Raw genomic sequence first — 54,494 nt, forward strand, 5'->3', positions numbered from 1 at the left:
CGGTCTCGTCGGCGTCCTCTTCGTTGACCGGGGTCAGCTGCGACTCGGGTCGCCAGCCGTACTCGGTGAGCACGAAGCCGCCCGCGCGCACCGGCTCGTTGGAGCCGGCCACGGTCGTCACCTGGACGGGCTCGGTGCCGCCCATGCGGTAGGCGTTGGTGACGGCAGGCAGTGGGCTTCGCTCGTCGACGTCCACCGCCTGGCCGTCGTCGGCCACCTCGGGCGCTGGCTCCGCGTCGGGCGCGAAGTCGTCGCCGTGCCCGGTGGTCGAGCCGCTGGCCGTCGGCGCGGCCTGCCGGGCCGGGTCCTCGAGCTGCTCGTTGGCCTCCGGCTGCGCGTCGGCGGCCTTGGGCTTCTGCTGTGCCGGCCGACGCCGGGTTCCGCGGGTGGCCATCAGGCACCCACCGTGTGACGGATCGCGGTGATGCCGACGGGACGCAGCACCTCGGTCGCGAAGTAGCCGAAGAGCGCGAGGTCAATCAAGGCCGGACCATTGCGCTCTTCGAACCGGAAGGTGAGCAGCCCGCTCTCCCAGGCCCAGACGTCCTGGTCGTTGAACGCCAACAGATCGGCGTCGCCGGCGGCGTTGCCGGTCATCGACCAGGTGGGCTGCAGCGGCAGGCCGTCGAGGTTGTAGCTGTTGGTCACGACGTTGGCCGAACCGTAGGCGTTGACGCCTGTGCCCGCGGGGAGCAGCGGCCGCCCGTCGGCGTCCACCGCGGTGGCGACCGCGCTGGTGCCTTCCTGCGAGAGGTGCGCGCGGTTGAGCGGCGCGAAGCGGCGGAACGGGTACAGCGCCAGTTGGGCGCGGGCGGCACCGAGGAACTCCTTGCCGCCGAAGGTGCCGGCGGCCGCCGACCCACCGGTGCTGGTGGTGACCTGCGCGCCGGACGGGACGAAACCCGCGGTGATGGTGCCGCCCTGGCCGTTGGCGCCGTCCAGCTTGGCGTAGACCTTCTGCTCGGTCTGCTGCGAGTAGGACTCCTGCATGGCGTTCATCGCGATGGCGTCGATGGCCGGGTTCGAGCTGTCGACGATCTCGCGGGTGAGCTGGAACAGGCCGCTGATGCCGCCCGGGGTGACCGTGACGGTGCCGACCGAGATGGTGCCCGCGGTGGGGTTGGTGCCCTCGACGTGGTCGGCGGACAAGCCGGACGAGCTCACGAACTTCGGCACCGTGAACGGCGTGGCGTCGTTGATGGTGCCCCGGCTGACCGAGTTGACCAGCGGCCGGTTCTTCATCAGCTGCGTGACGTAGAGGTCCGGCCGGTAGCCGGGCGGGACGACCGCGGCCGCGTTCGAGGTGTTGGCCGCGAACATCGCCATGGCAGCCTGCTCGGCGGCGTCCTTGGTCTGTGCGGCGAACTTGTTGAGGCGGTCGCGGGCGTCGGGGTCGCCCTCGGTGCGCGCCTTCCAGGCGTCGCGGACCATGGAGAAGCCCTGCCCGTTCATGCTGTAGACAGGCGCCTCACGCGTCACGACGGCGCGGCCGGCGGGCACGACCTCGCGCTCACTGAACTGCGGGAACGGAAGCGCCTCGATCGCTGCCTTAACGCCCGCGGTCACCGCGTCGGTGAGCCCGGCGGTAAACGCAGCCGTGTCGAAGGGCAGCGCGGTGGCCTGCACGGTGGGCGGGGCCGTGGTGGTGGTTGCCGCGCCGGCGTCGGCAGCCGGGGCAGCGGGGGCAGCGGGCTGCTGCTCGGTGACCGGTGCGGTCATCTCGGTTTCCTTCCCTGGGGTTTCCGGCGCTGTCGCGGCCGGAGATGCAGTGGCACTGGCCACCACGCTGGTGAGCCGCGCGTTGTCGTACGCGGGCGTTGCGGTGATCGCGACCTTGCGCAAGGTGGCGGAGTGGACGAGGCAGACCGTGTCGTCGGTGGGGTCCGTGGTCCAACCGTCGCCCTCGCCCGAAAAGTCGACGTACACGCTGAAGCCGTCGCGAACGCCGTCCTCGGCGAGCTGCAGAATGCGGTCGCCGTCCGCGCCACGGGCGACGCGAAACGTGCCGTCGAGCCCCGTGCGGTTGGACTGCAACCGAACGGCCACGCCCATTTCGGTGCCGTCGATGTGGTTGTCGTCGAGCTTGACGCGGTTCTCGGCACCCCAGTGCAGCGAGCCCTCAGCGAACTTCCACCGGCGTCCGTTCGAGTACGCAACCTGGTTCCACGGCACGGTGAGACCTGAGACGGTGCGCTTCTCCGGGTTGACGCGGAACTCGGCGTCCACATCGGACAGCGCGAAACCTACCGTCACGCTCTCGGCGGTCGCGGATGGTGCTGTGAACGCCAGCGCGGGTTCGCGGCGGGTGTTCTGCACGGCGTCGCCCTCCGGGTTGTCCTCTGTGGTCGGATTCGCGGCCGCGCCGGGCTCGGCAGCCGGCTCGGCGGCGGCGGTTGGGTCCAGGAACGGGTCGACGTCGGCGCCGAGGCGGTTGAGGATCACGCGGGCTTCCTGGACGGTCAGGACAGGGCCGACGCCGAGGTAGATCTTTTGTACGGCCTCGACGAGCGCACGCGTGTCAGCCGCGGTGGTGTCCTCGGGAGGTGCGGCGGCTGCGGCCGCATCGGCTGCGGCCTGGATGCGCTTGGCCTCGGGTATGGCGCTGGGGATGTCCTCGAGCTCGGCGATGCGCTCGTCGTCGTAGACGCCGACCTCGCGGCCGATCTTGTAGGTCTCCATGCGGGATTGGGTGTCGCTCCGCAGGAATCCGGCGTACTGGACCCGCGCGTAGTAACCGCGCGGCAGCACGTCGTTCATGCTCAGCCGGCCCTCGATGGCGGCGACGTAGGCGGCCAGCGTGAAGTCGATGAGGTCGAGGCGTCGCTGCTCGGCGTTCGCGTAGGTGCGCGAGGTGGTGCTGACGCCGAGCTCTTCGGGGTCGATACCCGCGTGCCGGCTGATCTCGAGCACGGCGTAGTCGCGCATCGAGGCGAGCTGCAACTGCTCGGGGTTCCACTGCAGGGTCTTGGCTTCGAGCGCGGCTCCGACGTAGCCCCACGCCCGCGTGCGGCGCGCGGCTTCCCAGTTGTCGAGCACCGTCTGCACGTCGCCCTCGTCCTGCTCTTCCTGACCTTCGGCGGGACGGAAGTAGCCGAGCGGGAAAGGGCTGTCCGCGTTCGTGGCGGCGGTGCGGTCGAGCAGCATGGCGATGCGGATGGCGCGCGCCGCGGCGACCAGCAGCGGGTCGTTGGGCGAGTCGATGCGGATCAACTCGCGGTCGGGCACGTGCTCCCAGGCCATGCCCTGCGGCGCCCCGGTGTCGCTGGACACGTAAACCCGCGCGTCCTGCCGCACGTTGACCGAGCGCGGTTCGAGTCGCCGGACTTTGGTGGGGAAGCCGTGCCAGCCGAACTCGGTGATGCGCAGCCAGCTGACGCCCTCGAACAGCATGTCCTCGACGATGCGGGTCATGGTCACCGACCGGGCGACGTCGACCTCGGGCTGCTCGACGAGCGGGTTCGGGACGCGGTTGCGCTTGGCGTCGTGCACGTAGACCGGCAGCACGCCAAGGGTTCCGGCGATCAGGTCGCGGGAGCGCTTGACGGCAGCAACGGTCATGGCCTCACGGCGGCTGACGCGCTGGTCGAGGGAGGTTGACGCACCGTTTGCAGCGAGCCATTCCGGGGTGGCGTCGAGCGCGAAGCTCAGCGGGGCAGCCTCAGTTCCGGGGTTGGCGAACGCGCCGGTGTCCTCTCCCGACACCGGCGCGCCCCGCCAAGAGCCCAGCACCCTCAGCCAATCCCACACAAGCCCAGTGTCGGGAGGGGTATTGACAATTCGGCCGCGCGCGACACGCCGTGATCAGGCGGCCGGCCGTCCATGAACGACGATCGGCTTGCGCGGCGGCGGCGGCAGCGTGCGGGCGAGGTGCACCGCGCCGCTGGCCCCGTACACAGCGTCGACGTGGCCGGCGCCCTTGCGGATGAAGCGCCAGGTGTCGCCCGCCCAAAGCTTCTCCGCGCCCTCCACCTGGTCGTCGAGCAGCGGATCGTGGCTATGCGCGATGCCGCCGCCGTCGACCGCGACGGCGAAGCCCATGCATACGGCAGGGACGTCCCGCCGGATCTCCTCGAACTTGACGCCCTTGGGCGGCCAGCCTTCGCGGCGTTGCTCGGTCATCTCGGTCGCGAGCCCGGCGGCCGGGCCGCCCGGGAACCAACCCACCTTGCGCGGGCGGATATCGCCGACCTTCTCGCGGAACTCCTTGCGGAACCTGGTTGTCCATTGCGGACCGTCCCATGCGGCCACGACCTCGACTCGCACGCGGCCGTCGGCGAGTACGGCCGCGGCGACAAGCGTGGCGTGCGCGTTGTCCATCGACACGTCGAGGCACAGCACGACGCGCCTACGCACGCTGAGGAGGTCACCCGGGTCAGCGCCGTTCTCCCATCCGACCGGGCTGATGGCGGGGTCCATGCGGGGCACGCGGATGCACATGTTCTCGGTCTTGAAGCCGGCGAGCTTCTTGCCACCCTTGGCGACCGCGGTGGCGGCGTCGCCGAGCAGCGCGTCCTGATCGTTGCGCCGGTTGAGGTTCGGGTTGGCCTGCGCGAGCGCGCGCACGTCCAGGGGATCGGCACCAGGCAAGCAACTCCACTCGAACAGCCCCAGGCGGCTGTCGCCCTTCCCGGTCCGGATGTAGGTCAGGGCATCGTCGCGCATGTCGTTCAGCACGATGCTGTTGTCGTTGCCGGCGTTGCTCATGGCCCAGATCTGCGCGTCGGGCACAGCGTTGGTGGCGGGCACGCTGGCGTCGTGGGCGCTGTAGTCATGGTGCTGGCGGAGCTCGTCGAGCACCAGGCGGTCGATGGTAAGCGAGCGGCCGCCCTCCTCGTTGCTGGCGGCGATCTTGTACCGGCTGCCCTCGTCCAGCTCGCGCTCGTCGGCGTCTGATCGCCAGAACACCTGCTCACCGTTGGCCTTACGGATCGCATCCCGGTGGGTGATCTCCGGCCGGAACTCGCGGACCCGCTTGGCGAGCTTGATGGCTTTGCGCCACGACTCGGCCGCGTAGTCCAGCTTGGTGCTGGTGCCGAGCACCATCTCGACGCGGTCGATGAACAGCCAGAACAGCGACAGCACAACCACGACGTGCGTCTTGCCGTTCTGCCGGGCGACCAGCACGAGCACCTTGCGGAACCTCGGCCTGCCGTCGGGCAGCAGCTCGCCGGCGTGGATCACGAGCCACTGCTGCCATGGGTCGAGCGGCGCCTTGAGCGTCTCGTCGGCGAACTCGATCACGTCGAACCCGTAGGAGGTGTCCGGGTTGAGCTCGCGCAGCGGCGGCGTCCAGAGCCGCGGTTCAGTGCTCCCCAGCACCCGCCCGTTGGGCCCGAGTAGCCCGACGTCCCTTGAGCTCGTCGTACTTGCCAGGTCCACCACTGTCACCTGCACCACCTCCCCCACGGCCGGCGGCCGCGCGCACTCGCGGCGTCAACCCCAACTCGACCAGCGCAGCCAGCAGCTTGGGTCCGAGGTCGGCGAGCACGGTCACGGCGTCGACGCGCTTGCGCAGGCGCTCGATGCGCTGCCACTGGTCGTCGTCTTCGGGCTCGATCAGCGCGGCCTCGTCCGCCCACACCTGCGCCTCTTCGATCACCGCGGCGTAGCGCTTGGCCAGTGCGACGAGCCCGGCATCCGTTGGCGCCGACTGGCTGATCTTGGCGGCGGTCAGTCCCTTTTGGACAGCGTTGGCCACGCTTGGTGACAACCGGTCGGTCATGGCGAAATCCGGCGGTGGTGCGTGGGGAGAGAGAGCGGACACGGACGCGGGTGTCCGACCCACCCCCCACCCGGGAAAAACCGCAGGTCAGAGCGTTGAGCCCTGTTTCCGCAGGTCAGAGGCTTGTAAGGCACTGTGTGTCACCACCTTGTTCGTGGTTGCGGCGCCGGGTCGGGCGCCTTGGTTGGGTCACCGATGGCGTTGTTGCACGAGGGGCAGGCCGCCACCATGTACGCAGGGTCATCACCTGATGCCTTGCCCTGCGTGTGGTGCGCCTGGGTGGCTGTGCCCTCGCATTGGTGAGGGCGTGCGCCTTGTCGTGCGCACCAGCCATCGGCGTGCGCACGGCAGCGGTGGCCGTCGCGGTCGAGCACCAGCTGGCGCGCCTTGCGGTACGCCCGGGTGCTGCCCTTGTCCCACGCCTTGCTCATGCCGAGTCCTGCCAGGCGAAGGCCGGCGCGCTCGGCTCGGCCACGATCCGCACGCCGAATAGCTCGGTCTCCATGCACCGCACCAGCTCGGCCAGCGCCGCGTCGGCCTCGGCCTCGGGTACCTGCACGTCCACCTCGTCGTGCACAGGCCAGAGCGTGCAGGTGCCCCAACGTGTGTCCTGCCAGCGGATCAGGGCGTCGATCAACAATTCCCTGGCTGTGCCCTGGATCAGGTAGTTGGGCGCCTTGTGCGGCCAACGCTTGTCGAGGTGGATCACGCGGCCGCTGTAGGTCGGGTACTGCGTGCCGCCCTGCTTCACCGCTTGCCGCACCTGCGCGGACCACGTGGCCACGCCAGGGCAGATCGCGTCGAGCGTGGCGGCAACAGCGGCCGCCTCCGACTCCGGGATGCCGAGGGTGCGCGCGATGCCCGGGATGCCGGAGCCGTAGAGCCTGCCGAACACCGCGCGCTTGACGTGGTAGCGGTTGCCCTTGGTGGCATTCGGCCCGTAGACCTGGCGGGCGATCAACCAGTGCAGGCCGTCGCCCTCGCCTCGGTCTTCAGCGGCGATCAGCTGCGCGAGCGCCATGTCACCGGACAGCGCGGCCGCCACGCGCAGCTCAACGCCGGAGAAGTCCGCGCTGATCAACAGGTGCCCAGGGTCCGCGGTGATGCACGCGCGCACGCCGCCCTCCCGGGGCAGCTGCTGGAAGTTCGGCCGCACGCAGGACATCCGACCGGTGTCGGCGCCGAGGGTGTAGATCGTGGGTCGGGCACGGCCGTCCCCGTGGCGCACGAGGTGGTGGTACGGCTTGAGGAACGTCCCGATCACCGTGTCGTGGTGCCGGAACGCGAGCACCTCGCGCGCCAGCTCGCCCACGGGGTTGTCCTGCTTGGACAGTGGGGTCAGCACGGCCTCGGCCACGCTCGGCCGCCCGCTCTTGCCCGCAGGCTGCAGGGGCGCGCCGAGCGCGAGCAGAGCATTGCCCACCTGGACGTCGCTGCCAGGGTTGTCGAGCTGACCCAGTTGGCGCACGCGTTCGCCGTGGTGCGCCCGCAGCGGCTCGTGCTCGGTCATGAGCCGTTCCACGTGCTCGCCGTCGATCCGCACACCCCGGTAAGCCACGCGGGCGGTCATGCGCTGCGCGATCCGCTCGCGTTCGTGCACGGCCGGGTCGGGCTTGGGCAGGTCCTGGTCGAGCGCGCCGGTGTCGAGCACGTCGCTGGCGGCGTAGATGGCCATGGTGCGGCAGCCGAAGTCCACCTGCGCCCATCCGGAGCGCTCAATGGGCGTGTCAACCTTGGTCTCGGTCAGCCACTTGCCCGCGGCGAAGAGGGCCTTGCGTGCCTCGTCGGCGGCCGGCGCGGTCGCATCCGGGCCGAGCACCGCGGCCGAGATCAGTTTGAGCCCCGGGTCCGAACCGGTCTGCCGGGGGTCGGCGAGCTTGGCCGGGATCACGGTGTCGTCCATCCGCAGCCACGCCTCGTCGTAGTCGATCAGCTCGGCGTCGGCGAGGGGCACGAGATCGGCCGTCGCCGAGTGCGCACGCAGCCGGGGCGCTGTGGCGATGCGGGTGCCGATCAGCTCGGCGTGCTCGGCCGGATCGAGCACCACAGCGGCATGCCGGTCGCCGAGCTGCACGGTGCGCAGCGCGTACAGCTCGTGGCCCACCGGGTAGCCCGAGGTCTCCACGTCCACGGTGAGCCCGCCGGAACGGCTGGACGCTGCGTCGATGACCGCGGCCGCCTGCCCGAGGTCGAGGGGCAGCACGTTGCCCGCACGGTCCACCGCGAGCGGCAACGGCAACACCTCGCCGGCGGCTGCGGCGATGGCCGCTGCACGCTCGGCTGCCTTGGCCGCGCGCTTCTCGGCCGCCTTCTGCTCGCGGATCGCCGCGCGGCTCGGCTTGACCCCGGCGTCGACGAGCTCGCGGGCACGGTCGCGCACCGGCTCGCCAGCCGCCTGGCGCTGAGCGCGGATGATCTCGGCCTGAACTGGGCCGTCCGCGAGCAGTTTCGCGGTGATCTTGGCCGACTCGGCAAGGCGTGACCAGTTGGCCGAACCCGGAACACGCTGATCAGCAGCCGGATTGACCAACTCGTGTGACCGGTTGTAGGTCTCCGCCGGTTTCGCCTCGGGTGCGCGCGTACGCGCGTCATGCGCGCGCGCATGTGCGATAGGGGTGGGTGAACTGGTCACACTGGTCACCGAAGTTCCGAAAACCGGGGTGTGAGCTGCGGTTTCCGTGGTGTGACCGGTTGCCGTTGAACTGGTCACCAACTGGTCACCAGCGAGCGAACTGGTCACAGTTGGCCGGCCCAACCCAGGTCCCGCCGGACTCGTCGCCGTCGTCGTCGTCGTCGGAACGGGCAGCAGCGGAGCCCATCCGCCGGGTCGGCGCAGCCGCAGCGGGCGGAACTTGCCGTCTCGGCGAGGCTCGGCCGGGTGGCCGAGGCCGGTCAGCTCACGGCCCCAGCGGGTCGCTGAGGGCACCGACTTGAGTCCCATGTCCCGGCACCACGTCACGAACGCGCGGTACAGCTCGCCGGCCTTGGTGCCGGTCGCGTCCGGCTCGGTCTCCTCCTCCACCCAGTTGGTGATCGGGTCCTGCTCGGCCGCGATCTCCTCGGCGCGCAGCCGGATCGAATCGGGTGCGGCCGCGGTGAGCGCGCTGGACCGGTCGGCCAGCCACCGGCCGGCTTCGTGGATCAGTTGTGCGAGCACGCCGGGCGCCTCGGCGCGCCACGCCGCCCCGTGGGTCTGACCGATCGCCGCCCGGGCAGCGCGCACGGTCTCCTCGTCGCCTTCGCACGGGATCAGGCGCACGCGGGCCCGGATGGCGGGGTCGGTGAGCACGGGCTCGTCGTTGGCGGTCAGCACGAGCGTGTGCGTGGGCCGGAAGCTGATCGGGTTGCGGTGCATTTGGTTGGCGGTGAGCATGGCGCCGCCGGTGATCTGCTTGAGTCGTTCCTGGGCCCATCGGCCTTCGCGCGGGCCTTCGTCCACAAACGACAGCCGCCTGCCGCGCAGGGCGTAGACGATGGACGCGTGCGCGGTGTCGGCTGCGCCGAGCAGCCTGGGATCTGCGGCGTGCGCGTAGCTGCCGAGCACGGACATGACCAGCTCGACGGTCTGCGACTTCCCGCGCCGGGTCTTGCCCAGCATGATCGGCATCGCCGCGTCCGGGTAGCCGGTGAGCGTGATGGCCAGCACGCGCAGCGCCCACGCACGCACCTCGGGGTCGGGCATGACGGCCGCCAGGAACGCGTCCCAGCGCGGCGTCGGCAGCCCGTCGACGGGCAGCACGGCGGCCGAGTGCAGGTGCGGCGTGCCCGGGTCGAGGTGCGCGGGCGTGAGCACGTCGGCGCTTGCGCGCAGGTCCCACGGCACTCCCCCGGCCCAGAGCACTTCGGGCTCACGGTCGAGGTCGCCGAGCTCGACCGCGGACGGATGCGTGCCGGCGGCAACGAGCGCGGCCATCTTCCCGGCCACCTTGCGCGCACCGCCGTTGTCGAGGAACCGCTGGCGCTTCTTCGCGCGGTCGAACTCGTCGGAGCCCTTCTCGGCGTCCGGGTTGCCGCGCGGCATCAGGCCGGCCAGCTCGGCGACCGCCCACTGCGTGAGGTCCCCGCGGGTGTCCCAGCGCACCGGGCCGCGCAGCAGCCACGTGCCCGCGTCGGCGGCGTAGCGCAGCGCCGGGCCCATCCGGTCGAGCGCGGCCGCGGCCAGGGTCTGGTCCGAGCTGCCGCGCGGGTCGAACGGGTGCACGCCGATCACCTCGCGCACCGACCACACCCGCGCGGGCGCGATCGGTTGCGGGTCGGTGCCGTCCGGGGTGTCGTTGGCCGGCGCCGGGGCGGCTACCTCGAGCCTGCCGACGAGCAGGCAGGGGTCGCGGTCGACCTGGCGGCCGCCGTACTGGGTGACGGCCTTGCGGGCGGCGGTGAGCAGGATCCGCTCCCACTCGTCGCCGCGGTCCTCGCCCGCGGTCACCTCGAACCAGAGCACGCCCAGGTCGTGCAGCGCCGCGCCGACGCCGGCGTGGCCTGCGGCGGCCAGCTGGACGAGTTGGTAGACGCGCTCGGTCGCGGTGTCGTGGCGGCCGCCCTCGTCGGCCTGGCCGAGCTCGGCGAGCGCGCGCTGCGCCGCCGAGTAGATCTCGGCGCACGCCGGGCGGCTGTCGTCCTCGAGCTGCGCGAGCAGCACTTGCCCGGCGTCCCGGCTCGCCGCGGCCGGCCCGGCCTCGGTGGCGCCTTCGCGCAGGCCTTCAATCCAGCGCGCGGGCAGCTCGGGTAGCTCGATCGGCTTGGGCACCTCGCCGTCGGGCAGCGGCCGCCCGTCCGGGCCGTACCAGCGGTACCGTGCGCCCTCGCCCGCGGCCGGGTTGTCCGAGGGCGCCACCACGGCGTAGCGGTGGTGGCGCTGAATCACCTCGATGTCCGGACCGAGCTTCGTGCGGTACCGGCCGCTGGGCACCCGGAAGAACAGGATCCGGCTCGGCCCGGCCGCGGTGTCGGTGCCGCGCGCCGTCGAGCACCAGGTGTCCGGCAGTGACCCCCACTCGGCTTCCCGCGCTGCGAGCGTCTCGGCGCCGCGCTTGGCGACCTTGCCCTTGTCGTAGTGGTCTACATCGACCCCGATCACGGCCCACTCGCCGTTGTCCGGCAAGCGAAGCGCGATCGAGTGCGCCCCGTGGCTGCCTACCCACTGCACCAGCTGCAGCGGCTCGGTGTCGCGCCCGTCCGCGCCCGTGAACCCGACCGGCGGCGGGTGCTTGGTGTGCGCGGGCACCGGCAGGATGCACGGCCACCCAGCTTGCTGGTAGCCGAGCACCCCGGCGGCGAACGCCCCGGCTGGTGGACCTGGTGGCGCGTCGTCGATCACGTGTCACCCCCGCGCAGCTGCCGCAGGTTGGTCTGCTGGACAGCCGGGTCAGCCTGGACGCCCGTGGCGTAGCGGGCACGCGCCGCGGCGAGCTCGGCCTGATGGGCAGCCTCGACGAGCATCCCGTACACGACTTCGTAAATCGTGTCCGGCGTCAACGCCGGCGGGTTGTTGCGGCGCAATACGTTCAGAATGCCGATGGCGAACTGTTCGGCGCTCACGTCCACCAGGAACGCGGTCGGTGTGCCCAGCTCGACCGGGTAGGTGTGCGCACCCAACCCGGATGGATCGCGCGGTTGCGTGTGCTTCGCGTGGATGACTACGTGCGTCGGCGTCCGGTCAATCATGACTTCGAGCCGGTGCCGCTCGATCACGACCCCGGCGATACCGGGAACGATCAGCGGCGGTGTGTCCCCGGTGACTTGCGCCCATTCGATCTCGTGCCGATCACGGTTCGGCCCACGGACGTTGACCGGCAGGTTGATCAGCTCAGGCCCGTGCTCGCCGACCACCGCAATGGGGGCGCGCGTGTCCGGCGGTCGGCGAGCCCCAGGACCGCGCGACAATCCGGGGAAGTCATCGTCCGGCAGCGGGTTCGAGCGGTGGGCGGCCCAACGGCTCTGGCACGTTTCGCTGCAGTAGTACGGGCTCGGGCCGTTCTCCTTGAGCGGCCGGCCGCACCCGCCGCACTCCTGCACGGCCACGGCGTCGATCGCGGCCAGGGTGGTGTCGAGGTCAGCCACGACGACCCGCCTCGATGTCGTCCGCCTGCTCGCGCGCCATCGTCGAGAAGATCGATGGACGCAAGGGGATCATGGGGCCGCGGTCGATCAACTCGGCGAATTCGCGCAACGTGGCAGCAGCCGCGACGCGCACCATGGCGGCGTAGTCGGGTTCGGTGGCGGCATTGCTGACGTGCCAGATGATCTCGGTCCGGCCGTCGTGCCCGTGGATCTGCTCCACCGCCTCGATGCCGTCCGGCCAGTAGACGTCCGAGGCGTATGTGCCTCGCCAGTGGACGGTAACGGTCTCGTCGGGCCATAGCACGCCGTCGGCGACGATGCCCGTGCCGGACACACCGGTGAGGTCTTCGTTGCGCTGTAGGTAGAACGTGCGCGCGCGCTCAGCCACGGGGCACCCCCGGGCCCTCGAATACGTGCAGCACGACCTCGTCGCCCGCGCTGTTACGGATCTGCGTCGTGCCGAGGTGAGTGAGCGCGTCGAGGTTGTAGGTGTGGCCGGTGCCGATCACGTGGAACAGCCGCGGTTCCACGCGCTTCTCGTTCGGGTCGACGGAAGCCCAGAGCATCGGCCGCATGTCCTGCTCGCCTATGTGCACCACCTTGGCGCCCACGGGCAGCACGAGTTGCTGGGGGCCGCCCTCAAGCCTGTACTTCCAGATCGTTGTGTTCGGCATCAGTCGTTCTCCTTACGGCTCAAGGGGTCGCGCGCGCCGGTGCCATGGACGGCGGCGTAGAGGGCGTGGCGGCAGGCATCGCGGGCGTGGCGCATGCCGGTGGTTAGCTCGGCGAGCCCGGCCACCTCGATGCGCTTGTCGGTGGCCCAGGGTTTGACCGCGCCCGCGGGGTGCTGGACGAAGCGGACGCCCTGCAGCTCGGCCAGCGCGCCGAGGATCATGCGCGCGGTCTCGCCCGCCTGCGCGGTGCGAGACCGGCTCGCACGACGACCGACCACAAAGGACTCGGCGGCGACGACGGGCACGGTCCGGATGCCTCGCCAACCTCGTGGGGTCGCGGTCAGCCCGTAGACGGCTGGGAGCACGCCGAGCGGGCTGGTCTGCAGCACGGCGCACAAGTCGGGGTCGAGCACGCCGTCGATGAAGTGCAGCGCCGCGATGCCTGTGGTCTGGCCCGGGTCCACGCCGACGACCAGCAGCGCGCTCACTGGAGGTCGTCCCGCGTGAACGGCTGCAGCCCGTCGGCGCGCCAGGTGGTCAGCGCGTCGGGCAGGAACACTATGATGAAGACCAGCAGCATGATCATGCGATCACGCCCGTGTCGCGCAGCAGGGTGTCGGCTTCCTGGCCGTCGCACAGGCCGGTGTGTTGGTCGCAACATTCGAGAGCGCGGTGTACGGCCGCCTCGGCCTTGCGGCGCAGCTCTGCCGGGTCCGGGTTCGGGTCACGCTTGTACGTGACGACGTGGCCCTTGGAAAGCGCGTGCAGGGCCTCACCACGGGCTCGCTGCAGGTCGGACAGCTCAACGCTGACCCGGTGGTTCGCCTGGCGCAGTTCGGCCTCGACCCCGGTCAGCCTGGCCACCTCGGCGCGCAGCGTGTCCAGCTCGCCTTGGCGGCCGTCCAAGTCCGGATCAACGGAATCAGGCACCACCACCACCACCACGCCGCCACCGCTCTGCTCAAGTACGGTCGTCCAGCTCACGTACCTGCTCGTGACAGGGTTGCACTTGACCCACGTCCCGCGCTGGGCCTCGAAGTCGATCCGGCGCCACCGCGTCATGTCGCCGGTTTCGGCGTAGTTGGCGGGCGCCACCACGGTCCCGCCCGGGGGCTCGTCCGGCAGCGTGATCAGCTCGCTCGGTTCGCTGAGCATGGCCGAAGGTGGCTCGCCCGGGAGCCGAGGCGGCTTCGGGTAGTCATCGCAGGCGTTGACGGCGTCCATCAGGCGGCTTCTTTCTGCTTGCGCGGCAATGGCTTGGGGTCTTCTCCGCCGAGCAGCTCGGCGACGATGCGGGGGTCTTGGACGAGGTCGGAGAGCTGCTGCGCCTTGTCGCGCAAGGCGTCGCGCACGCGGGCGTCGACAGTGTCGGCGGCCACGATGTCGATGACCTCGATGGACTCGTGGATCTCGCTGCCGATGCGGTGGGCGCGGTCCTCGGCCTGCAGGGCGTCGACGATCGACCAGGGGCGCTGCAGGAACACGACGGTGCGCGCCGCGGTCAGGGTGATGCCGACGCCGCCGGCCGAGGTGGTGACGCAGATTAGGTCCAGGTGGCCGGCCTGGAACGCCTCGACAGTCGCGGTGCGGTCCTTGGCGTTCTGCCCGCCGACGACGTACCCGACGCGATACCCGGCCTTCGTCGCGGCCGCGCCGGCGAGCTCGACGAGCTGCTTGCTCGGCGCGAACGCGATCACCGGGGCGGCGAGCTCGCGCGGACCTCCGCGCTCCTCGAGCACGGCCAGCAGCTCGTCGACCTTCCAGCTCGGGGCCTTGAGCTTCACGTGGTAGTGCGGGCGCTCCTGGCCTTCCCACGGGCCGCGCTCGGCTACACGCCACTCGACCTCGACGTCCGCGGCCGCCGCGGCGAGCATGTTCAGGCACGTGAGCTGCATCAGCACGCCCTGCGCGGGCAGCTCGTCACCGTCGGGCAGCTGCGCGAGCATGTCGCACTCCATCTGGTCGTACGCCTTGCGGTACGCGGCGGGCAGCTCGACCGTGCGCACCGAGTAGACCTTGGGCGGCAACTGGTCGAGCACGTCGGCCTTGGCCACGCGGCGGTGCTGGCCGAGGATGGCCAGCCGGAACTCGGCTTCGCGCTCCGGCAGCAGCCCCAGCACGTCCTCGTCGTAGTCGCCGGCCACCGTCAGGCAGTAGCGGCCCACCCACCGCTCGCGGGACGGCCACGCCGCATCGTCGAGCGCGTTCAGAGTCGGCCACAGGTCACTCGGGTTGTGCGTGATCGGCGTGCCGCTCAACGCCACGATCGGGCCGTTCACCTTGTGCACCGCGCGGGCGAGCCGCTGCACCGCCAGCGTGCGCTTCGCCGTCGGGCTCTTGATCATGTGGCACTCGTCGATCACGAGCGCCACGGGGCGCAGCTCGAGCAACGGCCGGTGCCCGGTGCTGCCCACCGGCGCGTCCCGCCGAGCCGTGTCGTAGCTCACCACGTAGACGTCCGCTGTGCCGATGAGGCGCCGCCGCTCGCCCTGGGTGCCGCGCCACGCCACCGTGCGCACCGTGGGTGCCCACGTCCGCCAGGCGCTCACCCACGAGTCCACGACGGACGCCGGGCACACCACCAACACCGGCACAACGGACCGTTCGCCATGCTGCGCGCCGTGCTCGGCGAGACCGAGGATCGTGGTGATCGTCTTCCCGGTGCCCGGCTCGTCCGTGATCAGCGCCGCGCCGGTCGCCGCGATCAGCCGCGCACCGTCCACCTGGTACGGCCGGGGCGTGAGCCCGTCGGGCGCGCGGTACGCCAGCGGCGTCTGCTCGCCGAGCTGGTGCTCGACAGCGGTCCGCCGCCCGGCCTCGGCAGTGATCCACTGCGCCAGCCGAGGTTGCGGCCGCCACGCCGAACCGAACGTGGCGGCCAGCTGCACCACGGCCGGCCAGGACACCGGCACCGTCATCCCGCCGGCAGGCAGGCCGATCTCGCCCGTCGGCTTGCACAGCGGGGTGACGGTGCCGAGCAGCCGGGCCGCGTATGCGACCGCGGCCGGCGCCCCGACGCCGAGCAGCACCACGCGGGTGCCGTCGGCGGTCAGGTCGGCGTACACCGCGTACGGCGGCACGGCGACCTGGGACACGGACAGGGCGGTGGTCATGCGGCTTGTCCGCCTGGCAGTTCGGTGTCGAAGCTCGCGGGCAGCCAGTCCAGTTCAAGCGCGCTGTCGACCGCGGCCGCGCGCACCGGCATCACCCATGCTCGGTAGTTGTCGCCGATGCGGACGTGGGTCGGCCTGTTCTGGGTTTCGCCGGGTACGAGGGTCACGTACTCGGTCGCGCCCCGCCGCTTCGCGATGCTCGCGAACAGCGCGAGGCACTTCGGCTGGTACAGGTGCGCACCACTGGTCTTCGGCAGCTCGTCGGTGAACACGCTCTGGTAGCTGCGGGTGCCCGACGTGTCGACGTTGACCTCGCAGTGCAGGGAGGTGCCGTCGACATCGATGTGCACGCACCGGCCGCCCCACTGCGACTTCGCGCAGCCCGTCACGGTGGTCAGCTGGACCTTGCGAGCTTTGCGGCCGATCTTCACGAGCTGGTCGAGCGCCTCGCGGAACAACCACACTGGTTCGGGCAGGGCACCGCGCACCTCAACGCGGGCGTGCGCGCCGATGTAGCGGTCGGTGGTCCAGCCGTGCAGCCACCCGTCGGTGGTGTGCAGCCGGACGCAGGTGAGGATCGGCAGTACAGGGTCGGTGCCGGCCGACTTGAGCAGGTCGGCGAGCATGCCGACGAAGTCGCCGGCCGCGATCGGCTCGACGGTGCCGAGTGGCGCGTCGTTGACGGTCTCGGGCTTGGTTTCGGTGGTGGTCATGTGGTGCGTGCTCCCATGTGGACAGTTGGTGTGGGCGTGGTGGGTGACCGGGGCCGTGCTCGCGAACCGCTTCTGCGTGGAGCACGGCCCCGGTCGGGTTCAGGCCGCGGGCGGGGCGGCCTGGCCGGTCATCTGCGCGAGCAGCGCGGCTTGTGCCGGGTCCAGCCCGGGCGGGGCCGGGAGTGGCTGTGCGGCCACCGGTGCGGCCACCGGTGCGGCCGGCGTGACCGGCGGTGCGGGCGGCGTGACCGGCGGTGCGGGCGGCGTGACCGGCTGCGGGGTCTGCTGCTGCTCGGCAACCGGGGCCGGAACGGCTGTCGCGCCCTGGGGGCGCTGGTACCGGACCTGCTTGACCTTGCTGGGGTTCATCCCGGGTCCGTTGGCCTTGTCCGACACGTAGGTGATCTGGATGACGGCGCCGGCCTCGGGCGGGCCCGCCGGTGCGCCGGCCTCGGCCATGGCCCGGTTCAGTTCGTCGCGGTCGGCGCCCTTCACGTACCAGGTGCCGAGGCCATCGGGCCGGTCCTGAGTCGGCTGCATCTGCAGTGGCACCTTCATGACGAACTTCGGCGAGCCGTCGCGGAACACCAGCGGTCGGTTGTTGGTGTCGGTCTGCTGCGCCACGTCCGCCGCGGTGAGCGGGCGCGTCACGATGCCCACGTACGACCGGCCGATCACGTCGAAGGCCAGCGACTTGCCGCCGCCCGTCGATGGCTGGTTGTAGAACGCGTCCAAGCTGCCCTGCGCGAGCGGCTGCTGCACCGGCGGCGCCGGGTACGGCTGCCCGTAGCCCTGCGGTGGGTACGACATCGGCTGCTGCGGGTACGGGGCTGGCGCCGGGGGCTGCGGCATCTGCGGGGCCATCGGCATACCCACCATGGGCTGACCGGTGGCCGGGTCGATCATCGGGTACGTCACTTGTGACTCTCCTATGTAGACAGTGCTGTGAGCTACTGCGGATTTACTGATCCCGGGCAGCCGGTCACGCTGGACTCCCGGGACGATTCGGGTCGGTAGAACGGGCAGAAGAAGCACTCATCCGACGTGGGGGTGGCGGGGATGTCCCGCAGCTGGATGTGCCCGGCGTGCAACGCCTTCGCTTGCTCCTGTCGCCGGGCGGTGTCGGTCCAGACCTCGGCGAGCAGCTCGACCAGCTCACCGTCGAACAGGCGCTCCCAGACGTAGAGCTGGTCGAGCGACGACTTGGTGCGCGGCCACGCGATCAGCACGATCCGCTTGACCGGCAGGCCGAGGCGCAAGTAGCCGAGCCCGTACAGGCCGAGCTGCGCGACGTACTTGCGCGGCGGTCCCTCAGCGCTGCGGACCTTCTGCATCGACGTCTCGCCGAGCACCTTGTGGTCGTCGACGGACTGCTCGACCGCGTCGTACAGGTCAGCCGTGCCCGGGTGGTTCGGGTGCGGCGTGACGCGCACCTCGGCGAGCCACCGCGCCATGCCCTTGCGCACGTTGTCCGCGGTGAACGCCTCGGCCAGCCAGGCGTGCACCGCAGTGCCCACGATGGACGGCCACGGGTCGCTCACGTGGTTGGTCACCGGCAGGCCGGCCATCTTCCCGGCCACCTGCCGGTCGCACGGGCTGCCCAGCTCGGACGGGCCGAGGTGCAGCTGCAGCGACCGGGGCGCGCGGGCCGCGTGCTCGGTGGCGACCCGGCGCAGCTCGGCCGCGTACCGCGCCGCCCACGGTGTGTTGCCGCCGAGCGGCGCGGGCGCGGCGGCCATGAAGTCGGCTGGGCTGATGGTGGTCATGCCGCACGCCCCCCGGCGGAACTGGCCAGCTCGATGATCTGGGCCATCGAGAGGTCCACGCGAAAGCGGTGCCCGATCTCGGACTCCAGCGCCGCGTACTCAGCGGCCAGCTCTGGGCGCAGCTGCGCACCGCGCACCACGTCCGCGCGAGACGCCAACACACACAGGGAACACGAGAGCCGCGTCATGCCCTGGTCGTAAGCCGGGTGGTACCGCACACCAGACGCCTTGATCCGCGCCCAGACCTGTGCTTCGGTCCACGCGTGAATCGGCAGCCAGGTGGTGACCTCGCGGCGGCCGCTGCTTGCGGCGTCATCGCGCTGCAGCTCTGCCCTGTGCAGCCGGGCCGTCGACTCTTCCGCGCGCAGGCCCATGCAGTTGAGCACCTTGGCCTGGCGGCTCAGCGCTAGCTCGCCGACCAGCTGAGTGATCAGCTTTCGCGCGGGCGCCCGCTTTTGATCACTGGTGCAGTAGCGCGCCGCAGCGCTCGGCCACTTGCCACGATGCCTCACCTGGTCGAGCAAGTCGCCTTGTTCGCGGCGGCGGACCTCAAACCGAATGCCGTAGTGATCGGCCTGCTCACGCGCCAGCTCAGCGGTGCCCGGCCATTCCACCCGGCCGAGGTCGCAATGCAGCACGGTCACGTGATCGAGCACGTCCTGCTCGCGCGCAAGCTGGGCTACCAGATCGAGCATGGCCTGGCTGTCCTTGCCCGCCGAGCTATTGACCAGGATCACGTCGTACTCGGTGAGGTCCAACGCGGCTCGCAACCGCGCATCGGCCGTCCCTCGCGGTGCGCTCATACCGCCACCGACATCCCGGCGAGGGGCACCTTGCTGCTGGCCATCGAGTAGTGCAGGCGCACCTCGACGGTCGTGAAACCCTTGCGCCGCATGTCGTGCGCGACCTGGTGCGCGGTCTCGACCCCCGCCGGGCCGACCACCACGGCGGTGCCGTCCGGGTCGGTGCCGGCCACGGAGAAGCGCGCCGTGTGGCCGAGTGCGCTGTCGCCGAGTCCCTTGCGCTCAGGCATCGGGGCTCACCGCCTCGACCTCGACCGGCGCCTGCTCGGTCAGCTCGGCCGGCACGGTGACGATCGCCTCGGGCTCGAACGGCTTCCAAGCGGCTCGCGGGATGCTCAGCTTGATCTTGACGAGGATGCAGCCCGGTTCCAGCACGGCCGGGCGCTTCTGCGTGCTCCGGACCACCTTGAGCTCGCCGCCGTACATGTGGTGTTCGGCCACCTGCAGGTAGACCTCACCGACGCGGTCGCTCATCGCTGCACCGCCTTGACGGTCCAGCTCGGCGTCTCTTCCTGGTAGGCCTGGTAGACCGCGAATACGTCCGGGCGCTCGGCAGCCATCTTCTTGGTGTTGCAGCGCTTGCGGGGGCTGTAGAAGACGCGCAGCGGCTCGGCGAGATCCGGACTGTCGACCACAACCGCGCGGGCGCCGGGTGCCGCCGCGGTGGCTTCGGCCTTGATCGCCGCCTTGCAGGCCTCGAACATGTTCTCGGCGTGCTTGGCGGCGGCCTTGAGCTGGTCGTGCAGCGCGAGCAGCTGGCCCAGCTTGGTGTTCGGTTCCGGCCTGACGGTCGGCTCTGGCGGGGTTGCGTTGTCCGGCAGCACGGTCACGCTGCACGCTCCTTTGTGGACTGTTCTTGCTGGGTTTCACGTCGACGCCGGTCCCGCACGACGACCTGCACGAGGGCGTCGCGGGTCATGCCGAGTTGCTCGGCGGCTTGGCGGTAGGTGATGCCGGGGGTGCGGATGCGCAGCACGGCGAGGTCGTCGAGCACTTCGTCGGCCGGCCGGTAAGTGCGCTCGTAGTCGAGCAACGTCCCGGCGCGCCGGGCGGCGCTGTAGCACGGGCCGCACAGACCACGTCCCTTGTGGCGCTCACCTGCCCGCGCCGACAGGTCGTTGGTCGCGGCCATCGCCTTCGCGCACCTGAGGCACACCCCCGGCGTCATCAGTGCCACCACCAGGGCCACGGCTCCTCGCTGCTGGGCTCGACGCGCGCGGTCTCCTCGTGCTGCCGCTCTTCCCGCGTCTCGGCCAGCAGCTCGTCAAGAGCGCCGTCGTCGTCCCAGCCGGGCCGATCAGTCAACGGGTCGGTCATGTGCGCCTCCCCCGCGGCCGGCGGTTGCGAACAAGCAGCGGGTGGCGATTGGCGATCGCGCGGCAGATGCGGATGTCACCGATGTGGTCGGACTCGCCGAGCCGTCCCTGGCGAGCGAGACCGTTCTGCATCTCGCGCAGTACGTCGTCCATCTCGGCCTCGGCCTTGCGGGCTGCGCGACGCTGCACCGCGGGCGCGACCACCCATGCGACGAAGCAGAGCACGATGCCCGCGATGCCGACGCCCGCGGCGATCACGAAGAGCTTGAGCAACAAGGGAATCGTCATCGTGTGATCACCTGCACGAAAGCAATGACCACCACGACAACGGCACCCACCGACAGGGTGATGATCTCGACGCGCGGCATCAGCTCGGAGAGCGTGTGCCGAGGTTCCCTGCGGCGCGCCATCACGGCCGCCTCTCGGCGTGCTCGGCCCAGCGTGCGGCCTGACCGTCCCAACGCGCCCACGCAGCCGTGCACATGCGGCGCAGGACGGGCGTACCGCCGAGGACGCCGCCCATCAGGTCGGCGACAATGGCCAACTCGCGGAAGACCTCAGCTCGTGCCCACCGCGCGCCGTCCTGATCGAGCTTCGGCAGCTCGTCGTAGGCCTTCTGCGCTGCCTCGAATCGTGCGACCAGCTCGTCCGGGATTTCGACGGTGATCTTGGCCATCACGCACCGCCTTCGGTGCAGGGCCGCAGCTTGTCGGCGCGCTTGGATACCTCGGGACCGAACGGCTTTCCGCCGCGCAGCGCGCGGGTGTAGATCAGATCGAAGTCGCGGGGCTTGATGCCGCGACCAGCCTCGAATCGAGCCATCGCCGTGTCGAACTGCCCAGGCGGGGTGGCCGGGCTGATGCCGGTGACGACACGGGCGGCACTTCCCTTGAGGGTGCGGACGACGTCGCCGATCTTGAACGTGGCCATCAGTAGGTCACCACCGTTGTGGTGGTCTGCTCGACCCGCGGCACGGCGGTGAGGCAGTGCTGGAACGCAGCGCGCACCTGCGGGTGCTCGGCGTAGAACCGGGTCACGTCGGCCTCGGTGCGCGAGCTGGACAGCTCGTCCCATTGCGCGTCGGTGATGCCGGCGTTGTCGCCCCAGCACTTCGAGAACGCGGCCTGGTTGGCCGGCGTGCGCTCGTGGGTGATGACCGTGTAGTGGCCGTGCGGCTGCTCGGCGGCCGAACTGGTTGCGGTGGCGGCGATGCCGCCGAACATGAGGGCGGTGACGACGATGACGACCCAGCGGGCGGGCTGGCCGATCGGCTTGCGGCTGGTGCGGTGTCTGGCAGTACTCTGGTTTCGCATCGGAGGCTTCCTCTCCGGTCGACGCGGGGCTGACGGTGTGGGCCGTTGGCCCCGCACTTGTTTTGTGGGACTGGGTTTTCAAGCCGCGCGACCGCGGCGGCGGGGACGGGTCGAGGTGGGCGCGCCGTTGGCCACCCAGGCATCGACGTCGGTGCGCAGCGCCCGCCAGGTGCAACCGACGTAGTTCTGCGCGGCCGGCAAGGCACCGGTGCGCATCGCTTCGCGGATGTGGTTGCGGCCCCGGCTGGCGTGCTGCCGGATCTGCGAGACGGTCATCCAGTAGTCGGCCTGCTCGGCGGTCTGCGTGGCGTGCTGGGACATGCCGCGCCCCCTCTCGGTTGTCTTATTGAGGAACGAGATTTGTCTTCGAGTCCACGAAAAGGTCGCCCTTGGGCACCTGCAGGAACACCTCGATGCGTGCGGCGACGTGCGGCGTGCACGTGGTCTTGGTGCCAGCGCAGAGCTGCTGGACGAACTGGCGGCTCACCTCGGCGGCCCGGGCCACCTGAGCCTGCGAGCGGTCCGCTGCCCTGATCGCGTCCCTGAACTCGTTGCTGTTCTTGAGCTTCATCCATCGGCCTTTCGCTGAGCGCCTGCGCCGGTGATGAGCGGCGCACGACTTGTCGCGGGTCATCGTGCTCCCCCTTCGGTTTAGTTGTCAACTCTCGTTCCGCTCAATAGTGAATCTCGGTTGTCACACTGACAAGCGCCCGGACGGGTGAACTCGAACAGATCACCAGGTAGAACACCAAAAGTGGACAATTTCCGGACACCGCTAGGTTGTCACCAGGGCACGCGTCCACGGCGTGTCGCGCGCTTGACAGGGTGTCCACCTCCGACCCTGGACAAGTGCCGGAAGGGCAACGGAAGGTAGCGCTGTGCACGCACTCGGACGATGGATCCAGCAGCAGCTCGATGCTCGTGGCTGGAACCGTGCAGACCTAGCGCGTCGGCACGCCGACCTGTCCCCCAGCTTGCTCGGCAAGCTGATCACGGACGACCGCGAACACCTGGATCAGACGCCGCAGAAGCGCACGCTCAGCGCGCTCGCCGAGGCGTTCAACGTCAGCCTCGACGAGGTGCTGCTGGTTGCCGCCGAAGCCATCGGCGCGCCGGTCGGCGGGCTCACCGTGGCGCCGCTCAGCCGAGCGACTGCGGAAGAGCTGACCGAAGAGATCCTGATCAGGTTGCGCAGCGTCCGACCCCAGGAGGTGAGCTCCGGTGAAGCGTCGCCGACCCCCATGACCCCGCCCTCGGATATCGACATCACGACCCTGGCCCAGGACAAAGTCCGGCCGTTGCACCCGCCGCGCGTGACCCGGGCCGCGCGGCGGGCGCCACGTTCGGACGACGACTGAGCGCCACCACCCACATGGACTAGAGCGCGGTTACGGTCCGGTCCGCAAGTTGCGCCGACCGGGTCCGATGCGAGCCAGCGAACGGCTGTTCGCGTAACGAAGTGCGATCGCAGTGCGTTAACGCCTGCCATGACGACGCATCTGGTGGTGCTCGGCCAGCTGGTCGAGCTACTGGGGAGGATCCCCCAGGTGATCATTCGCGTGGCGCGCCCGGGAGAGCTCCTGCCGGGTGAGCTCGGCGCCACACTGTTCCTCACGCACGAAATCCTTTTGCGCCCCGGGCTTGACCCCCGCACCGCGCGCACCACACTGGCGCACGAACTCGTGCACTTGCTGCGCGGCCCCTGCTTCGAAGGCGACGAGCACGCCGAGGAACAAGCAGTTCGTGCACTGACCGCACAGATCCTGCTACCCCCGCCTGGTTGGCCGCCGACCGTCGACACTCCCACGACGGCCGCGGGGCTCGCCGAGCGGTACCTGATCGACACGGACGCGGCGACGCTCGCCCTCGAGCTGGCGCGCGGCCGGCACGGAGAGGTTGCCTGATGATCAAACCCGAAGAGCTGCCCAGCGGCCGGTACCGCGCCCGGTACCGGGACGCCGACGGCAAGGTCCAGTCGGTGCCGGGCACGTTCGAGCGCAAGAGCGACGCCGAAGACGCGGCCGTCGACGCGCAGGCGAAGGCCAACCGCCAGGCCGCTCGGTCTTCGGGGCGCATGTCGCCGCGCACCTCGTGGGGCGACTGGTGGGACGTCTGGAACGCGGACCGTGAGCACGCCTCGGACGTGGACCGCGTCGAGAAGAGCATCGTGAAGGTGCACTTGCGCCCGCAGTGGGGCGACACCGAACTGGTGCAGATCAAGCGGCCCGACGTCAAGAAGTGGTACGCCAAACTCACCAGGGAGTGCAAGAGCCTCAGCTACGCCAACCGGATTTTCGACGTGTTCAAGGCCAGCATGAATGCGGCCGTGGACGAAGAGATCCTTGAATATTCGCCGTGCTCCCGGGTGAAGATGAAGAGCCCGCCGAAACGCCCCATGCCATATTACAGCCACGCCGAAATGGCGAAGATCACACCCAACCTGAAAGCGCATATCAGGCGCGCTGCCGAGTTCCTCGAAGATACGGGATTGCGCCCAAGCGAATTGTCGGGCTTGCACGCCCACAGGATTGATTTCGAAAGCGGTTGGCTCTACGTAGCCGAGGTGTACCTGCGCGGCAAGAAGGTCATGAAGCCGTGGCCGAAAGACCGCGAGTTTCGCCGGGTGCCGCTCACAGCCCGGGCGATGCGCGTGGCGCTGGAGGCCCTCGACGGCCGCGACCTCACGGCCGGCTGCGGCATCCCGCACCTGGACGGCCGGCCGTGCAAGCACCCGCTCGTGTTCGTGATGCCGCATGGCGGGGTGCTGCTGGCTGACACGCTGTCGGACGAGCTCCGCGCGGCCGGCGGCAAGGCCGGGTACGCCCTGCGCCGCGGCCTGCCCACGCGCCTGGCCGAGGCGAACGTGGACCCGTTCCTGATCGCGCGGGTCATGGGGCACGCCACCGTCGATCAGACCAACACCTACGTGCAGGACACCCCGGCCAGCCACCAGCGCATCACGGGCGCGCTCGGCGACCGCCCCGGCCTCACCGTCGTGGGACAGGACGACGAGCGTGGGACGGCGCGTGGGACAGAAGCACGGGAGGGTCCGGGTGCATCCGGGTCGATGGGCGATCAGTCGGACGCGGGCTGACCTGGGGCAACGGCACCGTTTGAGGTCGATCCGGGTGCATCCGGGTCGATTTGCGTTGTCCCAGGTCACGAGCCCGGCGCAACGCGCGCACCGTATCGTCACCCACCGCGCGGCATGGACCGAACGGCCCATTAGCCGCCCGCGTCACGTCTGTTCGTGCTCCTCGACGACCTCTTGCGGGATCACGATCGGGCGAAGGCGCGCCCACAACCCGAACAGGGCCGCGACCACCAGCATCGAGATGCCCATCCACACGTTGATGTTCACGTCGCCGGTCTTGTCCTTGTAGTCGGAGCTGTCCGAGAACAGCCCCACCAGCAGCACGATGATCCCGTAGAGCAGGAACAGCACGGCGAGGATCAGCCGCAGGTCGAACAGGCCCGCCCGGCGGGTGCCCGAGGATTCGCGTCCGGTCACGTCAGTTCGCCTCCCTCACCAGAAGATGATGTTCAGGACCAGGGCAAGGGCGAGCACGCCCGTGCCGAGCACCGCGGGCTTGCGGTACCAGCCGGCGTTCTCGCCGGTGTCGTCGTGCGTGCGCGACTCCTTCGGCGTCAGCGACCACACGAGACCACGCAGTTCGTCGTCCGGCTTCGGCCTGCTCACCATGGAGATGATGATGCTGAGCACGATGTCCACCACGAACGCGACGCTGGCCGCGACGAAGGCGCCGCCCTGGCCGGAGAAGTTGAACACGCCGTTGCGGTTGAGGACGTCGACGGTGATCGCCGAGACCGTGCCCATGACCAGGCCGATGGCACCGGCCAGCGGCGTCATCCGCTTCCAGAACATGCCGAGGATGAACGTGGCGAAAAGCGGCGCGTTGAAGAAGCCGAAGAGCGTCTGCAGGTAGTCCATCAGGTTGTCGAAGTTGCTGGCGATGAACGCCGTGCCGATCGCCACCACGCAACCGACGATCGTGATCAACCGGCCGAACCGCAGGTAGTAGCCGTCCGGCTTGTCCTTCTTCACGTACGTCTGCCAGATGTCGTAGGTGAAGACGGTGTTGAACGAGCTGACGTTGGCCGCCATGCCCGCCATGAACGCGGCCAGCAGGCCGGTGATCGCCACGCCGAGCATGCCGTTGGGCAGCAGGTCGCGGATCAGCAGTTCGATGGCGTTGTTGTACTTCACGTCGCCCGCCGCCGCCGTGTTGCCCGCCTTGAGCGCGATGAGCTCCGGGGAGAGGACCGCGGCCAGCATGCCGGGGATGAAGATGACGAGGACGATGAGCGTCTTCGGGTAGGCACCGATCAGGGGCGTGCGCCGGGCCGCGGACATGCTCTTCGCGGACAGCGCGCGCTGCACCTCGGCGAAGTTCGTTGTCCAGTAACCGAAGGACAGCACGAACCCGAGGCCGAAGATCAGGCCGATCACCGACAGGGTCGAGTTGGTGATGCCGGTGATGTTGGTGCCGGGCCAGGACGAGAGTTCGAGCGCGTGGTCGGCGTTGGCGTTGGTGACCTTGTCGACCAGGCCCTGCCAGCCGCCGACGCGGTGCAGCCCGACGAGCGTCAACGGGATCAGCATCGCGATGATCACGAAGAACTGCATGACCTCGTTGTAGACGGCGGCGGACAGGCCACCGAGGCCCGTGTAGGCGAGGACGACCGCGGCGGACACGATCACCGAGATCCAGAGCGGCCAGCCGAGCAGCAGGTTGATCACGGTGGCGAGCGCGTAGAGGTTGATGCCCGCGATGAGCACCTGGGCGACGGCGAAACTTATGCCGTTGACCAGGTGCGCGGCCGGGCCGAAGCGCCGGAGCATGAACTCGGGAACGCTGCGAACCTTTGCGCCGTAGTAGAACGGCATCATCACCAAGCCGAGGAACACCATGGCCGGGATCGCGCCGAGCCAGTAGTAGTGCACAGTCGGGACGCCGTACTGCGCGCCGTTGGCCGTCATGCCGAAGATCTCGACCGCGCCGAGGTTGGCCGAGATGAAGGCGAGACCGGTCACCCAGGCGGGCAGTGATCGGCCGGACAGGAAGAAGTCGAGGCTGCTGGATACGGAGCGCCGGGCGAGGAACCCGATGCCCAGCACCATGACGAAGTAGATCGCCAGCAGCAGGTAGTCGACGGGACCGGCGTCCAGCCGCAGATTGGCGTCGGCAAGGACATGCATGGGACCTCACCACCTAAGACAACGTTGTCGGTCGGGGCGGAGCTAACCAACATCAACGAACAGCATTCAACAGAAGCCCTCGACCCGGCACAAGGGGTCGCTCGGAGATCATCCTCCGTGACGTTGCGTTCCGCCCGCCGAAAACCGCCCGCCCACCACGCCCAGCTTCCTTCGGCCGAGCCCACTCCACGGGCGTGTCCCCCGCTCCCGCTGGGCGTGTCCCCCGCTCCGACCGCGCGTGTCCCCCGCTCCCGCCGCGCGTGTCCCCCGGTCCGACCGCGCGTGTCCCCCACTCAAGTCAGGTGTGTCCCACACTCAGACCGCGCGTGTCCCACGTTTCGGCCAGGCGAGGCCCGAGTCCCAGCCACGCGAACCCCCCGCGCTCTGAGCGCGCGACTGTGGGACACACCCCGCACGAGTGTGGGACACGCCCTGAAGATCGGAGCGGAGTACTAGAAGAGGCGAAACTCGTCGGATTCGATGCCGCGCAGGGAGTCGTAGTCCAGGGTCACGCAGCGGATGCCGCGGTCTTCGGCCAGGGTCTTGGCCTGCGGCTTGATCTGCTGCGCGGCGAACACCCCAGCGACCGGCGCCAGCAGCGGATCCCGGTTCAGCAGCTCCAGGTACCTGGTCAGCTGCTCGACGCCGTCGATCTCGCCGCGGCGCTTGATCTCCACCGCCACGGTCGCGCCCGATTCGTTGCGGCACAAGATGTCCACCGGCCCGATGGCCGTCATGTACTCGCGGCGGATCAGGGAGTAGCCCGGGCCGAGCGTGGTGATGTGCTCGGCGAGCAGTTCCTGCAGGTGCGCCTCGACACCGTCCTTCACGAGGCCGGGGTCGACGCCGAGCTCGAACTTCGTGTCGCTGATGATCTCCTCGAGGGTGATCACGAGCTTCTCGCCCGCCTTGTTCTCCACCGTCCAGGTGCCGGGCTCCTCGGTCAGCCAGCACGGTGGGCTCATCCAGTTCAGCGGCTTGTACGAACCGCCGTCGGAGTGCACGAGCACCGAGCCGTCGGCCTTGACCATGAGGAGCCGGGTTGCCATGGCGAGGTGGGCGGTCAGCCTGCCTGCGTAGTCCACCTGGCACCGGGCGATCACGAGACGCACGGCAAGCAGGCTAGTGGAGAATCATCCACGTGGACGCGCTGGACTCACGACAGGTGTACGCGAACGCGTGGATGACCGTCCGCGAGGACGACATCCGGCGGGCCGACGGCTCGCACGGCATCTACGGGGTGGTGGACAAACCCGACTACGCCTTGGTCATCCCCGCCGACGGCGACCGGGTGATGCTGGTCGAGCAGTTCCGCTACCCGCTGGGCCTGCGGCGGTGGGAGTTCCCGCAGGGCACGGCGCCGGACCGGGCCGAGCTCGACCCGCACGAGCTGGCCGTGCGTGAGCTGCGTGAGGAGACCGGGCTCGCCGGCAACCTGCACTACCTCGGCCTGCTCGACGTCGCGCCCGGCATGTCCAGCCAGCGCGGCCGCGTCTACCTGGCCACCGACCTGACCCACGGCGAGCCGCAACGCGAACTCGAAGAGCAGGACATGCGCAGTGCCTGGTTCACCCGCGTCGAACTGGAACGCATGATCCGCGACGGCGAGATCACCGACGCGCAAACGATTGCGGCCTACGGGTTGCTGCTGCTGCGCAACCTTTAGTCCGGCCAGACGGGCTTGCGCTTCTCGAGGAACGCCGCCATGCCTTCCTTGGCGCCGGGCAGTTGCGACGCCGACGCCATGACCTCCAGCGCCAGCGCATAGGCGTCGGCTTCCGGGCGGTCGAGCTGCGCGTACAAGGTCTGCTTGCCGAGTGCCTTGCTCGCGCGGCTGCCCTTGGTCGCCCGGGCCAGCAGGTCGGTCACCGACGCGTCCAGCTCGTCGTCGGGGACCACCCGGTTGACCATGCCCCAGTCCAGCGCGGTCTTGGCGTCGATGACATCGCCGGTCAGGGCCAGCTCCATCAGCCGCTTGCGCCCGATCGACCGGGCGACGGGCACCGCGGGCGTGTGGCAGAACCAGCCGCCCTTGCCACCCGGCAAGGCGAAACCCGCCGACTCCGCGGCCACCGCGAGGTCGCAGGAGGCCACGAGCTGGCAGCCGGCCGCGGTCGCGAGCCCGTGCACGCGGGCGATCACCACCTGCGGGATCGACTGCATCGTCCCCATGAGTTCGGTGCAGAGCTTCAGCAGGTCGCGCACGCCGACCAGGTCACGTGCGGCGACGTCGCCGAAGTCGTGGCCGGCGGAGAACACCGGCCCTTCGGCGCCGAGCACGACACCGGTCGCGTCGGTGTCGCCGGTCGCGCGGAAGGCGGCGAGCAGCTCGGCGAGGTGGTCCGCGGAGAGCGAATTGCGCCGCTGCGGCCGGTTCATCGTGATCCGCACCGTGTCGCCGTCGTGCTTGACCAGGATGTGCTGGTATTCGCCCATGCCCGCCACGGTAGCTACCGTGACGGCGTGCCGCACCACCTCGTCGCGTTCCTGTTGGTCGTCGCCGTCCTGACCGTCACGCCCGGGCCGGACATGGCCCTGGTGCTGCGCAACGGCGTCCGCGGCGGGTCGCGCCTCGCGTGGTGGACGGGCCTGGGCTGCTGCGCGGGCATCACCGTCCACGCGACGCTCGCCGTGCTGGGCCTCTCGGCGATCCTGGCCGCCTCGGCGACGGCGTACACGGTCCTGCGGATCGCGGGTGGCGTGTACCTGATCTACCTCGGCGCCATGGCGCTGCGCGGCTCGTTCCGCGACCACGGCACGCCATCGATGCCCCACGAAGCAGTCAGCCGCGGTGATGCGTTCCGGCAGGGCGTGCTGAGCAACATCCTGAACCCCAAGATCGCCTTGCTGTTCCTGACGCTGCTCCCCCAGTTCATCGGCGAATCCGAGCCCCGGCTCACCACGTCGGCTGTGCTCGCCGCCACCTTCCTCGGCGTTGCCGTGTTGTGGTGGCGGTTGTTCTCCCTCGGCGTCGGCGCCCTGGGTTCCCTCCTGTCCCGACGGCGGGTGCGAGTGGTGTTCGAACGCGTGACCGGCGTTGTCCTTGTGGCACTGGGGATCCGCGTGGTGGCGTCGACTGGCTAAGCGCCGACGCGGAAGGTTCGGCGATAGGCGCCGGGCCCGGTGCCGAGTTCGGTGCGCATGCGGCGGCGCAGGTTCGCGGCCGTGCCCAGGCCGCTGCGGGCGGCCACGCGGTCGACCGACAGGTCCGAGGTTTCCAGCAGGCGCTGGGCATGGCGCAGCCGCTGCATCAGCAGCCAGCGACCTGGCGTCGCGCCCAGGGCTTCGACGAAGGCGCGGTGGAAGCCGCGTTCGGACAGGCCTGCGTGGGCGGCGAGGTCGGGCACGCCGATCGGGTCGGCCAGGCGGGCCATCGCCCAGTCCACTGTGGACGCGATGTCGCCGCGACGCGGACGCGTGGGCACCGGTGTTTCCGCGTACTGGGCCTGGCCGCCTTCGCGCACGGGCGGCATCACCAGCCGGCGCGCCAACTGCGCCGCGACCTGTGCGCCGTCACGCGAGCGGACCAGGTGCAGGCAGAGGTCGAGCCCGCCGACGACACCGGCCGAGGTGTGCACGCCGCCGTCGTCGGTGAACAGGACGTCGCGGACCACGACCGCGCCGGGAGCGGTCTGCGCGAGGTCGTCGAGCAGGCGCCAATGCGTTGTGGCGCAACGGCCGTCCAGCAGGCCCGCGGCAGCGAGGGTGAACGAGCCGGAGCACAACGACGCCACGACGGCGCCGCGGTCGTGGGCCGACCGCAGGGCGGCCACGGCCTCGGCGGAAACCTCCGCCAACGGGTCCGCGCGGCCGAGGACCACCACCAGGTCGCATTCGGACAGGCCGGTCAGGTCGTGCGACGGCTCGGCCAGGCCGGCCGGGTGCAACGCGACCGGGCCGGCGCCGCAGATCCGCAGCCGGTGTCGCGGCACGCAGGAATCCGTGCGGTCGATGCCCCACACCTCGTTGACCACCGCGAAGTCGAACAGGCGGCTGCCGGGCAGCAGCACGACGCCGATGGTGTCCATGGCAGGAAAGTACCGCATCGCGCCTATCCGGCATCTCCCCACGCGTGGCGCGGGCGAGCACCGTGGACGGCATGACCACCGCATTGATCGTGATCGACGTCCAGCAAGGCTTCTACGACCCGGCCCAACCGCCCCGCAACAACCCTGACTTCGAGGCGAACCTGACCACGTTGCTGGATGCCTGGGCAGGCCCGATCGTCCTCGTCCGGCACGACTCGGCGAAGCCGGAATCACCGCTGCGCCCCGGCCAGCCGGGCAACGACTTCCTGCCTGTGCTCGACGGCGTGCGCTCGGAACTGATGTTCACCAAGCAGGTCAACTCGGCCTTCCACGGCTCGGTGGACCTGCACCGCTGGCTGCGTGAGCGCGGCATCCACGACCTCGTGCTCGCCGGCATCCAGACCAACTGGTGCGTCGAGACGACGGCACGGGTCGGCGGCAACCTGGGCTACGACGTCACGGTCGCCATCGACGCCACGTTCACCTTCGACGCCCAGGGCCCGGACGGCGAGACGCTGACCGCCGACCAGCTCGCCGCCGCCACCGCGGTCAACCTGCACGCGGGCGGCTTCGCCCGCATCGCCCGGACCAAGGAACTCGTCTAGGCACTGTCCTGTGGATCTCGGCGCGAAGACCGCGGCCGGGCGGCAGGCGACCTGCGCGGCGACGTCACCGCCGAAGACATCGCCGCGGCCCTCATCGGCATCTTCACCGTGGCCCCCCGGCCCGAGCACGACGCCAAGGCCGGTCGCCTGCTGGACCTCCTGATGGACGGGCTGCGGCCGCCCGCGGTCAGGCGCGGTTGAGGACCGCGCTGAGGAACTCCTTGGTGCGGTCGTGTTCCGGGCTGGTGAACAGCTTCTCCGGCACCGCGTCCTCGATGACCCGGCCGCTGTCGAACATCATCACGCGGTCGGAGACGTCGCGGGCGAACTGCATCTCGTGCGTCACGCACAGCATGGTGATGTCCGTTGTGGACGCGATCTCCTTGAGCACGCTCAACACCCCGGCCACCAGCTCCGGGTCGAGCGCCGAGGTGACCTCGTCCAGCAGCAGGACGTCCGGGCGCATGGCCAGCGCGCGAGCGATGGCCACGCGCTGCTGCTGACCACCCGACAACTGCGTCGGGTGCGCGGATGCCTTGTCCGACAAGCCGACCATGTCCAGCAGGTCGACCGCGCGCGCCTCGGCCTCGCCCTTGGACAGGCCCAGCACGCGGGTCGGTGCTTCGGTGATGTTGCGCAGCACCGACATGTTCGGGAACAGGTTGAACTGCTGGAACACCATGCCGATGCGTCGGCGCACCCTGCTCAGGTGCTTTTCGTCCGCGGGCACCAGTTTGCCGCCGCGTTCCATGTGGCTCAGGTACTCGCCATCGATGGAGATGGTGCCGCCGTCGACCTTTTCCAGGGTCATCAGCAGGCGCAGGATCGTGGTCTTGCCGGACCCGCTCGGCCCGATCAGCGTCACGAACTCGCCCGGGTCGACGGTGAAGCTCAGCTCGTCCAGCACCACGTGCGCACCGAAGCGCTTGGTGACGGCATCGAACGTGATCGTGGGATCAGTGCTGTCGGTTGACACGACGCTCCAACCTCCGCACCAGGATCGACGCGGGATAACTCAACAACAAGAACAACAAGCCGGCGATGGTGAACGGCTCGACGTAACGGTAGCTCTGGGCACCCACCCCGCGCGCCTCACCGACGAGGTCGACCACGCCGATGGCGATCAGCAGCGGCGTCTCCTTGAACATCGAGATCGTGTAGTTGCCCAGCGCGGGCAGCACTCGTGGCACCGCCTGCGGCAGGATCACGCCGAGCCACACGCGGCTGCGCGGCAGGCTGAGCGCGGTCGCCGCCTCCCACTGCCCCACCGGGATCGCGTCGATCCCGGCCCGGTAGACCTCGGCGGTGTAGCACGCGTAGTGCACGCCCAGCGCGATCGAACCGGTGAGAAAGGACGTCCACAACAGACCGAGCTCGGGTTGCAGGACGTAGTAAAGGAAGAAGACCTGCACCAGCAGCGGCGTGCTGCGCACGAACTCCACGAAGAGCCACACGACCTGGCTCAGCACGGGGATCCGCGAGCGGCGGATGAACGCGAACACCAAGCCGAGCACGTAGGCGATCAGCGAGCCGACGACCGTCGCCTCGAACGTCACCAGCAGGCCTTCGAGCAGCTTGGGCAGCACTTCCCGGGCGTAGTCCCAATCCCAGGTCATCCCACACCTCCCGCGCTCACCTTGGCCAGCGCGCTGGTCCGCGACGGCGGGCGCCGGCCGAGCCGGCGCGCGGCCGCCCGTTCGAGCCAGCGCATGACGCCCGTGATCACGATCGCGAGCAGCAGGTACAGCACCAGGATGATCCCGTACATCGTCGCGAGGGATTCACCGAAGTTGGGCCGCAACACCTCCACCTGCCGGGTCATCTCCGGCACGTTGATGAAGAACAGCAACGCGGTGCTCTTCAGCAACTGGATGAACAGGTTGTTGAACGGCGGCAACATCTCCACGAACGCCTGCGGCAGCACCACGCGCCGCAACCGTTGCGCGGGCGTGAAGTTCAGCGCGACCGCACCCTCGACCTGGGCCTTGGGCACGGACTGCACGGCGCCGCGGACGATCTCGGCGCCGTACGCGCCGTGGTTCAACCCGAGCACGGCGATGCCCGCCGCGAGCGGCACCACCTGGAAGCCCACGAGGATCGGGACCACCAGGTAGATCCAGAACAGCTGCACCACCTCGGAGGTGCCGCGGAAGGCCTCCACGTACACCCGCGCGACGAACCGCACGACGCGCAGGCGCGACAGCATGGCCAGACCCGCGACCAGCGCCAGCACGATCGTCAGCGCGATGCCGCCGAGGGTGGCGTAGACGGTCTGCGGGAGCCCCTCGAGGATGCGGGGGAAGAAGAACCCGAAGTTGTCGAACATCGGCGGGACTCAGCCGGACTGGCAGAGCTTCTCGGTGGTGACCTCGGCGGTCGGCACGTTCGCCTGGCTGAAGCCGAACGGCGAGGCGATCTTCACCCACTCGCCGTTGCCCTGCAGCTTCTTCAGCTCGGTGTTGAACGCCTTCAGCAGGTCGGTGTCGTCCTTGCGGAAGACGAAACCGCCGGCCGACAACACCTTCTTGCCCTTGATCACCGGGTCGAACCCCTCGGTGACCTCGAGACCGGCGTCGGGGTTCTTCTTCACCACGTCGTGCAGGGAGATGTCGGTGAGCGCGCCGCAGTCCACGCGGCCGTCCTTCACCTGGCGCAGCAGGTCGTCCTGGGTCTCGACCTTGGTGATCATGCCGTCGGGCACGCCGGAATCCGTCGCGTAGCCCAGTTCCACCGCTCCATTGAGGACCGCGATCTTGGCCTTCTTGGCGATGACGTCGTCGAAGGTCTTGATGCCCTTGGGGTTCCCCTTCTTGACCAGGAACGACGTCTTGGCCGAGTAGTCGGCGACGGAGAAGGCGGCCTGGCCGCACCGGTCGGGCTTGATGTTCATGCCCGCGGCGACCATGTCGTACTGGTGGGCGTTGAGGCTCGGGATCAGCGAGTCGAAACTCACCTGCTGCGCCTCGATGTTCGCCACGCCCAGGTTCTTGAAGACCGCGCGCGCCACCTCGGGCGCCTCGCCGGTCACCTTGCCCGACGCGTCGGTGAACCCGTAGGGCTGCTCACCGGCGATGCCGATCTTGATCTTGCCCGCGCTCTTGAGGCTGTCGAGGGTCACCGGTCCGGTGTTGACCTTGCTGCACGCGGCGAGCGCCGCCGGCCCGACGACGGCAAGGGCACCGAACGCCGCTGATCGCCGGAAGAAGTCTCTGCGAGTCCAAATCTCGCCTGTCATCGCGTCTGCCCCTTTTCGTGCGTGTCAACCAGTCACGTGAGTCGTCAGTTGGGTGTTCAGCGAACGTAGGGGCGATAGTCCGATCGGGTCAAAGGAAGGCCGTTGGCGGACACCGGCTGTTACCAGAACGTAATACGTGACGCCTTTTCGCGGGCAGCACAAAATTCCGCCCCGACTTGTCCCAATCCGAGTGGCCGGCGAACGCCGCTCGAATCGTTTCACGCGGTCAGTGGCAGAACTGCCCGTTCGAATAGTCCTGCGGCACCGCGTTGTCCTGGTTGAGCCCGAACCGGCCGGCGATCTGCAGCCACTGGCCGTCCTGGCGCATGGTTTCCAGCTGCGCGGCGAACGCGTCGCGCAGGCTGGTGTCCTCGTTCTTGATGAACTGGAACCCGGCGACCATCGGCTGCACGCCCGGGATCTCGGTGCTGCCGACCACCTCCACGCCGGCCACCGGGTTATCGGATGCCAACAACCGCAAGGAGATGTCGTAGAACGGGAAGCAGTCGGCCCGGCCGTCGGCGACCGCCTTCATCGCGTCCATCGGGCTGGCGAACGACGGGAGCGAGGTGACGCCGGCCGCCTGCAACTGCTCCTTGAGCGGGGTCCCGGTCAGCACCGCACACGACCGCTTGCCCTTGATGACGTCGTCCATTGTCGTGATCTTCTTCGGGTTGCCCTTCTGCACCCCGAAGGCGATCTTGTACTGGAAGTCGGGGACCGGATCGGTTGTCTGGCACATGCTCGGTTCGAAGATCAAGGCGCCACCGAAGCAGGCGATGCTGTCGTCGCCCGCCGCCGCCATCGTGGCGAGTTTCTGTTGCACCGCTTCGTAGCCGGTCAGCTCGAACTTCACGGCGCGGATGCCCAGCGCGGTGAACGCGGCCTTGCTCACCTCCACCACCTCGCCGGTGAGCCCCGACGAGTCCTGGTAGGAGAACGGGCGCGCGTCGGTGACGGCCAGCACCGCCACCCCTTCCTGCCTCGCCTTCGCCAGCCGGTTCGGCGGCGTGGGCGGCTGGACCGGGGTCGGGTGCGGCACGGGCACCGGGCTCCCGGACACCGTGCTGGTGCACGCGGAGGCGAGCCCGAGCACTGCGAGTCCACCGGCCGCGCGGAACAACCGCCGGCGGCTGAGGTCGTTCATGGTCGGTCAGACTATGCCCTCACGCGCCCGCGGTGTGTGCCTTTCGCACCACGTCGACGATCCCATTCATGATTTGCGTCAGGTCGTAGTCCTTCGGCGTGAACACGGCTGTCACACCGTGTGCGCGCAGGTACTCCGCGTCCTGCGGCGGCACGATCCCGCCCACCACCACGGGGATGTCCGAAGCTCCCGCCTTGGCCAGGCCCTCCACGACCGCGGGCACCATCTCCAGGTGTGAGCCGGACAAGATCGACAGCCCGACCACGTGCACGCCTTCCTGCACGGCGGCGGCCACGATCTGGTCCGGGGTGAGCCGGATGCCTTGGTAGATCACCTCGAACCCGACGTCGCGCGCCCGCACGGCGATCTGCTCGGCGCCGTTGGAGTGCCCGTCGAGGCCGGGCTTGCCGACCAGCATGCGCAGCCGCTCGCCCAGCTCCTCGCCGGTCGCGGCCACCCGTTCCCGCACCGCGGCGAGCTCTTCGGCGGCCTCGCCGGACCCGGTCGCGCCGGCCACGCCCGTGGGCGCCCGGTACTCGCCGAACACCTCACGCAACGCGCCCGCCCACTCGCCGGTCGTCACACCCGCGTGCGCGCACGCGACCGTGGCGTCCATCAGGTTGGCGTCGGTCTTGGCGGCGTCACGCAAGCCGCGCAGGGCTTCCTCGGCCGCGGCGGCGTCGCGGTTCGCGCGCCACTTCCGGATGGCCTCGACGGCCTGCTGCTCCACGATCGGGTCGATGGTCTCGATGGCCTTCGCGCCCTCGGCCTGCAACGGGCTGGGCTCGGTGGTGTCGAACTTGTTGACCCCGACGATGATCTCGTCGCCGGACTCGACCCGGCGACGGCGAGCCGCGAGCGAACCAACCAGCTGGGTCTTCATGTAGCCGCTCTCCACAGCCGCGACCGCGCCACCCATGGCCTGCACGCGGTCGATCTCCGCCCGCGCGCCGGCCAAGATGTCGTCTACTTTGGACTGGATGACCGGCGAGCCGTCGAAGATGTCCTCGTACTCCAGCAAATCCGTCTCGTAGGCGAGGACTTGCTGCATGCGCAACGCCCACTGCTGGTCCCACGGGCGCGGCAGGCCGAGCGCCTCGTTCCACGCCGGCAGCTGGATCGCCCGCGCCCGCGCGTCGCGGGACAGGCTCACCGCGAGCATCTCCAGCACGATGCGCTGGATGTTGTTCTCCGGCTGGGCTTCGGTGAGACCGAGCGAGTTGACCTGCACGCCGTAGCGGAACCGGCGCTGCTTGGGGTCCTCGATGCCGTAGCGCTCGCGGGTGAGCTCGTCCCAGAGCTGGGTGAACGCCCGCATCTTGCACATCTCTTCGATGAACCGCACGCCCGCGTTGACGAAGAACGAGATGCGGGCGACGACGTCGCCGAAGCGATCGGCGGGCACCTGGCCGGAGTCGCGCACCGCGTCGAGCACGGCGATGGCCGTGCACATGGCGTAGGCGACCTCCTGCACCGGCGTCGCACCGGCCTCCTGCAGGTGGTAGCTGCAGATGTTGATCGGGTTCCAGCGGGGCACTTCTGCGACCGTCCACGCGACCATGTCGGTGATCAGGCGCAGGCTCGGGCCGGGCGGGAAGACGTAGGTGCCGCGGGAGAGGTACTCCTTGATGATGTCGTTCTGCGTGGTGCCCGCGAGCTTCGCGACGACCTCGTGCCAGTCCTTGTCGTCGGCTTCGGCCTGCTCCTGGGCCACGGAGACGTAGAGCGCGAGCAGCCACATGGCCGTCGCGTTGATGGTCATCGAGGTGTTGGCCTCGGCGAGCGGGATGTCCTGGAAGAGCTGCCGCATGTCGCCGATGTGGCTCACGGGCACGCCGACCTTGCCGACCTCGCCGCGGGCGAGCTCGTGGTCGGGGTCGTAGCCCGTCTGCGTCGGCAGGTCGAAGGCCACGGAGAGCCCGGTCTGGCCCTTCGCGAGGTTGCGCCGGTACAGCGCGTTGGACGCGGCGGCCGAGGAGTGGCCCGCGTACGTTCGCATGACCCAGGGACGGTCGCGCTCGTGGTCGGTCGGATACGGCACGGTGAACCTCCGTTAACCGGCTTTCTCAGCAGGGTACTGGTGAGTAACCGATTCAGCAGCGGTGCCATTGCTCACAGACCGGTGTTTGATGCTCCTACCCATTCCTCTCGGAGGCCTGTCATGCGTTTGTCCTCAGCCGCGGCTGCCGCCGCCGCGCTGACGGTCGCGGCGACCGTCACGTTCGCCGGATCCGCCTCGGCCATCAACTCCTACAACGCCAGCCCCGCCCCCGAGCGCACCGAGGTCGGCGCCCTGATCGCCCAGTGGGACAACGACGGCGACCCGGCGACGCCGGACCGGATCGACTGGGTGTGCTCGGGCACGATGGTCGACCGCGACACGTTCCTGACCGCGGCCCACTGCACCTCCGACTGGCCCGCGGGCGTGCGCTTCTACGTCTCGCTCGACCAGGACGTGCAGTCGGCCCTGGACGCCGCGCTGGCCCAGCACCCCGGCGACCCGGCCGCCGTGGGCGCCCAGATCGCCGTCGAGGGCGTCGCGCACACCGACCCCGGCTACCCGGGCACGCAGGCCGACGCGCACGACATCGCGGTCGTCCAGGTGCCCGCCGCGGCGATGGCGGCCCGCTGGTCGTTCACCCCGGCCACCCTGCCGACCGCGAACCAGCTCGGCAAACTCGGGCCCCAGGCGCTCGACGCGACCAAGTACGAGGTCGTCGGCTACGGCACGCAGGAGGCCGTGAACGGGCCCGGCGGGCAGACCCACCCCGGCGGCGGCGTGCGGATGAAGGCGCCGGTCAGCTTCAACGCGCTGACCAAGACCTGGCTGCGCCTGCAGATGACCGCACCGCAGGGCAACGGCGGTGCCTGCTACGGCGACTCCGGCGGCCCGAACTTCGCCGTGCTGGGCGGCAAGCTGGTCCTGGTCGCCACGACCATCACCGGCGACTCGCCGTGCTATGCGACAAACGTGACGTACCGGACGGACACGGTCAGCGCGCGGACGTTCCTCGCGCCGTTCGTCGCCCTGCCCTGATCGCCTTTCCGCCTGCCTGATCGCCTTTCCGGCGGTGCCGGCCACGGCCAGAGGGAGGATCATGGAGCCATGGACCTGCCGTTGGTCTGGGGCATCCTGATCGCGTTGGTCGTGGTCGGCTTCCTGATGCTGGTCCTGCGCTGGGGTCTGTCGGACTACACGGCGCTGGAGAAGCGCAAGAAGGACTACGGGCTGCTCACCGAGGTGGCCGTGGTCCCGACCCGGCGCGCGGCCGATGTGGTGTCCGACCAGTTGAAGCGGCACGGCGTGAAGGCCACCGCGGTCCCGGACCCGGACGGCGAACGCCTGCGCATCCTGGTGTTCCAAGGTGACGAGCAGACCGCCGTCAAGGCCCTGCTGGAAGAGAACTCCTGACCCCCGCTCACGCCAGCTCGAATGTGGGACGCACCCGGTCCGACCGGGGGACACACCCGGCCGGAACGAGGGACACACCCGGTCGGAACGGGGGACACACCTGACGCGAACGTGTCCCACACCCGGTTCGGGTGTGGGACACGCCCGGTTGGGTCAGGGGGCCGGGAAGACCACCTGGGCGGCGCTGCCGCCACGGCGGACCGGCTCACCGGCCGCGATCACGAGCCCGTGGTCACGGAACTCCAGCCCCGACGCCACGCCGATGTCCGGCGGGATCTTGATGGTCGGGTCGAGCGAGGACGTGTCCTTGATCGCGAACGTGTGACCGAGCGCCTTCAGGCCCGGCGTGGTCGGCAGGTCGAACCACGCGGGTTCCACCTGCGTCGTCGCCGAGTTGCGCTGCGACGCGCGCGGGGCGGCGATCGCCGACTCCAGGTCCATGCCGAAGTCCAGGCGGTTCACCAGGATCTGCAGCACGGTCGTGATGATCGTCGCGCCGCCGGGCGAGCCGACCGCGAGGAACGGCTTGCCGTGGTGCAGCACGATCGTCGGCGACATGCTCGACCGCGGCCGCTTGCCCGACTCCGGCAGGTTCGGGTCCGGGGTGCCGTTGGCCGGCGGCGCGAAGTCGAAGTCGGTCAGCTCGTTGTTCAGCAGGAAACCACGGTCCGGCACGACGATGGCGCTGCCGCCGAGCTGCTCGATGGTGTTCGTGTAGGACACCACGTTGCCCCAGCGGTCGGACACCACGAAGTGGTTCGTGTGCGTCTCGATCCCGTTCGCGCCGCTGCCCTGGCCCGGCTTGCACGACGGGCCGTGCCCGTACGGGTCACCGGGCGCCACCGGCTTGGGCAGCGCCTTCGTCTGGTCGATCTGGCACGCCCGCGTGCGGGCGAACCGGTCCGACAGCAACTGCTTCTGCGGAACGTCGACGTACGCCGAGTCACCGATGTAGCGGCCGCGGTCGGCGAACGCCAGCGCGCTCGCCTCCAGGTAGGTGTGCAGGGCCTGCACACGGTCCATTGAGGACAGGTGATAGTTCTCGAGGATGTTCAGCGCTTCCCCGACGGTGATGCCACCGGACGACGACGGCGGCATGCCGTAGACGTCGTAGCCGCGGTAGTCCACGTGCGTCGGCTTGCGGTCGATGGCGCGGTAGGCGGCGAGGTCGCCGAGCGTCATCTTGCCTTCGATCGGCTTGAGCGTCGCGCCCGGCGCCAGCGGCAGGTTGTGCACGGCGTCGACCACGTCGCGGCCGACGGAGCCGCCGTAGAGCACGCCGGTGCCGTGGCGGGCGATGTCGCGGTAGGTGTCGGCGAGGTCGGGGTTGCGCAGCGTGGAGCCGACAGGGGGCAGATCGCCGCCGGGCAGGAACAGCTCCGAGGTGGAGCTGAACTGGGCGAACCGCTTCTGGTTCTCCCGGATCTGCTCGTACAGCGTGGCGTCGACCGGGAACCCGTGCTCGGCGACGTCGATGGCCGGGCGCAGGTTGGTGGCCAGGCTGAACTTGCCCCACCGCTGCAGCGCGCGCTGCCACGTGGCGAGGTTGCCCGGCACGCCGACGCTCAGCCCGCTGGTGACCGCGGTCGGGAAGTCGTAGGGCTTGCCGGTCGCGGGATCGATGAACAGGTTCCCGTCGGCCGAGCGGGGCGTGGTCTCGCGGCCGTCGATGACGCTCACCTTGTGCGAGTGGGCGTCGTAGTAGACGAAGTAGCCGCCACCGCCGATGCCGGCGACGAACGGGTCGGTCACACCGAGCGTCGCGGCCACCGCCACCGCGGCGTCCGCGGCCGTGCCACCCCGTTTCAGGATGTCGATGCCCGCCTGGGTCGACTGGGCGGTGTCGGAGACCACCGCGCCGCCGAATCCTTCGGCGACCGGGTGCTTCGTGGGTAATGAGTCGGCCTGTGCCGCGCCCGCGCCGGTGACGAGACCGGCAATCGCGAGCGTGGCCGCCGAGAGTGCGCCGAGACGGGCACGCATGGGGCAACCCCTTCCGCAAGAGATCAGGACCCTGTTCTACTCGCGCCGCGCGAGTCCTGCACGCTTGGTTCCATGAGCACTTTCACGGCGAAGGAAATCGAGTACCTCAGCGCGCAGCCGCTCGGTCGCCTCGCGACCGTCGGCCGCGACGGCGCGCCGCACGTCGTACCGGTCGGTTTCCGCCTGAGCCCGGACGGCGACGCGATCGACATCGGCGGGCACGGCTTCGGCGCGTCCAAGAAGTGGCGCGACATGCAGGCCGACCCGCGGGTCTCGTTCGTCGTCGACGACCTGGAGTCGGTGGACCCGTGGACCCCGCGCGCGGTCTCGATCACCGGCCGGGCCGAACTGCACGAGACCGGCGGCACCGAGCGGTTCGGCAAGAGCTGGGACGAGGCGTGGATCCGGATCGTGCCGACCCGGGTGGGCGGCTGGGGCGTGGAAGGACCGGCGTTCTCACCGGAAGGCCGCCGCAGCTTCCGCACCGTCGGTGCGTGACGTGGCGCTGGACTGCTTCACCGACAACGAGATCACCTACCTGAAAGGGCAGCGGATCGGCCGCTTGGCGACCATCGGCCTGGACGGCGCGCCGCACGTCGGTCCGGTCGGGTTTTGCCTCGGCACCGCCTACGAGGAGATCTGGCTCCCCGGGCCCGGCCTTCTCGAGTCGAAGAAGTGGCGCGACATCAGAAACGAGCCGCGAGTCAGCTTCGTCGTCGACGACCTGGCGTCGGTCGATCCTTGGCTGCCCCGCGGGATCCTGATCCGCGGCCGCGGCAAACTGCACCGGTCGGGTGGGGTCGCCCGGTTCGGCAAGCGCGCCGGCTCGGCCTGGATCGAGATCCGGCCGCGCCGGATCACCAGCTGGGGCATCGAAGGCCCCGAGTGGTCGCTCGCGGGCCGGCGTCGGTCGCGGACCGTCGCCGACTGACCGGGCTAGGACACCCGCCGCACGTCGGCGCCGAGGCGCTGCATGTTCTCCACGAACCGCGGGTAGCCGCGGTCGATGTGAAAGACGTCCCACACCTCGGTCACGCCGTCGGCGCACAGCCCCGCCAGCACCAGGCCCACGCCCGCGCGGATGTCCGACGCCCACACCGGCGCGCTCGACAGCTTCGGGATCCCGCGGATGACGGCGTGGTGGCCGTCGGTGCGGGCGTCCGCGCCCAGGCGTTGCATCTCCTCGATGAACCGGAACCGCGCCTCGAACAGGTTCTCGGTGATCATCGACGTGCCGTCGGCGATGGAGGTCAGGGCGATCGCGAACGGCTGCAGGTCGGTGGCGAAGCCCGGGTAGGGCAGCGTCACGAAGTCGACCGCGGTCGGGCGGTCGCGCTGCACGACGCGGAACTCGGTGTCGCCGCTGATGGTGACCTCGGCGCCCGCGGTGCGCAGCTTCTCCAGCACCAGGTCCAGGTTGTGCGGGTTCACGCCGCGCACGGTCAGGTCACCGCGGGTCATCGCCGCGGCGAACGCCCAGGTCGCGCCGACGATCCGGTCGCCGATCACGCTGTGGTCGGTCGGCGCGAGCGCGTCGACGCCGTGCACGGTGAGGGTGGACGTGCCGGCGCCGTCGATCTTGGCGCCCATCTGCTGCAGCATCGTGCACAGGTCGACGATCTCCGGCTCGCGCGCCGCGTTGTCGATCACCGTGGTGCCGTCGGCCAGGACGGCGGCCATGAGGATGTTCTCGGTCGCGCCGACGCTGGGGAAATCGAGCCAGATCTGCGCGCCGTGCAGGCCCTGGGCCTCGGCCACCACGCAGCCGTGCTCGATTTCCGAGGACGCCCCGAGCTGGCGCAGGCCGCTCTGGTGCATGTCCAGCGGCCGGCTGCCGATCGCGTCGCCGCCGGGCAGGGCGACGACGGCCCGCTTGCACCGGCCGACCAGCGGGCCCAGCACACACACTGAGGCACGCAGCTTGCCCATCGCGGGCGTGTCGGCGCGGTGGTTGAGCTCGGCGGGCGTGGTGATGGTGACGGTCAGCGAGTTGCCGCCGTCGGTGTCGTCGGCGATGACCACCTCGCAGCCGAGGCTGCGCAGGACGTCCGCCATCAGGGGGACGTCGAGGATCTGTGGGCAGTTGGTCAGCGTGCTCGTGCCTTCGGCCAGCAAGGCCGCGGCCATCAGTTTCAACACGCTGTTCTTGGCCCCGACGACATCGACCTCGCCGACGAGCCGGGCTCCGCCGCGCACCTGGAAATGCTCCGTCACGGGCGCCCATCATGCCCCTCCCCGTAATCTGACCGCATGGCGGTCCGCATCAATCGCGTGTACACGAAGGTCGGCGACAACGGCACGACGGCGCTGGGGGACGGTTCCCGGGTGCCGAAGACCTCGCCCCGGCTCGGCGCCTACGCCGACGTCGACGAGGCGAACTCCGCGATCGGCGTCGCGCTGGCCCTCGGCGGCCTGTCCGACGAGGTCGGCATCGTGCTGCGCCGGATCCAGAACGACCTGTTCGACGTGGGTGCGGACCTCTGCGCGCCCATCGTGCCGGACCCGCCGTACCCCCCGCTGCGCATCACCGAGGCCTACGTCGAGCGGCTGGAGGGCTGGTGCGACGAGTTCAACGAACGGCTGCCGAAGCTGACGTCGTTCATCCTGCCCGGCGGCACGGCCGGGGCCGCGTTGCTGCACACGGCCCGCACGGTGTCGCGGCGCGCGGAGCGCAGCGCGTGGGCGCTGATCGAGGCGGAGCCGGAGCAGACCAACCAGCTGGCCGCCAAGTACCTGAACCGGTTGTCGGACCTGCTGTTCATCCTGTGCCGCATCGCCAACCCGGACGGCGACATCCTCTGGAAGCCGGGCGGCGAGGACTGATCACTTCGGCCGTGAGCGGACAGCACCGCGACGGTGTCGGACGTGCCGAGGTCGACCGACAGCACCCGCACGAATTCCCCCGTTTCCCCCTGCCGCAACATGATGCCCCTTGCCCGACCAGGCAAGGGCATCGATCGACCGGCCGGCAATGCGGATGGCTATTCCAGCAAGTGGCGCAGGAAGCGGTCCGGCATCGCGAGGAATTCTCGGGTCAGGGCCACCGGTTCGGCGTGGTCGTAGTCGACTTGCTCGATCTCGCCGTCGGCGCCCACCTGCAGGATGCTCGCGCCCGGGACGGCCAGCAGCACCGGCGAGTGGGTGGCGATGACGAACTGGCTGCCCTGCGCGGTCAACTCGACGATGCGCGCCACCAGGGCCAGGCAGCCACGCACGGAAAGGGCCGCCTCGGGCTCGTCCAGCAAGTAGAGCCCGCGCGGGCCGAAGCGGTGGGTGATCAGGTCGAGGAAGGATTCGCCGTGCGAACGCTCGTGCGGTGACGTGCCGCCGTAGGAGTCGAGCAGCGGCGGGGACAACGGGTCCTTGTCCAGCCGCTCGATCTCGGTGGCGACGTTGTAGTAGGACTCCGCCCGCAGGAAGAAGCCGGTCCGCGGCTTGCGGATCCCCCACCGCAGGATCAGGTGGTCGCCGAGTGAGGACTCGCTCGCGCGGGTGGCGAACCGGAAGGCGTGCGAGCCGCCCTCGGGGTTGAACCCGGCGGCGACCGCGAGCGCCTCGACCAGCGTCGATTTGCCGGTGCCGTTGTCGCCGACCAGGAACGTCACCCGCGGGTCCAGGTCGATCCCGCCGCTGCGCTCCAGCTCCCGCACGATCGGCAGGGTGAACGGGTAGCGGCCGGTGTTCGCCTCCGGTGCCAGCTGCGCCCGCACGAGGAATCCCGCCGGCCAGACGTCACTCACGCCACGGTGGACCGGTCAGGACGCCCAGGGCACGGTGCGGCCGGGCGGGGCGGATTCCAGCCACGACAAGAAGCCCGTCAACGCATCGGGGCCCATGGCGATCTCGACCTGCTGGTCTCGCTCACCATGAGCCCCGCGGAACTGCAGCACACGCGAACCCACCGGCATGTTCGGGGTTTCCGCGCTCTCCGGCTCGCGCCGGTCGACGATCTCGAGCGCTTCGCGGTGGATCACCCGGTTGGGTCCGGATTTCAGGCTCAACGCGCGGAACCAGGCGAACTCGTCACCGTGGTATCTCGCTATGCCGAGGTGCCAGCCCTTGCCGGTGTTGTCGATCCGGGTGCGCAGGGCGACGATCACGCCGCCCTCACGGACCAGCCGTACCCGGCGAGCCAGCAACAGCGCGAGCGCGCCGATCACCACCGCGAGGAGCACCAGGATGATCAAACCCAATCGCACCGGCAGCTCCCCAGCCTTGCTCCGCGCTCGTCAGACCTGGCGGCAGACGACGCGGATCGAGGACGAGCTATGCGCGAACGGCGGGTTCGCCATCATCGCCTCCACGTCCTCGTCGACCTGTTTGCCGCAGTCTAAGCGCTGATCGGGCGCTGGTCACCCTTTGTCACTTACCAGTGTGGTGCCCCACACGCCGACGGCCGGGGTCCACAGTAGACACTGCGAACCCCGGCCGCCGGGTGAACTACCAGGTCACACCCATCAGAGGTCAGACCCAGCACACGTCAGACACTGTGGCCGGCCGCGCGCAACCGCGCCCGGCCGCGCAAGCGCACCTCTTCGTCGTCCGAGTCGAGGTCGGCCCGGGCCTGGTCGACGTCGATCTCGTCGCGCAGCTCGGCCGACTCGGCCAGGATGCTGACCCCCTCGGCCGTGACGGACAGGAACCCGCCGTCCACGGCCGCGTGGATCTCCTCGCCCTCGGTGGTGTCGATGCGCACCATCTCGCCGCTGACCAGCTCGGCCAGCAACGGGATGTGGTTGGGCAGAATGCCGATCTCACCCTCGGTGGTCCGGGCGAACACGAACGTGCCGGTACCCGACCACACCTCGCGCTCGACCGCGACCAGCCGCACGGACATCTCAGCCACGCGGATACTCCTTCGTCAGTGCAGTCAGTGCAGCCAGGGCTACTTGGTGAGCTCCGCGGCCTTCTTCTCCACGTCCTCGATGCCACCGACCAGCAGGAACGCCTGCTCGGGCAGGTGGTCGAACTCGCCCTTGGTGATCCGGTCGAACGCCTCGACGGTGTCCTTGAGCGGCACGTTCGAGCCCGGCTGACCGGTGAACTGCTCCGCCGCCATCATGTTCTGCGACAGGAACCGCTCGACGCGACGCGCGCGGTACACCAGCTGCTTGTCCTCTTCGGACAGTTCGTCGATACCGAGGATCGCGATGATGTCCTGCAGGTCCTGGTAGCGCTGGAGGATCCGGATGACCTCCTGGGCCACGCGGTAGTGGTCCTCACCGACGATCTGCGGGTCGAGGATCGTGGAGCTGGAGGCCAGCGGGTCCACGGCCGGGAAGATGCCCTTGGCGAACACCGTACGAGAGAGCTCGGTGGTGGCGTCCAGGTGGGCGAACGTGGTGGCCGGGGCCGGGTCGGTGTAGTCGTCCGCGGGCACGTAGATCGCCTGCATCGAGGTGATCGACTTGCCTCGGGTCGAGGTGATCCGCTCCTGCAGCTCACCCATCTCGTCGGCCAGCGTCGGCTGGTAACCCACGGCCGAAGGCATGCGGCCCAGCAGGGTCGACACCTCGGAACCGGCCTGGGTGAACCGGAAGATGTTGTCGATGAACAGCAGCACGTCCTGGTTGGCGACATCGCGGAAGTACTCCGCCATGGTCAGCGCGGACAGGGCGACGCGCATGCGGGTGCCCGGCGGCTCGTCCATCTGGCCGTAGACCAGCGCCGTGTTCTTGATGACGTCGGATTCGGTCAGCTCGAGGATCAGGTCGGTGCCCTCACGGGTGCGCTCACCGACACCGGCGAACACCGAGGTACCACCGAAGTTGCGGGCGATGCGGTTGATCATCTCCTGGATGAGCACCGTCTTGCCCACGCCTGCGCCGCCGAACAGGCCGATCTTGCCACCACGCACGTACGGGGTGAGCAGGTCGACGACCTTGAGGCCGGTCTCCAGCATCTCGGTGCGGCCCTCGAGCTGGTCGAACGCCGGCGCCTTGCGGTGGATGCTCCAGTGCTCGAAGTCCTCGCCGTAGCCCGGCTTGTCCAGGCACTCGCCGAGGGCGTTGAACACGTGGCCCTTGACGTCCTCGCCGACCGGCACGGAGATCGACTTGCCGGTGTCGGTCACCTCGGCGCCACGGGTCAGGCCGTCGGTGGGCTGCATGGAGATCGCGCGGACCTGGTTGTCGCCCAGGTGCTGCGCGACCTCGAAGGTCAGCGTCTTGGCCAGCGACTCGAGCGAGATCTCCGCTGTCAGGGCGTTGAACAGCTCGGGGAGGGCGCCGCGCGGGAACTCGACGTCCACCACCGGCCCGGTGACGCGAACGACGCGGCCGACCGCACCGGCGGTCTCGCGGGGGGTTGCGGTGGGTGCACTCATGTCAGTCATCACTTCCTGCGGCGGCGAGCGCGTCGACACCGCCGACGATCTCGCTGATCTCCTGGGTGATCTGGGCCTGGCGGGCCCGGTTTGCTTCGAGCGTCAGAGCCTTGATCAGGTCGTTCGCGTTGTCGGTCGCGGCCTTCATGGCCCGGCGCCGCGACGCCGACTCCGACGCCGCCGCCTCCAGCAGGGCCGCGTAGATCCGCGTCGCCAGGTACTTCGGCGTCAACGACAGGAACAACTCGTCGGCGTCCGGCTCGAACTCGTACTGGACGTTCGCGGCCTCGGCCTCGCCGTACTCGACCTCGAGCGGTGCGAGCCGGTTGGCCACGGCCTCCTGCGACAGCATGTTCTTGAACTGCGTGTAGACGATGTGCAGTTCGTCGATCCCGGCCAGGCGCTGCTGGTCGTCGTTCGCGTAGCGGGCCCGCGCCTCGTCGTCCTCTTCGGACCCGGCGCGGAAGGCCGCCACCAGCGGGCCGGTGATCTCCGAGGCGTTGGCGTACGACGGCTGCTCGGAGAACCCGGTCCACGACGCGGCGACGGGACGGCCGCGGAAGCTGTAGTAGGCCAAGGCCTTGCGGCCGACCACGTACAGCTCGATTTCCTTGCCCTGCTCACGCAGGAGCGCCATCAGCTCCTCCGCGCGGCGCAGCACGTTGGCGTTGTAGCCACCGGCGAGGCCGCGGTCGGAGGTGACGACCAGGACGCCCGCCTTGCGGACGTTCTCGCGCTCGGTGAGCAGCGGGTGCTGCAGCGCCGCGGCCTCGGACAATGCGCCCAGCACCGAGGTGATCTCCTCGGCGTAGGGGCGCGCCGCCTGGACCTTGGCCTGCGCCTTGCTGATCCGCGAGGTCGCGATGAGCTCCTGCGCCTTGGTGATCTTCCGCATCGACTGGGTCGAGCGGATCCTGCGGCGCAGTACCCGAATCTGTGCTGGCATCGGCGACTACCCGACTACTTCTTCGGGGCCGGGCGGGAGACCTTGACCGAGTCGTGCCCGACCTCGCCCTCGTCCATCGCGTCGGCCGGGGCCTCGTTGACCACCGAGGAGCCGTCGGAGGCGGTGAAGGACTTCTTGAAGTCCTCGATCGCCTTGACCAGGCGCTCCTCGTTGTCCTCGTTGAGCTTCGCGGTGTCGCGGATGTCGGCCAGGATGCCCTCGTGGTGGTGCTTGAGGTTGTCCAGGAACTCCCGCTCGAAGCGCATCACGTCCTCGACCGGAACCGAGTCGAGGTGGCCCTTGGTGCCGAGGTAGATCGAGGCGACCTGCTCCTCGACGGGGTACGGGCTGTACTGGGGCTGCTTGAGCAGCTCGACCAGGCGGGCACCACGCTCCAGCTGGGCCTTCGACGTCGGGTCGAGGTCGGAGGCGAAGGCGGCGAACGCCTCCAGCTCGCGGTACTGCGACAGGTCGATCTTCAGCGAGGACGCCACCTGGCGCATCGCGCGGACCTGGGCGGCACCACCGACGCGCGACACCGACACACCGACGTTCACCGCGGGCCGCACACCCTGGTTGAACAGGTCGGACTCCAGGAAGCACTGGCCGTCGGTGATGGAGATGACGTTGGTGGGGATGTAGGCCGAGATGTCGTTGGCCCGGGTCTCGATGATCGGCAGACCGGTCATCGAACCGCCGCCGAGCTCGTCGGACAGCTTCGCGCAACGCTCGAGCAGACGCGAGTGCAAGTAGAAGACGTCACCCGGGTAGGCCTCGCGGCCCGGCGGGCGGCGCAGCAGCAGGGAGATCGCACGGTAGGCCTCGGCCTGCTTCGACAGGTCGTCGAACACGATCAGGACGTGCTTGCCCTGGTACATCCAGTGCTGGCCGAGCGCGGAGCCGGTGTAGGGCGCGAGCCACTTGAAGCCGGCCGAGTCGGACGCGGGGGCGGCCACGATCGTGGTGTAGTCCAGCGCGCCGGCCTCTTCGAGGGCGCGGCGGACACCGGCGATGGTGGAGCCCTTCTGGCCGATCGCCACGTAGATGCAGCGGACCTGCTTCGACGGGTCGCCCGAGTCCCAGGCTTCCTTCTGGTTCAGGATCGTGTCCACGCAGACCGCGGTCTTGCCGGTCTTGCGGTCACCGATGATCAGCTGGCGCTGGCCGCGGCCGATCGGCGTCTGCGAGTCGATCGCCTTGATGCCGGTCTGCAGCGGCTCCGAGACCGGCTGGCGCTGCATGACGGTCGGGGCCTGCAGCTCGAGCACGCGCTGCTCGTCGGCCTCGATGTCGCCGAGGCCGTCGATCGGCTTGCCCAGCGGGTCGATGACCCGGCCGAGGAACTTCTCGCCCACCGGCACGGAGAGCACGCGACCGGTGCGCTTGACCTCCTGGCCCTCTTCCAGCTTCTCGTAGTCACCGAGGATGACGGCGCCGATCTCGCGCTCGTTCAGGTTCAGCGCCACGCCCAGGACGCCGCCGGGGAACTCCAGCAGCTCGTTGGTCATCGCCGAGGGAAGCCCCTCGACCTGCGCGATGCCGTCACCGGTCTCGACGACGGTTCCGACCTCTTCGCGCGAGGTCTCGGTCGAGAAGTTGGCGACGTAGTTCTCGATCGCGCTCCGGATCTCGTCCGAGGAGATCGTCAGCTCCGCCATGCTCTGTTCGTCCCTGCTCTAGTGGGTGTTCGAAGTCTTGTGGGTGGGCCTAGGAGGGCAGCCCGTGCTCGGCCTTGGCCATGCGGCTGGCGACGCTGCCGTCGATCACCTCGTCGCCGACCCGGACCACCAGGCCGCCGAGCACCGCGGGATCAACGTCGACCTGCAGCGACATCGTCCGGCCGTAGATCCTCGACAGTACCTGGACCAGGCGCGTCTCCTGCGCCGCCGAAAGCGGGGCGGCCGCGGTGACGTGGGCCACCGAGCGCTGCCGCCGACTGGCGGCGAGCTCCGCGAGCTGCTCGACCAGCTGGTCGAGGTGCCGGCCCCGGCCGTGGCGCACGGCCTGCTCGAGCAGGTCGACCGTGCTCCGGCCGGCCTTGCCCTGCACCAGCGAGTGCAGCAGCTCGATCCGGCGCTGCGCGGGCACCGAGCGGTCGCTCAGCAGGTCACGCAGCCGGTTCTCGCTGCCGAGCAGGCGCCCGAAGCGGAACAGCTCGTCCTCGGTCTCGTCGAGGGCGTTCTCCCGCTCGGCCACGCTCAGCAGCGCGTGGCGGGAGAGCAGCTCGATCGACTCGAGCAGGTCGCTCGGGCGCGACCAGCGCAGCTTCACCGTCTCCTGCAGCAACGCCAGCGTCTGGGCGCCGACCTTGCCCTCGAACAGCCGCCCGACCAGACCCGTGCGTGCCGGCTCCTCCGAGGAGAAGTCGGCCAGGTGCCGGGCCAGCGACCGGTTGTCGGCGAGCACGCCGCCCACGGCCGCGAGCTCGTCGCCGATCGTGCGCAGTGCGGCCGGCGCGGTCGACGCCGTGTCCGCGTCGAAGCGCTCGCGCAGCGCCCGCTGCGACTCGCGACTCGTGGCCTGCATCAGCGTTCTCCCTTGCCACTCTGCGCGGACATGGCATCCAGCTCGTCGAGGAAGCGGTCCACGGTCTTGCCGCGGTTCGCGTCGTCGTCGAGGTGGGACCGCACCATCTGGGCGGCCAGCTCCGCCGCCTGCTGCCCGACCATCGTGCGCAGCTCACGCGCGAGCTGCTGGCGCTGCAGGGCCAGCTGCTCCTCGCCGCGCTGGCGGATGCGCTCCACCTCGCGCTCGGCTTGTGCGCGCATCTCCTCTTCGATGGCCTGCGCGTCCGCGCGGGCGTCGTCGCGGATCTTGGCCGCGTCGACCCGGGCCTCGGTCACGGCGTTGTCGTAGGCCTCCTGGGCCTCCTTCAGCCGCTGCTTGGCCTCCTCCGCGGCCACGAGCTGCTCGCGGATCGTCTCCTGCTGCTTGTTCATCGCCGCGCGCAGACGCGGCACGACGTAACGCCACAGCACGAAGAGGATCAGCAGGAACCCGACGACCTCAGAGATCCAAGTCGCCATCAGGCGCCTCCCTGCCTGCTCAGACCGCCGACGTACTCGTCGACCATCGCCGGGTTGCGGACCTCTTCGCCGACCACGCGCGTGGCCAGCGTCGAGGACAACCCACCCACCTGCGCACGCAGCTCACCGAGGATCTGCTCCCGCTGCGCGGCGAGCTGCTGCTCGCCGGCCTGCCGGACATCGTCGGCCTCGGCCTGCGCACGCTGGCGGAACTCGTCGAGCACGGCCTGGCCGCGACCGCGCGCGTCGTCGCGGATCTTGCCCGACTCGGCGCGTGCCTCGGCCAGGGTCTCGGCGTGCTTCTCCTTGGCCTGCGCGAACCGTTCGCTCGCCGCCCGGTTGTCGTCGATGGTCTTCTGGACCATGTCGTACCGGTCTTTCAGGACCTTCTGGATGGGCGGAAGAATGACCTTCCACATCACGAAGAGCACGATCAAGAAGATGATCAGCTCGACGAAGAAGGTCGCGTTCGGCAGCAGCGGGTTGCCGCCTTCTTCGGCCAACTGCATGATGCGCATTCGAATCAGGCGCTCGGGGCCTTGCCGAACACGAACAGCAGGATGGCCGCGAAAGCGAGGGCGATGAAGTAGTTACCCTCCGCCAGGCCGGCCGCGATGATGAACTGGCCGAACAGACGACCCTGGGCCTCCGGCTGCCGCGCGACACCGGCGATCAGCTGGCCACCGGCCAGACCGTCACCGATGGCCGCACCAGCGGCGCCGCCACCCAGCGCGATCCCACCGCCGATGTAGGCGCCGGCGGTCGCGATCGCCGAGTTCAAACCTGCGTCTGCCATTGTTCTCCCTTATCTCTCTTCGAAAGACGAAGCTTCAGCGTGGAACGCGGAACTAGTGCCGTTCCTCTTCCAATTCCATCGCGGCCTTGAAGTAAGCGATGGTCAGCAGCATGAACAGATAGGCCTGCAGCAGACCGATACCCATGTCGAACAGCTTCCAGCCTGCGCCCGGCAGCCAGAACACGTAGGCCGGAAGAAGTGCGAGCAGCGAGACCATGATCCCGCCGGCGAAGATGTTGCCGAAGAGCCGCAGCGGCAGCGAGACGAGGTGGACGATCTCCTCGATGATCCACAGCGGCGCGAACGGCGCGAAGTGACCCTTCACGGTGTGCACGACCTGCTTGCCGAAACCGCCGTGGCGGCGGGCACCGGCGGCGTGCCACCAGATGAACAGCAGCAGTGACAACGCGAACACCAGGTTCACGTCCGCGGTCGGCGGCTCGAGGATCGGGTGGCCGTTCCAGTGCAGCGGCAGCACCGAGAGCCAGTTGCACGCGAGGATGAAGATGAACAGCGACATCGCGACGGGCACCAGGAACGGGGCAACCTTGACCCCGATGGAGTCCTCGACCTGGTCACGCGCGAGCTTCGCGATGGTCTCGAACGCAAGTTGGGTCCGGTTCGGCACGCCCGAGGTGATCTTCGCGCGGACGATCAGCCCCAGGATGATCACGATCAGGCTCGCGATGACCGTCGCGATGATCGTGTCGAGGTTGAAGACCAAGCCCGCGAGGTGCACCTCGGTGTGCTCGGTCGGGTTGATCGTGGCGCCCTCCGCCAAGACACTCACTGGTTACGACGCTCCTTCAGGACCGGCACGATCGTGTGTGCCATGAAGACCAACTGGAAGACGGCCAGACCGAAGAACACCCCGAGCCCGTCCGGCCGCAAGAAGTAGCCCATCGCGAGGGCGAGCAGGGTGAGAACGCCGAGCCGCTGCACCGAGGATCCGGTGATCTGGCGCTTGGTCGGGTTCTCGCTGGAGATCACCTTGACGACCTGCTTCTGCAGCAGGCGCGCGTTGTACAGGCCCATGCCGAGCCCGATCGCGAAGAGGATGCCCATCACCATGTGACCGAATATCACCGCGACGACGATCCCGACGACGGCCAGCGCGGTGGCGACAATGAGCGGACGGCGCAGGTTGATGAGCACCGGGGCAGGCACATTCGCCGCCGCGTCCTTGATGCCGGACACCGTCGTCACCTCGTCTCCCTCATTCCTTGCTGAACCTGCGATAAACCCGGTACAGATAAACGCTCGCCGCTATGATCCCGACCAGCAGGCCGAGCAATGTGAACAGCGGCAGAGTGGACCATTGCTTGTCGGCGAACCACCCGAGTACCAGCCCACCCGCGACGAGAACCGCGATCGTGGAGCCGATGCCGATGAAATCCCGGACGCTCGGAGCGCCACTCGCCATGACCGGCCTACCGGAAAGCTACCGGGGCGCGAAGATCACTCAAGCGCTGCTCCTTGTCGGTCGTGCATCAGCGGATCGCCGGGGCCCGGTTGTTCGAGCCCGGAGAGTCTCGCCGACGCGGGCCGGCGTGCCCCGCGTCTTGCGGGGAATGCGCGCACGCTACCACAGGGTTAACCGACCCTTTGCAAGGGCCTGACCTGCGGATGCGTGGTGAATTGCCGGTGAACGAGTGGTGCACTCCGGCAACCGCCGCGCACGTCCGAATCCGGGTGATCCGGACACCGCGAAACTCTACCGTACGGTCGTACGGTGACCGTGCGCCGGGGTCACCGGGCCCGCAGCCGGGGAATGGCGGAAACCAGCAGGGCCACCAGCAACCCGACGCCGATCCCCCACACCACCACGAGCACGTCGAAGAGCGTCAGGGCGACCGCGCCGAACGCCAGGACCGCGGCCCACAAGTAGATGAGCAGCACCGCACGCCGCTGCGAGTGCCCGATCTCCAGCAACCGGTGGTGCAGGTGCATCTTGTCGGCGCTGAACGGCGACTCACCGCGCCGCGTGCGCCGGACGATGGCCATCAGAAGGTCCAGCAATGGGACGAACAACACGGCGGCCACCACCAGCAACGGCGACAGCAGCGCGAGCGTGTCCTTCGCGCCGAACTGGGTGTAGCTGACCCGGCCGGACGCGGACGTGCTGGACGCGGCGAGCATCAACCCGATCAGCATCGAGCCCGAGTCGCCCATGAAGATCCGCGCGGGCTGGAAGTTGTGCGGCAGGAAGCCCAGGCACGCGCCGGCGAGCGTCGCCGCGATCAGCGCGGGCGGGTAGGTCAGCACGTCGCCGCCGGACTCCGAGAGCAGG

At 69.6% G+C, this 54,494-nt stretch carries 66 protein-coding genes (2 of these 66 only partly in view); 12 read left to right on the forward strand and 54 right to left on the reverse strand.

Annotation, left to right across the window (positions count from 1 at the left end):
* The 27 genes from EV186_RS19925 to EV186_RS20045 all read right to left on the reverse strand — a co-directional run.
* Positions 1-394, reverse strand: partial view of a hypothetical protein gene (locus EV186_RS19925; RefSeq protein WP_133850825.1) — the 5' portion only. 155 nt of this gene lie to the left of the window's left edge; only the first 394 of its 549 coding nucleotides appear in the window; it begins with the start codon at positions 392-394; the stop codon falls past the left edge of the window.
* Entirely contained in the window at positions 394-3,558 is a 3,165-nt protein-coding gene (locus EV186_RS19930; RefSeq protein WP_133850826.1) for a phage portal protein, read from the reverse strand. Before EV186_RS19930 ends, EV186_RS19925 begins: the two co-directional genes overlap by 1 nt.
* Positions 3,559-3,801: 243 nt before the next feature.
* Positions 3,802-5,379, reverse strand: coding sequence for a terminase (locus tag EV186_RS19935; protein ID WP_243754152.1), 1,578 nt, complete (start codon positions 5,377-5,379; stop codon positions 3,802-3,804).
* Positions 5,303-5,722, reverse strand: a complete 420-nt coding sequence (locus EV186_RS19940) for a terminase small subunit (RefSeq protein ID WP_133850827.1) — start codon at positions 5,720-5,722, stop codon at positions 5,303-5,305. Before EV186_RS19940 ends, EV186_RS19935 begins: the two co-directional genes overlap by 77 nt.
* Positions 5,723-6,149: 427 nt before the next feature.
* The gene (locus EV186_RS19945; protein WP_133850828.1) at positions 6,150-11,039 is read right to left on the reverse strand and encodes a DNA polymerase; all 4,890 of its coding nucleotides are present in this window, start codon (positions 11,037-11,039) and stop codon (positions 6,150-6,152) included.
* Positions 11,036-11,782, reverse strand: a complete 747-nt coding sequence (locus tag EV186_RS19950; protein ID WP_133850829.1) for a zinc finger MYND domain-containing protein — start codon at positions 11,780-11,782, stop codon at positions 11,036-11,038. The genes EV186_RS19945 and EV186_RS19950 overlap by 4 nt, the downstream gene beginning before the upstream one ends.
* On the reverse strand, positions 11,775-12,170 hold the full coding sequence (locus EV186_RS39485; protein ID WP_208115694.1) for a hypothetical protein: 396 nt from the start codon (positions 12,168-12,170) through the stop codon (positions 11,775-11,777). The genes EV186_RS19950 and EV186_RS39485 overlap by 8 nt, the downstream gene beginning before the upstream one ends.
* Positions 12,163-12,456, reverse strand: a complete 294-nt coding sequence (locus EV186_RS19960) for a DUF7352 domain-containing protein (RefSeq protein WP_133850830.1) — start codon at positions 12,454-12,456, stop codon at positions 12,163-12,165. Before EV186_RS19960 ends, EV186_RS39485 begins: the two co-directional genes overlap by 8 nt.
* Positions 12,456-12,944, reverse strand: coding sequence for a hypothetical protein (locus tag EV186_RS19965; RefSeq protein ID WP_133850831.1), 489 nt, complete (start codon positions 12,942-12,944; stop codon positions 12,456-12,458). Before EV186_RS19965 ends, EV186_RS19960 begins: the two co-directional genes overlap by 1 nt.
* A gap of 94 nt (positions 12,945-13,038) precedes the next feature.
* Entirely contained in the window at positions 13,039-13,680 is a 642-nt protein-coding gene (locus EV186_RS19970) for a hypothetical protein (RefSeq protein ID WP_133850832.1), read from the reverse strand.
* Positions 13,680-15,569 carry a DEAD/DEAH box helicase gene (locus tag EV186_RS19975; protein WP_133850833.1) on the reverse strand — a complete coding sequence of 630 codons (1,890 nt, stop codon included), beginning with the start codon at positions 15,567-15,569 and terminating at the stop codon, positions 13,680-13,682. The genes EV186_RS19970 and EV186_RS19975 overlap by 1 nt, the downstream gene beginning before the upstream one ends.
* Positions 15,566-16,282 carry a hypothetical protein gene (locus EV186_RS19980; protein WP_133850834.1) on the reverse strand — a complete coding sequence of 239 codons (717 nt, stop codon included), beginning with the start codon at positions 16,280-16,282 and terminating at the stop codon, positions 15,566-15,568. The genes EV186_RS19975 and EV186_RS19980 overlap by 4 nt, the downstream gene beginning before the upstream one ends.
* Before the next feature lie 99 nt (positions 16,283-16,381).
* The gene (locus EV186_RS38985) at positions 16,382-17,200 is read right to left on the reverse strand and encodes a hypothetical protein (protein ID WP_166659240.1); all 819 of its coding nucleotides are present in this window, start codon (positions 17,198-17,200) and stop codon (positions 16,382-16,384) included.
* A 32-nt stretch (positions 17,201-17,232) separates the two neighbouring features.
* Positions 17,233-18,048, reverse strand: a complete 816-nt coding sequence (locus tag EV186_RS19990; protein WP_133850836.1) for a hypothetical protein — start codon at positions 18,046-18,048, stop codon at positions 17,233-17,235.
* Complete coding sequence (locus EV186_RS19995; RefSeq protein ID WP_243754153.1) at positions 18,045-18,806, reverse strand: phosphoadenosine phosphosulfate reductase family protein; 762 nt, start codon at positions 18,804-18,806, stop codon at positions 18,045-18,047. The genes EV186_RS19990 and EV186_RS19995 overlap by 4 nt, the downstream gene beginning before the upstream one ends.
* A gap of 41 nt (positions 18,807-18,847) precedes the next feature.
* A complete protein-coding gene (locus EV186_RS20000; protein ID WP_133850838.1) occupies positions 18,848-19,081 on the reverse strand; it encodes a hypothetical protein in 234 nt (77 codons plus the stop codon).
* Positions 19,074-19,325, reverse strand: a complete 252-nt coding sequence (locus EV186_RS20005; protein ID WP_133850839.1) for a hypothetical protein — start codon at positions 19,323-19,325, stop codon at positions 19,074-19,076. Before EV186_RS20005 ends, EV186_RS20000 begins: the two co-directional genes overlap by 8 nt.
* Positions 19,322-19,681 carry a hypothetical protein gene (locus tag EV186_RS20010; RefSeq protein WP_133850840.1) on the reverse strand — a complete coding sequence of 120 codons (360 nt, stop codon included), beginning with the start codon at positions 19,679-19,681 and terminating at the stop codon, positions 19,322-19,324. The genes EV186_RS20005 and EV186_RS20010 overlap by 4 nt, the downstream gene beginning before the upstream one ends.
* The gene (locus EV186_RS20015) at positions 19,678-20,019 is read right to left on the reverse strand and encodes a hypothetical protein (protein ID WP_133850841.1); all 342 of its coding nucleotides are present in this window, start codon (positions 20,017-20,019) and stop codon (positions 19,678-19,680) included. The genes EV186_RS20010 and EV186_RS20015 overlap by 4 nt, the downstream gene beginning before the upstream one ends.
* Positions 20,019-20,168, reverse strand: coding sequence for a hypothetical protein (locus tag EV186_RS38990; RefSeq protein ID WP_166659241.1), 150 nt, complete (start codon positions 20,166-20,168; stop codon positions 20,019-20,021). Before EV186_RS38990 ends, EV186_RS20015 begins: the two co-directional genes overlap by 1 nt.
* Positions 20,165-20,455, reverse strand: coding sequence for a hypothetical protein (locus EV186_RS20020; protein WP_133850842.1), 291 nt, complete (start codon positions 20,453-20,455; stop codon positions 20,165-20,167). Before EV186_RS20020 ends, EV186_RS38990 begins: the two co-directional genes overlap by 4 nt.
* Positions 20,452-20,577, reverse strand: a complete 126-nt coding sequence (locus EV186_RS40525) for a hypothetical protein (protein ID WP_279538310.1) — start codon at positions 20,575-20,577, stop codon at positions 20,452-20,454. The genes EV186_RS20020 and EV186_RS40525 overlap by 4 nt, the downstream gene beginning before the upstream one ends.
* Positions 20,577-20,843: a hypothetical protein gene (locus EV186_RS20025; protein ID WP_133850843.1), complete on the reverse strand. Its 267-nt coding sequence runs from the start codon at positions 20,841-20,843 to the stop codon at positions 20,577-20,579. The genes EV186_RS40525 and EV186_RS20025 overlap by 1 nt, the downstream gene beginning before the upstream one ends.
* The gene (locus tag EV186_RS20030) at positions 20,843-21,097 is read right to left on the reverse strand and encodes a hypothetical protein (RefSeq protein WP_133850844.1); all 255 of its coding nucleotides are present in this window, start codon (positions 21,095-21,097) and stop codon (positions 20,843-20,845) included. The genes EV186_RS20025 and EV186_RS20030 overlap by 1 nt, the downstream gene beginning before the upstream one ends.
* A complete protein-coding gene (locus EV186_RS20035; RefSeq protein WP_133850845.1) occupies positions 21,097-21,480 on the reverse strand; it encodes a hypothetical protein in 384 nt (127 codons plus the stop codon). Before EV186_RS20035 ends, EV186_RS20030 begins: the two co-directional genes overlap by 1 nt.
* Positions 21,481-21,558: 78 nt before the next feature.
* Entirely contained in the window at positions 21,559-21,801 is a 243-nt protein-coding gene (locus EV186_RS20040) for a MerR family transcriptional regulator (protein ID WP_133850846.1), read from the reverse strand.
* Between the two features lie 22 nt (positions 21,802-21,823).
* On the reverse strand, positions 21,824-22,051 hold the full coding sequence (locus EV186_RS20045) for a helix-turn-helix transcriptional regulator (RefSeq protein ID WP_133850847.1): 228 nt from the start codon (positions 22,049-22,051) through the stop codon (positions 21,824-21,826).
* Positions 22,052-22,358: 307 nt separating this feature from the next.
* On the opposite strand from EV186_RS20045, the gene EV186_RS20050 reads away from it, so the two are divergent.
* From EV186_RS20050 to EV186_RS20060, 3 genes are all read left to right on the forward strand, one after another.
* On the forward strand, positions 22,359-22,838 hold the full coding sequence (locus EV186_RS20050; RefSeq protein ID WP_133850848.1) for a helix-turn-helix domain-containing protein: 480 nt from the start codon (positions 22,359-22,361) through the stop codon (positions 22,836-22,838).
* A 129-nt stretch (positions 22,839-22,967) separates the two neighbouring features.
* Entirely contained in the window at positions 22,968-23,384 is a 417-nt protein-coding gene (locus EV186_RS20055; RefSeq protein WP_133850849.1) for an ImmA/IrrE family metallo-endopeptidase, read from the forward strand.
* Positions 23,384-24,574, forward strand: a complete 1,191-nt coding sequence (locus EV186_RS20060; protein WP_133850850.1) for a tyrosine-type recombinase/integrase — start codon at positions 23,384-23,386, stop codon at positions 24,572-24,574. The genes EV186_RS20055 and EV186_RS20060 overlap by 1 nt, the downstream gene beginning before the upstream one ends.
* A gap of 144 nt (positions 24,575-24,718) precedes the next feature.
* Here the strand turns inward: EV186_RS20060 and EV186_RS20065 are convergent, their stop codons facing one another.
* The 3 genes from EV186_RS20065 to nucS all read right to left on the reverse strand — a co-directional run bounded on the left by EV186_RS20065 (position 24,719) and on the right by nucS (position 27,813).
* A complete protein-coding gene (locus EV186_RS20065; RefSeq protein WP_133850851.1) occupies positions 24,719-24,991 on the reverse strand; it encodes a hypothetical protein in 273 nt (90 codons plus the stop codon).
* Between the two features lie 15 nt (positions 24,992-25,006).
* Positions 25,007-26,701, reverse strand: a complete 1,695-nt coding sequence (locus EV186_RS20070) for a sodium:solute symporter family protein (protein WP_133850852.1) — start codon at positions 26,699-26,701, stop codon at positions 25,007-25,009.
* Between the two features lie 452 nt (positions 26,702-27,153).
* Positions 27,154-27,813, reverse strand: coding sequence for an endonuclease NucS (gene nucS, locus EV186_RS20075; RefSeq protein ID WP_133850853.1), 660 nt, complete (start codon positions 27,811-27,813; stop codon positions 27,154-27,156).
* 71 nt (positions 27,814-27,884) lie between these two features.
* Here nucS and EV186_RS20080 point away from each other — a divergent pair, with 71 nt between their 5' ends.
* Positions 27,885-28,367, forward strand: coding sequence for an NUDIX domain-containing protein (locus tag EV186_RS20080; RefSeq protein ID WP_166659282.1), 483 nt, complete (start codon positions 27,885-27,887; stop codon positions 28,365-28,367).
* Here the strand turns inward: EV186_RS20080 and EV186_RS20085 are convergent.
* Entirely contained in the window at positions 28,364-29,137 is a 774-nt protein-coding gene (locus EV186_RS20085; RefSeq protein WP_133850855.1) for an enoyl-CoA hydratase-related protein, read from the reverse strand. The genes EV186_RS20080 and EV186_RS20085 overlap by 4 nt on opposite strands.
* A 27-nt stretch (positions 29,138-29,164) precedes the next feature.
* Here EV186_RS20085 and EV186_RS20090 point away from each other — a divergent pair, with 27 nt between their 5' ends.
* Entirely contained in the window at positions 29,165-29,785 is a 621-nt protein-coding gene (locus EV186_RS20090) for a LysE family translocator (RefSeq protein ID WP_133850856.1), read from the forward strand.
* Here the strand turns inward: EV186_RS20090 and EV186_RS20095 are convergent.
* The gene (locus EV186_RS20095; protein ID WP_133850857.1) at positions 29,782-30,729 is read right to left on the reverse strand and encodes a GlxA family transcriptional regulator; all 948 of its coding nucleotides are present in this window, start codon (positions 30,727-30,729) and stop codon (positions 29,782-29,784) included. The two genes, EV186_RS20090 and EV186_RS20095, sit on opposite strands and share 4 nt — an antisense overlap.
* A 71-nt stretch (positions 30,730-30,800) precedes the next feature.
* Between EV186_RS20095 and EV186_RS20100 the strand changes: the two genes are divergently transcribed.
* Together EV186_RS20100 and EV186_RS40715 are read left to right on the forward strand one after the other, a co-directional pair.
* Positions 30,801-31,334 (forward strand): cysteine hydrolase family protein, encoded by a 534-nt coding sequence (locus EV186_RS20100; protein ID WP_133850858.1) that lies wholly within the window; start codon positions 30,801-30,803, stop codon positions 31,332-31,334.
* A 3-nt stretch (positions 31,335-31,337) separates the two neighbouring features.
* Positions 31,338-31,535, forward strand: a complete 198-nt coding sequence (locus EV186_RS40715; RefSeq protein WP_341815329.1) for an SbtR family transcriptional regulator — start codon at positions 31,338-31,340, stop codon at positions 31,533-31,535.
* Here the strand turns inward: EV186_RS40715 and ehuA are convergent.
* The 6 genes from ehuA to EV186_RS20135 all read right to left on the reverse strand — a co-directional run bounded on the left by ehuA (position 31,522) and on the right by EV186_RS20135 (position 37,757).
* Complete coding sequence (gene ehuA / locus EV186_RS20110; RefSeq protein WP_243754154.1) at positions 31,522-32,310, reverse strand: ectoine/hydroxyectoine ABC transporter ATP-binding protein EhuA; 789 nt, start codon at positions 32,308-32,310, stop codon at positions 31,522-31,524. The two genes, EV186_RS40715 and ehuA, sit on opposite strands and share 14 nt — an antisense overlap.
* Positions 32,291-32,950, reverse strand: a complete 660-nt coding sequence (gene ehuD, locus EV186_RS20115) for an ectoine/hydroxyectoine ABC transporter permease subunit EhuD (RefSeq protein ID WP_133850859.1) — start codon at positions 32,948-32,950, stop codon at positions 32,291-32,293. Before ehuD ends, ehuA begins: the two co-directional genes overlap by 20 nt.
* Entirely contained in the window at positions 32,947-33,660 is a 714-nt protein-coding gene (gene ehuC, locus EV186_RS20120; RefSeq protein ID WP_133850860.1) for an ectoine/hydroxyectoine ABC transporter permease subunit EhuC, read from the reverse strand. Before ehuC ends, ehuD begins: the two co-directional genes overlap by 4 nt.
* Positions 33,661-33,669: 9 nt before the next feature.
* Entirely contained in the window at positions 33,670-34,569 is a 900-nt protein-coding gene (gene ehuB, locus EV186_RS20125) for an ectoine/hydroxyectoine ABC transporter substrate-binding protein EhuB (protein ID WP_133850861.1), read from the reverse strand.
* A 226-nt stretch (positions 34,570-34,795) separates the two neighbouring features.
* Positions 34,796-35,716 carry a transporter substrate-binding domain-containing protein gene (locus tag EV186_RS20130; RefSeq protein ID WP_133850862.1) on the reverse strand — a complete coding sequence of 307 codons (921 nt, stop codon included), beginning with the start codon at positions 35,714-35,716 and terminating at the stop codon, positions 34,796-34,798.
* Positions 35,717-35,735: 19 nt separating this feature from the next.
* Positions 35,736-37,757 (reverse strand): protein meaA, encoded by a 2,022-nt coding sequence (locus tag EV186_RS20135; protein WP_133850863.1) that lies wholly within the window; start codon positions 37,755-37,757, stop codon positions 35,736-35,738.
* Between the two features lie 120 nt (positions 37,758-37,877).
* Between EV186_RS20135 and EV186_RS20140 the strand changes: the two genes are divergently transcribed.
* A complete protein-coding gene (locus EV186_RS20140) occupies positions 37,878-38,753 on the forward strand; it encodes a trypsin-like serine protease (RefSeq protein ID WP_133850864.1) in 876 nt (291 codons plus the stop codon).
* A gap of 69 nt (positions 38,754-38,822) precedes the next feature.
* Entirely contained in the window at positions 38,823-39,128 is a 306-nt protein-coding gene (locus tag EV186_RS20145) for a hypothetical protein (RefSeq protein ID WP_133850865.1), read from the forward strand.
* A 153-nt stretch (positions 39,129-39,281) separates the two neighbouring features.
* Here EV186_RS20145 and ggt read toward each other — a convergent pair whose 3' ends face one another.
* Positions 39,282-41,111 carry a gamma-glutamyltransferase gene (gene ggt, locus EV186_RS20150; RefSeq protein WP_133850866.1) on the reverse strand — a complete coding sequence of 610 codons (1,830 nt, stop codon included), beginning with the start codon at positions 41,109-41,111 and terminating at the stop codon, positions 39,282-39,284.
* Positions 41,112-41,183: 72 nt separating this feature from the next.
* Between ggt and EV186_RS20155 the strand changes: the two genes are divergently transcribed.
* The gene (locus EV186_RS20155) at positions 41,184-41,609 is read left to right on the forward strand and encodes a PPOX class F420-dependent oxidoreductase (RefSeq protein ID WP_133850867.1); all 426 of its coding nucleotides are present in this window, start codon (positions 41,184-41,186) and stop codon (positions 41,607-41,609) included.
* Entirely contained in the window at positions 41,602-42,042 is a 441-nt protein-coding gene (locus EV186_RS20160) for a PPOX class F420-dependent oxidoreductase (RefSeq protein ID WP_133850868.1), read from the forward strand. The genes EV186_RS20155 and EV186_RS20160 overlap by 8 nt, the downstream gene beginning before the upstream one ends.
* 5 nt (positions 42,043-42,047) lie before the next feature.
* Here EV186_RS20160 and murA read toward each other — a convergent pair whose 3' ends face one another.
* The gene (gene murA, locus EV186_RS20165) at positions 42,048-43,325 is read right to left on the reverse strand and encodes a UDP-N-acetylglucosamine 1-carboxyvinyltransferase (protein ID WP_133850869.1); all 1,278 of its coding nucleotides are present in this window, start codon (positions 43,323-43,325) and stop codon (positions 42,048-42,050) included.
* A 36-nt stretch (positions 43,326-43,361) separates the two neighbouring features.
* Between murA and EV186_RS20170 the strand changes: the two genes are divergently transcribed.
* Positions 43,362-43,934, forward strand: a complete 573-nt coding sequence (locus EV186_RS20170) for a cob(I)yrinic acid a,c-diamide adenosyltransferase (protein WP_133850870.1) — start codon at positions 43,362-43,364, stop codon at positions 43,932-43,934.
* Positions 43,935-44,092: 158 nt separating this feature from the next.
* Here EV186_RS20170 and EV186_RS20175 read toward each other — a convergent pair whose 3' ends face one another.
* From EV186_RS20175 to EV186_RS20240, 14 genes are all read right to left on the reverse strand, one after another.
* Positions 44,093-44,851: an AAA family ATPase gene (locus EV186_RS20175; protein ID WP_208115696.1), complete on the reverse strand. Its 759-nt coding sequence runs from the start codon at positions 44,849-44,851 to the stop codon at positions 44,093-44,095.
* A gap of 15 nt (positions 44,852-44,866) precedes the next feature.
* Positions 44,867-45,310 (reverse strand): DUF2550 domain-containing protein, encoded by a 444-nt coding sequence (locus EV186_RS20180; protein WP_133850871.1) that lies wholly within the window; start codon positions 45,308-45,310, stop codon positions 44,867-44,869.
* A 281-nt stretch (positions 45,311-45,591) separates the two neighbouring features.
* Complete coding sequence (locus EV186_RS20185; RefSeq protein ID WP_133850872.1) at positions 45,592-45,957, reverse strand: F0F1 ATP synthase subunit epsilon; 366 nt, start codon at positions 45,955-45,957, stop codon at positions 45,592-45,594.
* Between the two features lie 39 nt (positions 45,958-45,996).
* Positions 45,997-47,445 (reverse strand): F0F1 ATP synthase subunit beta, encoded by a 1,449-nt coding sequence (gene atpD / locus EV186_RS20190; RefSeq protein WP_279538311.1) that lies wholly within the window; start codon positions 47,443-47,445, stop codon positions 45,997-45,999.
* Complete coding sequence (locus EV186_RS20195; protein ID WP_133850874.1) at positions 47,438-48,382, reverse strand: F0F1 ATP synthase subunit gamma; 945 nt, start codon at positions 48,380-48,382, stop codon at positions 47,438-47,440. Before EV186_RS20195 ends, atpD begins: the two co-directional genes overlap by 8 nt.
* A gap of 14 nt (positions 48,383-48,396) precedes the next feature.
* Complete coding sequence (gene atpA, locus EV186_RS20200) at positions 48,397-50,040, reverse strand: F0F1 ATP synthase subunit alpha (protein ID WP_133850875.1); 1,644 nt, start codon at positions 50,038-50,040, stop codon at positions 48,397-48,399.
* A 49-nt stretch (positions 50,041-50,089) separates the two neighbouring features.
* Positions 50,090-50,908 (reverse strand): F0F1 ATP synthase subunit delta, encoded by an 819-nt coding sequence (locus tag EV186_RS20205; RefSeq protein ID WP_133850876.1) that lies wholly within the window; start codon positions 50,906-50,908, stop codon positions 50,090-50,092.
* Complete coding sequence (atpF, locus tag EV186_RS20210; RefSeq protein WP_133850877.1) at positions 50,908-51,408, reverse strand: F0F1 ATP synthase subunit B; 501 nt, start codon at positions 51,406-51,408, stop codon at positions 50,908-50,910. The genes EV186_RS20205 and atpF overlap by 1 nt, the downstream gene beginning before the upstream one ends.
* Positions 51,408-51,917, reverse strand: coding sequence for a F0F1 ATP synthase subunit B (locus EV186_RS20215; protein WP_166659242.1), 510 nt, complete (start codon positions 51,915-51,917; stop codon positions 51,408-51,410). The genes atpF and EV186_RS20215 overlap by 1 nt, the downstream gene beginning before the upstream one ends.
* Positions 51,918-51,931: 14 nt before the next feature.
* Positions 51,932-52,204 (reverse strand): ATP synthase F0 subunit C, encoded by a 273-nt coding sequence (atpE, locus tag EV186_RS20220; protein ID WP_133850879.1) that lies wholly within the window; start codon positions 52,202-52,204, stop codon positions 51,932-51,934.
* A gap of 52 nt (positions 52,205-52,256) precedes the next feature.
* Positions 52,257-52,994, reverse strand: a complete 738-nt coding sequence (gene atpB / locus EV186_RS20225) for a F0F1 ATP synthase subunit A (protein ID WP_133850880.1) — start codon at positions 52,992-52,994, stop codon at positions 52,257-52,259.
* Complete coding sequence (locus EV186_RS20230; protein WP_133850881.1) at positions 52,991-53,401, reverse strand: ATP synthase subunit I; 411 nt, start codon at positions 53,399-53,401, stop codon at positions 52,991-52,993. Before EV186_RS20230 ends, atpB begins: the two co-directional genes overlap by 4 nt.
* Positions 53,402-53,420: 19 nt before the next feature.
* A complete protein-coding gene (locus EV186_RS20235) occupies positions 53,421-53,627 on the reverse strand; it encodes an AtpZ/AtpI family protein (protein WP_133850882.1) in 207 nt (68 codons plus the stop codon).
* 326 nt (positions 53,628-53,953) lie between these two features.
* Positions 53,954-54,494 carry the final stretch of a glycosyltransferase family 4 protein gene (locus tag EV186_RS20240; RefSeq protein WP_133850883.1) on the reverse strand. It continues 626 nt past the right edge of the window, so the window shows 541 of its 1,167 coding nt (coding positions 627-1,167); its start codon lies beyond the right edge, outside the window — the gene reads right to left on this strand; it ends in the stop codon at positions 53,954-53,956.

It is taken from the genome of Labedaea rhizosphaerae, from assembly GCF_004362825.1.
Lineage (GTDB): Bacteria > Actinomycetota > Actinomycetes > Mycobacteriales > Pseudonocardiaceae > Labedaea > Labedaea rhizosphaerae.

Bases quoted from the DNA above. Each gene is read 5' to 3' on its own strand.
- EV186_RS19930 (WP_133850826.1), bottom strand. From the start codon at position 3,558: ATGACCGTTGCTGCCGTCAAGCGCTCCCGCGACCTGATCGCCGGAACC.
- EV186_RS19940 (WP_133850827.1), bottom strand. From the start codon at position 5,722: ATGACCGACCGGTTGTCACCAAGCGTGGCCAACGCTGTCCAAAAGGGA.
- EV186_RS19960 (WP_133850830.1), bottom strand. From the start codon at position 12,456: ATGCCGAACACAACGATCTGGAAGTACAGGCTTGAGGGCGGCCCCCAG.
- EV186_RS19970 (WP_133850832.1), bottom strand. From the start codon at position 13,680: ATGGACGCCGTCAACGCCTGCGATGACTACCCGAAGCCGCCTCGGCTC.
- EV186_RS19975 (WP_133850833.1), bottom strand. From the start codon at position 15,569: ATGACCACCGCCCTGTCCGTGTCCCAGGTCGCCGTGCCGCCGTACGCG.
- EV186_RS19980 (WP_133850834.1), bottom strand. From the start codon at position 16,282: ATGACCACCACCGAAACCAAGCCCGAGACCGTCAACGACGCGCCACTC.
- EV186_RS19990 (WP_133850836.1), bottom strand. From the start codon at position 18,048: ATGACCACCATCAGCCCAGCCGACTTCATGGCCGCCGCGCCCGCGCCG.
- EV186_RS20000 (WP_133850838.1), bottom strand. From the start codon at position 19,081: ATGCCTGAGCGCAAGGGACTCGGCGACAGCGCACTCGGCCACACGGCG.
- EV186_RS20005 (WP_133850839.1), bottom strand. From the start codon at position 19,325: ATGAGCGACCGCGTCGGTGAGGTCTACCTGCAGGTGGCCGAACACCAC.
- EV186_RS20015 (WP_133850841.1), bottom strand. From the start codon at position 20,019: ATGACGCCGGGGGTGTGCCTCAGGTGCGCGAAGGCGATGGCCGCGACC.
- EV186_RS38990 (WP_166659241.1), bottom strand. From the start codon at position 20,168: ATGACCGACCCGTTGACTGATCGGCCCGGCTGGGACGACGACGGCGCT.
- EV186_RS20020 (WP_133850842.1), bottom strand. From the start codon at position 20,455: ATGACGATTCCCTTGTTGCTCAAGCTCTTCGTGATCGCCGCGGGCGTC.
- EV186_RS40525 (WP_279538310.1), bottom strand. From the start codon at position 20,577: ATGGCGCGCCGCAGGGAACCTCGGCACACGCTCTCCGAGCTGATGCCG.
- EV186_RS20025 (WP_133850843.1), bottom strand. From the start codon at position 20,843: ATGGCCAAGATCACCGTCGAAATCCCGGACGAGCTGGTCGCACGATTC.
- EV186_RS20030 (WP_133850844.1), bottom strand. From the start codon at position 21,097: ATGGCCACGTTCAAGATCGGCGACGTCGTCCGCACCCTCAAGGGAAGT.
- EV186_RS20035 (WP_133850845.1), bottom strand. From the start codon at position 21,480: ATGCGAAACCAGAGTACTGCCAGACACCGCACCAGCCGCAAGCCGATC.
- EV186_RS20040 (WP_133850846.1), bottom strand. From the start codon at position 21,801: ATGTCCCAGCACGCCACGCAGACCGCCGAGCAGGCCGACTACTGGATG.
- EV186_RS20045 (WP_133850847.1), bottom strand. From the start codon at position 22,051: ATGAAGCTCAAGAACAGCAACGAGTTCAGGGACGCGATCAGGGCAGCG.
- EV186_RS20055 (WP_133850849.1), top strand. From the start codon at position 22,968: ATGACGACGCATCTGGTGGTGCTCGGCCAGCTGGTCGAGCTACTGGGG.
- EV186_RS20060 (WP_133850850.1), top strand. From the start codon at position 23,384: ATGATCAAACCCGAAGAGCTGCCCAGCGGCCGGTACCGCGCCCGGTAC.
- EV186_RS20070 (WP_133850852.1), bottom strand. From the start codon at position 26,701: ATGCATGTCCTTGCCGACGCCAATCTGCGGCTGGACGCCGGTCCCGTC.
- EV186_RS20080 (WP_166659282.1), top strand. From the start codon at position 27,885: ATGACCGTCCGCGAGGACGACATCCGGCGGGCCGACGGCTCGCACGGC.
- EV186_RS20085 (WP_133850855.1), bottom strand. From the start codon at position 29,137: ATGGGCGAATACCAGCACATCCTGGTCAAGCACGACGGCGACACGGTG.
- EV186_RS20095 (WP_133850857.1), bottom strand. From the start codon at position 30,729: ATGGACACCATCGGCGTCGTGCTGCTGCCCGGCAGCCGCCTGTTCGAC.
- EV186_RS20100 (WP_133850858.1), top strand. From the start codon at position 30,801: ATGACCACCGCATTGATCGTGATCGACGTCCAGCAAGGCTTCTACGAC.
- ehuD (WP_133850859.1), bottom strand. From the start codon at position 32,950: ATGACCTGGGATTGGGACTACGCCCGGGAAGTGCTGCCCAAGCTGCTC.
- ehuC (WP_133850860.1), bottom strand. From the start codon at position 33,660: ATGTTCGACAACTTCGGGTTCTTCTTCCCCCGCATCCTCGAGGGGCTC.
- ehuB (WP_133850861.1), bottom strand. From the start codon at position 34,569: ATGACAGGCGAGATTTGGACTCGCAGAGACTTCTTCCGGCGATCAGCG.
- EV186_RS20130 (WP_133850862.1), bottom strand. From the start codon at position 35,716: ATGAACGACCTCAGCCGCCGGCGGTTGTTCCGCGCGGCCGGTGGACTC.
- EV186_RS20140 (WP_133850864.1), top strand. From the start codon at position 37,878: ATGCGTTTGTCCTCAGCCGCGGCTGCCGCCGCCGCGCTGACGGTCGCG.
- EV186_RS20145 (WP_133850865.1), top strand. From the start codon at position 38,823: ATGGACCTGCCGTTGGTCTGGGGCATCCTGATCGCGTTGGTCGTGGTC.
- ggt (WP_133850866.1), bottom strand. From the start codon at position 41,111: ATGCGTGCCCGTCTCGGCGCACTCTCGGCGGCCACGCTCGCGATTGCC.
- EV186_RS20155 (WP_133850867.1), top strand. From the start codon at position 41,184: ATGAGCACTTTCACGGCGAAGGAAATCGAGTACCTCAGCGCGCAGCCG.
- EV186_RS20170 (WP_133850870.1), top strand. From the start codon at position 43,362: ATGGCGGTCCGCATCAATCGCGTGTACACGAAGGTCGGCGACAACGGC.
- atpD (WP_279538311.1), bottom strand. From the start codon at position 47,445: ATGACTGACATGAGTGCACCCACCGCAACCCCCCGCGAGACCGCCGGT.
- EV186_RS20195 (WP_133850874.1), bottom strand. From the start codon at position 48,382: ATGCCAGCACAGATTCGGGTACTGCGCCGCAGGATCCGCTCGACCCAG.
- atpA (WP_133850875.1), bottom strand. From the start codon at position 50,040: ATGGCGGAGCTGACGATCTCCTCGGACGAGATCCGGAGCGCGATCGAG.
- EV186_RS20205 (WP_133850876.1), bottom strand. From the start codon at position 50,908: ATGCAGGCCACGAGTCGCGAGTCGCAGCGGGCGCTGCGCGAGCGCTTC.
- atpF (WP_133850877.1), bottom strand. From the start codon at position 51,408: ATGGCGACTTGGATCTCTGAGGTCGTCGGGTTCCTGCTGATCCTCTTC.
- EV186_RS20215 (WP_166659242.1), bottom strand. From the start codon at position 51,917: ATGCAGTTGGCCGAAGAAGGCGGCAACCCGCTGCTGCCGAACGCGACC.
- atpE (WP_133850879.1), bottom strand. From the start codon at position 52,204: ATGGCAGACGCAGGTTTGAACTCGGCGATCGCGACCGCCGGCGCCTAC.
- EV186_RS20235 (WP_133850882.1), bottom strand. From the start codon at position 53,627: ATGGCGAGTGGCGCTCCGAGCGTCCGGGATTTCATCGGCATCGGCTCC.